Origin of the sequence: Streptomyces sp. NPDC055966 (genome assembly GCF_042269865.1) — a bacterium.
Lineage (GTDB): Bacteria > Actinomycetota > Actinomycetes > Streptomycetales > Streptomycetaceae > Streptomyces.
The window spans coordinates 1-56,548 of the sequence record NZ_JBHJYK010000029.1 but is presented as its reverse complement, the minus strand read 5'-3'; the positions used below and the strand labels follow the sequence as shown (position 1 = coordinate 56,548).

At 71.1% G+C, this 56,548-nt stretch carries 50 protein-coding genes and 6 pseudogenes (1 of these 56 cut by a window edge); 29 read left to right on the top strand and 27 right to left on the bottom strand.

Going from position 1 to position 56,548, the window contains the following annotated elements:
• Both ACFC8N_RS41855 and ACFC8N_RS41850 read left to right on the top strand, forming a co-directional pair.
• Positions 1-303, top strand: the 3' end of a protein-coding gene (locus ACFC8N_RS41855) for a TetR/AcrR family transcriptional regulator (RefSeq protein WP_362822327.1). It extends 351 nt beyond the left edge of the window; only the last 303 of its 654 coding nucleotides appear in the window; the start codon falls outside the window, past its left edge; its stop codon occupies positions 301-303.
• A 111-nt stretch (positions 304-414) separates the two neighbouring features.
• Positions 415-1,251 carry a maleylpyruvate isomerase family mycothiol-dependent enzyme gene (locus ACFC8N_RS41850; protein ID WP_356031158.1) on the top strand — a complete coding sequence of 279 codons (837 nt, stop codon included), beginning with the start codon at positions 415-417 and terminating at the stop codon, positions 1,249-1,251.
• Positions 1,252-1,419: 168 nt separating this feature from the next.
• On the opposite strand, the gene ACFC8N_RS41845 is transcribed toward ACFC8N_RS41850, so the two are convergent.
• The gene (locus ACFC8N_RS41845) at positions 1,420-1,989 is read right to left on the bottom strand and encodes a TetR family transcriptional regulator (protein WP_356031160.1); all 570 of its coding nucleotides are present in this window, start codon (positions 1,987-1,989) and stop codon (positions 1,420-1,422) included.
• Positions 1,990-2,131: 142 nt separating this feature from the next.
• Between ACFC8N_RS41845 and ACFC8N_RS41840 the strand changes: the two genes are divergently transcribed.
• Positions 2,132-3,454, top strand: coding sequence for a carboxypeptidase regulatory-like domain-containing protein (locus ACFC8N_RS41840; protein WP_376294791.1), 1,323 nt, complete (start codon positions 2,132-2,134; stop codon positions 3,452-3,454).
• A 225-nt stretch (positions 3,455-3,679) separates the two neighbouring features.
• Here the strand turns inward: ACFC8N_RS41840 and ACFC8N_RS41835 are convergent, their stop codons facing one another.
• Positions 3,680-4,888, bottom strand: a complete 1,209-nt coding sequence (locus ACFC8N_RS41835; RefSeq protein ID WP_376294788.1) for a cytochrome P450 — start codon at positions 4,886-4,888, stop codon at positions 3,680-3,682.
• 419 nt (positions 4,889-5,307) lie between these two features.
• Between ACFC8N_RS41835 and ACFC8N_RS41830 the strand changes: the two genes are divergently transcribed.
• The 3 genes from ACFC8N_RS41830 (at position 5,308) to ACFC8N_RS41820 (ending at position 9,418) form a co-directional block, all read left to right on the top strand.
• On the top strand, positions 5,308-7,224 hold the full coding sequence (locus ACFC8N_RS41830; protein ID WP_376294786.1) for a S9 family peptidase: 1,917 nt from the start codon (positions 5,308-5,310) through the stop codon (positions 7,222-7,224).
• 172 nt (positions 7,225-7,396) lie between these two features.
• A complete protein-coding gene (locus ACFC8N_RS41825) occupies positions 7,397-7,600 on the top strand; it encodes a cold-shock protein (RefSeq protein ID WP_071365560.1) in 204 nt (67 codons plus the stop codon).
• 87 nt (positions 7,601-7,687) lie between these two features.
• Positions 7,688-9,418, top strand: a complete 1,731-nt coding sequence (locus ACFC8N_RS41820; protein WP_376294783.1) for a DEAD/DEAH box helicase — start codon at positions 7,688-7,690, stop codon at positions 9,416-9,418.
• 61 nt (positions 9,419-9,479) lie between these two features.
• On the opposite strand, the gene ACFC8N_RS41815 is transcribed toward ACFC8N_RS41820, so the two are convergent.
• Positions 9,480-10,415 (bottom strand): LysR family transcriptional regulator, encoded by a 936-nt coding sequence (locus ACFC8N_RS41815; protein WP_376294780.1) that lies wholly within the window; start codon positions 10,413-10,415, stop codon positions 9,480-9,482.
• Positions 10,416-10,548: 133 nt separating this feature from the next.
• On the opposite strand from ACFC8N_RS41815, the gene ACFC8N_RS41810 reads away from it, so the two are divergent.
• Together ACFC8N_RS41810 and ACFC8N_RS41805 are read left to right on the top strand one after the other, a co-directional pair.
• Positions 10,549-11,817 carry an MFS transporter gene (locus ACFC8N_RS41810; RefSeq protein WP_376294777.1) on the top strand — a complete coding sequence of 423 codons (1,269 nt, stop codon included), beginning with the start codon at positions 10,549-10,551 and terminating at the stop codon, positions 11,815-11,817.
• Between the two features lie 137 nt (positions 11,818-11,954).
• On the top strand, positions 11,955-12,827 hold the full coding sequence (locus tag ACFC8N_RS41805; protein ID WP_376294774.1) for a phenylalanine 4-monooxygenase: 873 nt from the start codon (positions 11,955-11,957) through the stop codon (positions 12,825-12,827).
• Positions 12,828-12,878: 51 nt separating this feature from the next.
• Here ACFC8N_RS41805 and ACFC8N_RS41800 read toward each other — a convergent pair whose 3' ends face one another.
• Positions 12,879-13,541, bottom strand: coding sequence for a DUF998 domain-containing protein (locus ACFC8N_RS41800; protein ID WP_376294771.1), 663 nt, complete (start codon positions 13,539-13,541; stop codon positions 12,879-12,881).
• Positions 13,542-13,696: 155 nt separating this feature from the next.
• Between ACFC8N_RS41800 and ACFC8N_RS41795 the strand changes: the two genes are divergently transcribed.
• A complete protein-coding gene (locus ACFC8N_RS41795) occupies positions 13,697-14,620 on the top strand; it encodes an NAD-dependent protein deacetylase (protein ID WP_376294769.1) in 924 nt (307 codons plus the stop codon).
• A gap of 177 nt (positions 14,621-14,797) precedes the next feature.
• Here ACFC8N_RS41795 and ACFC8N_RS41790 read toward each other — a convergent pair whose 3' ends face one another.
• Complete coding sequence (locus ACFC8N_RS41790) at positions 14,798-15,406, bottom strand: TetR/AcrR family transcriptional regulator (RefSeq protein ID WP_376294766.1); 609 nt, start codon at positions 15,404-15,406, stop codon at positions 14,798-14,800.
• Positions 15,407-15,499: 93 nt separating this feature from the next.
• Here ACFC8N_RS41790 and ACFC8N_RS41785 point away from each other — a divergent pair, with 93 nt between their 5' ends.
• Together ACFC8N_RS41785 and ACFC8N_RS41780 are read left to right on the top strand one after the other, a co-directional pair.
• Positions 15,500-15,928, top strand: a complete 429-nt coding sequence (locus ACFC8N_RS41785; protein ID WP_376294763.1) for a nuclear transport factor 2 family protein — start codon at positions 15,500-15,502, stop codon at positions 15,926-15,928.
• Positions 15,925-16,764 carry an NAD(P)H-binding protein gene (locus ACFC8N_RS41780; protein WP_376294762.1) on the top strand — a complete coding sequence of 280 codons (840 nt, stop codon included), beginning with the start codon at positions 15,925-15,927 and terminating at the stop codon, positions 16,762-16,764. The genes ACFC8N_RS41785 and ACFC8N_RS41780 overlap by 4 nt, the downstream gene beginning before the upstream one ends.
• A 60-nt stretch (positions 16,765-16,824) precedes the next feature.
• Here ACFC8N_RS41780 and ACFC8N_RS41775 read toward each other — a convergent pair whose 3' ends face one another.
• Positions 16,825-17,673 carry a LysR family transcriptional regulator gene (locus ACFC8N_RS41775; protein ID WP_376294760.1) on the bottom strand — a complete coding sequence of 283 codons (849 nt, stop codon included), beginning with the start codon at positions 17,671-17,673 and terminating at the stop codon, positions 16,825-16,827.
• Positions 17,674-17,779: 106 nt separating this feature from the next.
• Here ACFC8N_RS41775 and ACFC8N_RS41770 point away from each other — a divergent pair, with 106 nt between their 5' ends.
• Together ACFC8N_RS41770 and ACFC8N_RS41765 are read left to right on the top strand one after the other, a co-directional pair.
• On the top strand, positions 17,780-18,505 hold the full coding sequence (locus ACFC8N_RS41770) for an SDR family oxidoreductase (protein ID WP_376294757.1): 726 nt from the start codon (positions 17,780-17,782) through the stop codon (positions 18,503-18,505).
• Between the two features lie 434 nt (positions 18,506-18,939).
• A complete protein-coding gene (locus ACFC8N_RS41765) occupies positions 18,940-19,905 on the top strand; it encodes a DUF1152 domain-containing protein (protein ID WP_376294755.1) in 966 nt (321 codons plus the stop codon).
• Positions 19,906-19,932: 27 nt separating this feature from the next.
• Here the strand turns inward: ACFC8N_RS41765 and ACFC8N_RS41760 are convergent, their stop codons facing one another.
• The 3 genes from ACFC8N_RS41760 to ACFC8N_RS41750 form a co-directional block, all read right to left on the bottom strand.
• Positions 19,933-20,319: a nuclear transport factor 2 family protein gene (locus tag ACFC8N_RS41760; protein WP_356031186.1), complete on the bottom strand. Its 387-nt coding sequence runs from the start codon at positions 20,317-20,319 to the stop codon at positions 19,933-19,935.
• A 136-nt stretch (positions 20,320-20,455) separates the two neighbouring features.
• Entirely contained in the window at positions 20,456-21,163 is a 708-nt protein-coding gene (locus tag ACFC8N_RS41755; protein ID WP_376294752.1) for a B3/4 domain-containing protein, read from the bottom strand.
• A 443-nt stretch (positions 21,164-21,606) separates the two neighbouring features.
• Positions 21,607-22,443, bottom strand: a complete 837-nt coding sequence (locus tag ACFC8N_RS41750) for an EamA family transporter (RefSeq protein ID WP_376294750.1) — start codon at positions 22,441-22,443, stop codon at positions 21,607-21,609.
• A gap of 116 nt (positions 22,444-22,559) precedes the next feature.
• On the opposite strand from ACFC8N_RS41750, the gene ACFC8N_RS41745 reads away from it, so the two are divergent.
• A complete protein-coding gene (locus ACFC8N_RS41745) occupies positions 22,560-23,132 on the top strand; it encodes an XRE family transcriptional regulator (RefSeq protein ID WP_356031191.1) in 573 nt (190 codons plus the stop codon).
• Between the two features lie 66 nt (positions 23,133-23,198).
• On the opposite strand, the gene ACFC8N_RS41740 is transcribed toward ACFC8N_RS41745, so the two are convergent.
• Positions 23,199-24,092, bottom strand: coding sequence for a dihydrodipicolinate synthase family protein (locus tag ACFC8N_RS41740; RefSeq protein ID WP_376294747.1), 894 nt, complete (start codon positions 24,090-24,092; stop codon positions 23,199-23,201).
• Positions 24,093-24,119: 27 nt separating this feature from the next.
• A complete protein-coding gene (locus tag ACFC8N_RS41735) occupies positions 24,120-25,445 on the bottom strand; it encodes an aminotransferase class I/II-fold pyridoxal phosphate-dependent enzyme (protein WP_376294745.1) in 1,326 nt (441 codons plus the stop codon).
• A gap of 344 nt (positions 25,446-25,789) precedes the next feature.
• On the opposite strand from ACFC8N_RS41735, the gene pstS reads away from it, so the two are divergent.
• Positions 25,790-26,923, top strand: a complete 1,134-nt coding sequence (gene pstS / locus ACFC8N_RS41730; RefSeq protein WP_376294743.1) for a phosphate ABC transporter substrate-binding protein PstS — start codon at positions 25,790-25,792, stop codon at positions 26,921-26,923.
• Between the two features lie 11 nt (positions 26,924-26,934).
• Here the strand turns inward: pstS and ACFC8N_RS41725 are convergent, their stop codons facing one another.
• Positions 26,935-27,459 carry a hypothetical protein gene (locus ACFC8N_RS41725; RefSeq protein WP_376294741.1) on the bottom strand — a complete coding sequence of 175 codons (525 nt, stop codon included), beginning with the start codon at positions 27,457-27,459 and terminating at the stop codon, positions 26,935-26,937.
• A gap of 230 nt (positions 27,460-27,689) precedes the next feature.
• A complete protein-coding gene (locus ACFC8N_RS41720; protein WP_376294739.1) occupies positions 27,690-27,833 on the bottom strand; it encodes a hypothetical protein in 144 nt (47 codons plus the stop codon).
• A 73-nt stretch (positions 27,834-27,906) separates the two neighbouring features.
• Between ACFC8N_RS41720 and ACFC8N_RS41715 the strand changes: the two genes are divergently transcribed.
• A complete protein-coding gene (locus tag ACFC8N_RS41715; protein ID WP_362822301.1) occupies positions 27,907-28,467 on the top strand; it encodes a GNAT family protein in 561 nt (186 codons plus the stop codon).
• Between the two features lie 499 nt (positions 28,468-28,966).
• On the opposite strand, the gene ACFC8N_RS41710 is transcribed toward ACFC8N_RS41715, so the two are convergent.
• Entirely contained in the window at positions 28,967-29,839 is an 873-nt protein-coding gene (locus ACFC8N_RS41710; RefSeq protein ID WP_376294842.1) for a polysaccharide deacetylase family protein, read from the bottom strand.
• A 228-nt stretch (positions 29,840-30,067) separates the two neighbouring features.
• Here ACFC8N_RS41710 and ACFC8N_RS41705 point away from each other — a divergent pair, with 228 nt between their 5' ends.
• Positions 30,068-31,762, top strand: coding sequence for a hypothetical protein (locus ACFC8N_RS41705; RefSeq protein ID WP_376294736.1), 1,695 nt, complete (start codon positions 30,068-30,070; stop codon positions 31,760-31,762).
• Positions 31,763-31,856: 94 nt separating this feature from the next.
• On the opposite strand, the gene ACFC8N_RS41700 is transcribed toward ACFC8N_RS41705, so the two are convergent.
• On the bottom strand, positions 31,857-32,474 hold the full coding sequence (locus ACFC8N_RS41700; RefSeq protein ID WP_356031203.1) for a TetR-like C-terminal domain-containing protein: 618 nt from the start codon (positions 32,472-32,474) through the stop codon (positions 31,857-31,859).
• A gap of 66 nt (positions 32,475-32,540) precedes the next feature.
• Between ACFC8N_RS41700 and ACFC8N_RS41695 the strand changes: the two genes are divergently transcribed.
• Both ACFC8N_RS41695 and ACFC8N_RS41690 read left to right on the top strand, forming a co-directional pair.
• Positions 32,541-33,869, top strand: a complete 1,329-nt coding sequence (locus tag ACFC8N_RS41695) for an alpha/beta hydrolase (RefSeq protein WP_376294734.1) — start codon at positions 32,541-32,543, stop codon at positions 33,867-33,869.
• Between the two features lie 163 nt (positions 33,870-34,032).
• Complete coding sequence (locus ACFC8N_RS41690) at positions 34,033-35,064, top strand: medium chain dehydrogenase/reductase family protein (RefSeq protein ID WP_376294732.1); 1,032 nt, start codon at positions 34,033-34,035, stop codon at positions 35,062-35,064.
• A gap of 477 nt (positions 35,065-35,541) precedes the next feature.
• Here the strand turns inward: ACFC8N_RS41690 and ACFC8N_RS41685 are convergent, their stop codons facing one another.
• Positions 35,542-36,219 (bottom strand): LysM peptidoglycan-binding domain-containing protein, encoded by a 678-nt coding sequence (locus ACFC8N_RS41685; RefSeq protein ID WP_356031208.1) that lies wholly within the window; start codon positions 36,217-36,219, stop codon positions 35,542-35,544.
• A gap of 338 nt (positions 36,220-36,557) precedes the next feature.
• Positions 36,558-37,013 carry a hypothetical protein gene (locus tag ACFC8N_RS41680; protein ID WP_376294839.1) on the bottom strand — a complete coding sequence of 152 codons (456 nt, stop codon included), beginning with the start codon at positions 37,011-37,013 and terminating at the stop codon, positions 36,558-36,560.
• On the opposite strand from ACFC8N_RS41680, the pseudogene ACFC8N_RS41675 reads away from it, so the two are divergent.
• From ACFC8N_RS41675 to ACFC8N_RS41665, 3 genes and pseudogenes are all read left to right on the top strand, one after another.
• Positions 36,934-37,212, top strand: a pseudogene (locus ACFC8N_RS41675) (hypothetical protein); the annotation flags it as partial. The gene ACFC8N_RS41680 and the pseudogene ACFC8N_RS41675 overlap by 80 nt on opposite strands.
• Positions 37,163-37,600: pseudogene (locus tag ACFC8N_RS41670) on the top strand (hypothetical protein); the annotation flags it as partial. The pseudogenes ACFC8N_RS41675 and ACFC8N_RS41670, both read left to right, overlap by 50 nt.
• A gap of 100 nt (positions 37,601-37,700) precedes the next feature.
• On the top strand, positions 37,701-37,832 hold the full coding sequence (locus ACFC8N_RS41665; protein WP_376294729.1) for a hypothetical protein: 132 nt from the start codon (positions 37,701-37,703) through the stop codon (positions 37,830-37,832).
• A 23-nt stretch (positions 37,833-37,855) separates the two neighbouring features.
• On the opposite strand, the gene ACFC8N_RS41660 is transcribed toward ACFC8N_RS41665, so the two are convergent.
• The 6 genes from ACFC8N_RS41660 to ACFC8N_RS41635 form a co-directional block, all read right to left on the bottom strand.
• The gene (locus tag ACFC8N_RS41660) at positions 37,856-39,742 is read right to left on the bottom strand and encodes a DUF2264 domain-containing protein (protein WP_376294727.1); all 1,887 of its coding nucleotides are present in this window, start codon (positions 39,740-39,742) and stop codon (positions 37,856-37,858) included.
• Complete coding sequence (locus ACFC8N_RS41655) at positions 39,739-40,719, bottom strand: hydroxyacid dehydrogenase (RefSeq protein ID WP_376294726.1); 981 nt, start codon at positions 40,717-40,719, stop codon at positions 39,739-39,741. Before ACFC8N_RS41655 ends, ACFC8N_RS41660 begins: the two co-directional genes overlap by 4 nt.
• 23 nt (positions 40,720-40,742) lie before the next feature.
• A complete protein-coding gene (locus ACFC8N_RS41650) occupies positions 40,743-41,606 on the bottom strand; it encodes a carbohydrate ABC transporter permease (RefSeq protein ID WP_376294723.1) in 864 nt (287 codons plus the stop codon).
• Entirely contained in the window at positions 41,603-42,586 is a 984-nt protein-coding gene (locus ACFC8N_RS41645; RefSeq protein WP_376294721.1) for a carbohydrate ABC transporter permease, read from the bottom strand. The genes ACFC8N_RS41650 and ACFC8N_RS41645 overlap by 4 nt, the downstream gene beginning before the upstream one ends.
• 29 nt (positions 42,587-42,615) lie before the next feature.
• The gene (locus tag ACFC8N_RS41640; protein ID WP_376294718.1) at positions 42,616-43,968 is read right to left on the bottom strand and encodes an ABC transporter substrate-binding protein; all 1,353 of its coding nucleotides are present in this window, start codon (positions 43,966-43,968) and stop codon (positions 42,616-42,618) included.
• Between the two features lie 112 nt (positions 43,969-44,080).
• Complete coding sequence (locus tag ACFC8N_RS41635; RefSeq protein WP_376294716.1) at positions 44,081-45,223, bottom strand: substrate-binding domain-containing protein; 1,143 nt, start codon at positions 45,221-45,223, stop codon at positions 44,081-44,083.
• 289 nt (positions 45,224-45,512) lie between these two features.
• Here ACFC8N_RS41635 and ACFC8N_RS41630 point away from each other — a divergent pair.
• The 5 genes and pseudogenes from ACFC8N_RS41630 to ACFC8N_RS41610 form a co-directional block, all read left to right on the top strand.
• Positions 45,513-45,818, top strand: a pseudogene (locus ACFC8N_RS41630) (MBL fold metallo-hydrolase); the annotation flags it as partial.
• A 309-nt stretch (positions 45,819-46,127) separates the two neighbouring features.
• Positions 46,128-46,817 carry a hypothetical protein gene (locus ACFC8N_RS41625; protein WP_356031220.1) on the top strand — a complete coding sequence of 230 codons (690 nt, stop codon included), beginning with the start codon at positions 46,128-46,130 and terminating at the stop codon, positions 46,815-46,817.
• Between the two features lie 5 nt (positions 46,818-46,822).
• Positions 46,823-47,719, top strand: a complete 897-nt coding sequence (locus ACFC8N_RS41620; RefSeq protein ID WP_376294713.1) for an SgcJ/EcaC family oxidoreductase — start codon at positions 46,823-46,825, stop codon at positions 47,717-47,719.
• 181 nt (positions 47,720-47,900) lie between these two features.
• Positions 47,901-49,151 (top strand): permease, encoded by a 1,251-nt coding sequence (locus ACFC8N_RS41615; protein WP_376294711.1) that lies wholly within the window; start codon positions 47,901-47,903, stop codon positions 49,149-49,151.
• A 475-nt stretch (positions 49,152-49,626) separates the two neighbouring features.
• Complete coding sequence (locus tag ACFC8N_RS41610) at positions 49,627-51,903, top strand: transglycosylase domain-containing protein (RefSeq protein WP_376294708.1); 2,277 nt, start codon at positions 49,627-49,629, stop codon at positions 51,901-51,903.
• 168 nt (positions 51,904-52,071) lie between these two features.
• Here ACFC8N_RS41610 and ACFC8N_RS41605 read toward each other — a convergent pair whose 3' ends face one another.
• Positions 52,072-52,263, bottom strand: coding sequence for a hypothetical protein (locus ACFC8N_RS41605; protein ID WP_376294706.1), 192 nt, complete (start codon positions 52,261-52,263; stop codon positions 52,072-52,074).
• 704 nt (positions 52,264-52,967) lie between these two features.
• Between ACFC8N_RS41605 and ACFC8N_RS41600 the strand changes: the two genes are divergently transcribed.
• On the top strand, positions 52,968-53,414 hold the full coding sequence (locus ACFC8N_RS41600; RefSeq protein WP_376294703.1) for a hypothetical protein: 447 nt from the start codon (positions 52,968-52,970) through the stop codon (positions 53,412-53,414).
• Between the two features lie 169 nt (positions 53,415-53,583).
• Here ACFC8N_RS41600 and ACFC8N_RS41595 read toward each other — a convergent pair whose 3' ends face one another.
• A complete protein-coding gene (locus ACFC8N_RS41595; RefSeq protein ID WP_376294702.1) occupies positions 53,584-54,786 on the bottom strand; it encodes an alpha/beta hydrolase family protein in 1,203 nt (400 codons plus the stop codon).
• A gap of 210 nt (positions 54,787-54,996) precedes the next feature.
• On the opposite strand from ACFC8N_RS41595, the pseudogene ACFC8N_RS41590 reads away from it, so the two are divergent.
• A pseudogene (locus ACFC8N_RS41590) lies at positions 54,997-55,890 on the top strand (BTAD domain-containing putative transcriptional regulator); the annotation flags it as partial.
• Here the strand turns inward: ACFC8N_RS41590 and ACFC8N_RS41585 are convergent.
• Together ACFC8N_RS41585 and ACFC8N_RS41580 are read right to left on the bottom strand one after the other, a co-directional pair.
• Positions 55,776-56,066: pseudogene (locus ACFC8N_RS41585) on the bottom strand (ABC transporter permease); the annotation flags it as partial. The pseudogenes ACFC8N_RS41590 and ACFC8N_RS41585 overlap by 115 nt on opposite strands.
• Positions 56,063-56,548, bottom strand: a pseudogene (locus ACFC8N_RS41580) (ABC transporter); the annotation flags it as partial. The pseudogenes ACFC8N_RS41580 and ACFC8N_RS41585, both read right to left, overlap by 4 nt.

Below are 56,548 nucleotides of genomic sequence, written 5' to 3'. Positions count from 1 at the left end.
TACCACGCCCCCGAGGACACGACGGGCCTCGCCGACCAGATCATGACGACCCTGCTCGACGCATGCACGGCGCTCGCCGAGGACCGGCCCGCGACACCGTTCAGCACCCACCTGGAGGGCAACCGGCACTGGGCCGAGGGCCACCCCGCCCCGCCCACGGCCCTCCACCGGGCCCTCACCTTCTGGACCCGGCTGCACGGCGTGCTGTCCCTGGAACTCGCCGGCCACTTCACCGGAATGGGCTTCGACCCGGCACTCCTCTTCGCGGCCGAACTGGACGACCTGCTGTCACCCCGGACCTGACGCCGTATCCGCGGGCGCACGGGGGCTTGCCGCGCGCCCCCGAGTCTGGTTGGGTTCCAGCGCCACAGGCACGTGGGGCGTGCCGGGCAAGTGGGGAGCGGAGCAGGCAACGTGCACACGACGGGACAGCCGGACGGCTCGTGGCCCATACCCGAGGGGCTCGCACGGGCGATCCGGGACACCGCCGAGGAGATCGCCACGCTGGTGCGGAGCGCGGGCGACACAGGGCGTGCCGTGCCGGGGTCGCGGTGGACCGTCGGCGAGGCGGCCGCCCACCTGGCCATGGCCAACGAGCTGATGGCCGACCTCGCAGCCGGCCGGGAGCGCCCCTACGGCGACGGAACGCCCGAGAGCCTCGCCAGGGCCAACGCGGAGTCCCTCGCCGTCTTCACGGAGCGCCGGGCGGAGCCTCTCGCGACGATGATCACGGAGCAGGCCGAGGCGTTCCTGGACGCGCTGTCGCACCACGAGGCCGACGGCCCGGCGCCGGCCACGCCCATGGGGCTGATGGACCGGTCCGTCCTCGCGTCGTACCTGCTCACGCACATGCTCGGCCACGGCTACGACCTGGCTCGCGCCCTGCAGCGTCCGCACATGGTCGACCGGACACGGGTGGGCCTGTGCATGCCGTTCATGCTCTCGGCCATGCCTCGTGTCACGAACCCCGCGGTCACGGCCGGGCTCACGACCCGTTACCGGATCCTGCTGCGCGGCGGCGCGGCATTCGGCGTCTCTCTGGCCGACGGCGCCGTGCAGGTGACGCCCGTGACACCAGGGGCACCACTCCGGCGCCCGCACTGCACCATCCTGCTCGATCCCGTCGCCTTCCTGCTCATCGCGCTGGGCCGGCTGAATCCCTGGCGCGCCATCGCCCGGGGACAGGTCCTCACTTGGGGCTCCCGGCCATGGCTGGCCACCCGCTTCCCGACGCTGTTCACCGCGCCCTGAACCACGTCCCGGGCGGCCGTGCACGGCACACCGGACCCGCCGGGCCGGAGCAGCCGACGACACCCTGAAACGAGCGGCCCGGCGGCCCACGTCCGCCGCAGCCCGACCCGGACCGGGGATCGAGGAGATCCCCCAGTCCCGACGCGGTCGGGCCGACCGCAGCACGCCTCAGCCGTCCGACGTCACCGCGTCCCTGATGAGGCGGCGGGCGGCCGCGTCCGTACGGGCGGCGTCATGGGTCACCAGGCGGTCCTGGCACAGCCCCCGCAGGCCGGAGACGAGCAGGGTCGCCCCCGCCCGCGCCTGCTGCGGCGAATGACCCAGCCGCGCATACGCGTCGGCGATGGGGCCGACCATCACCTCGACGCTGTCGGCGGCGAGGCTGCCGTACTGCTCCGGATCGGTGGCGGCCAGGCTGAGCAGCTGCAGCAGCATACGGATCGACCGGGACTGCTCTCCGACGGTCATCGCTTCCCACAGGCCCTGGGCAGCCGTGCGCAGGCCGGCGGCGTCCTGGACGTCGTCGAACATCGCGCGGGCGTCGGGACGGCAGGCCGCCAACGCCTGGGCCAGCAGGTTCTCGCGGCTGCCGAAGTAGTACAGAAGCATGCGCTTGGTGGTGCCGATCGACTCGGCGAGCGGACTCAGCGACATCTGCGCGAGGCCGTGGTGCTGCAGGTAGTGCACCACCTGCTTCAGCAGTTCGGTGCGCTTTTCGGCGTTGACGGGTCGGGCCACGACTTTGACCGTACCGACCGGTACATGTATTGTCCAGCAGGAATAGATGTTCCGATCGGTACATTAATCGGGTGGTTCTGTGAGACACCGGATCGAGCGTCAGCGGGGCATGCCCTCGGCCAGGACACTGGCGGAAGCCCTGATGATCCCGACACTGCTCTTCCTCGGCCTGCTGTTCTGCTTCCCCACGGCCTTCCACGAGCCTCGGCCGCACCACGCGAAGGTGGTGATCGCGGACCCCGCGCTGGAACGCAAGGTCGACGCCTCGCTGCAACAGCGGCACCCTGGTTGGTTCGACGTCACCGCCGCGGCGGACGCCCGCGAGGCCCGCCGGGCGGTGCTGGACCGTACGGCCGTGGCCGGCTACGCGGCCCAGGGGAGAAACGCCGTGCTGTACGTGGCCGAGGCCAACGGCACGGCACTTGAGCAGGCGCTCGCCAAGGGGTTCACGACGGTCGCGGCGCGCCATCACCAGAAGCTCACGATCACGGACGTGGCGCCCACCGTGAGCAAGGACGAAAACGGCACGACCCCGGTGTACTTCGCAGTCGCCTGGAACGTCCCCGGCTACATACTCGCCACGACCCTGCTGAGAGCGGTGACGTTCAACCGCCGCAAGAAGATGCTCGCGATCGTGGCGGCCTCTGCCCTCTTCAGCGTGGTGGGCTTCTTCGTCGGCGCAGGGCTGGGCTACTTCCCCTACGAGCCCTCGGCCCTGGGCATCGCCTTCCTGCTCAGCACGGCGGTGGCCACGTTCTCCCTCGGCATGGCGCCTTTCACCAAGCAGTTCTTCCCTCTCGCGGGCCTGGGTCTGTACATCGTGCTGAGCGTCCCCTCCAGTGGCGTCGCCCCCGTCCAGCTCCTGCCGGCGTTCTTCCAGGGCCTGCACGCCGTCATGCCCCTGGGCAACGCGGTCGACGCCCTGCGGGGGGTCCTGTACTTCAACGACGTGGGAGTGCTCAGGCCGGTCCTCGTACTGTGCGCGTGGATCGCGGCAGGCATGACCCTGTTGGGCCTCGACGCATGGCGGCACCACCGCGCGGCCGTACGACCGCCCGGGGAAAGCGGGCGGGAGGACGTTCCGGAGCCGCCGGTGGAGGACCCGTCCGTGGAGGCACCCTCACCCACGGCGCTTCCGGTCCACCCGCACCATTTCGGCGAGCAGTTGCCGATGCTCGAAGGCACCGTGCGCGACGACGGGCAACAGCCCCTCCGCCACGCCGTGGTGACCATCATGGACGCCGGCGGCCGACAGTTGGTGCGGACCTCGACGAACGTGCGGGGCCAGTACGCCGTGACCGGCCTGCCCGAGGGGTACATCAGCGTCGTGGCCTCATACCCCGGGCGGAATCCGGTCGTTCACCAGAAGCTGTTGCAGTCCGGTACGGCCGTCCGGAGCGACTTCACCATGCACGACCGTCGCAGCGGGTCGCCGGCCCACCCGGCTCACACCGGCCGAGCGTGATCGTCCGGGCGGTGAAGGCAGAGTGATCGGGATGTCGTCCACGCCGCAGTCGCTGGGCGGCGCCGTGGACGTGGAACGACTGATCGAAGCCCATGGTCGGGCTCGGTTGCCACGGACGCCTTGGTCCCGGTGTGCCTCCCGCGCCCGAAGCGGGCTCGGCGGTGAGAGCCATCCCTCCGTTGGACGGCGCGGCGCAGCGCTCCTCGGAGCGTTTCGCACGGTCGGTCACCAGGCGACGGGCAGTTCGGCGAGGCAGTGGAAGACGGGGTTCTCGCGAAAACGGAGCCGGGACGCCTCGCAGGCCAGGCGGAGGGTCGGCAGCCTGGTGAAGAGGGAGTCGAGAGCGAGTGTCACCTCGAGCCGGCCCAGCGACGCGCCGAGGCAGAAGTGGGCGCCATGGCCCCACAGCAGATGGCCCGAGGCATCGCGGTGGATGTCGAGGCGTTCGGGGTCGGGGAAGACGGTGGCGTCGTGGTTGGCGGCGACAAGGCTGATCATCACCGACTCGCCCTCCCTGACCAGCGTCTCGCCGATCCGGACGTCCTCGGTGGCCTGACGCACGACGCCGTCCTGGATGATCGACCAGAAACGCATCGACTCCTCCACGAACTTCGGCAACAGAGCCCCGCTTTCGGCCAGGACCTCGGCGCGCAGTGCGTCATCGGTCAGCAGGCTCAGGGTGCTGACCGCGATCTGCGTGGCGGTCGACTCGTGGCCGGCGATGAGCAGCAGCTTGAGGATGGCCAGGAGATCGGCACGGTCGAGTTCGCCGGTGGCCACGTGGTCACGGACGAGACGACTGACCAGGTCGTCACCGGGATCCTGCTCCTTGGCGCGCGCGTTCTCGTCGAGGAAGCCGATGATGCGGTGGTGCGCCGCGAGGGAGAGCGCCGGGTCGTCGTCCGTGAGCAGGATCTGGGTCTGCTCCAGGAAGAACGCGGTGTGCTCGTCCGGAATCCCCATCAGCCGGGCGATGACCAGGGCCGACACCTTGGCGGCGAAGTCCCTTACCAGGTCCGCGGGTTGCGGCCCGGCTGCCAGCGCGTCGGCCGCCCGGTCGGTCAGCTCCTGGATGCGGGGGCGCAGCGCGCGTACCCGGCGCACGGTGAACTCGGGGGCGACCATCCTGCGCAGCCGACCGTGCTCCGGATCGTCCATGCGCAGGAATCCGCTCGGCCGGTCGTCGGCGGGCACGGGGATGCGCAACGGAAAGCCGGGCCGGGTCTCGTCGGCGCTCAGCCGGGGGTCCTTGAGCGCGGCCTTCACCTCCTCGTAGCGGGTGATCAACCAGACCAGCTGTTCCGTCCCGGCGCCGGCCGGCAGACGGACCCGCGTCGGCGGGCCGTCACGGACCACGCCGAGGGCAGGCGGCGGCGACATCGGACACGTACGGGCCAGCGGCCAGTCGAGCGCACTGGTGTACACAGCGGGCATGATCCATCCCTTCATCTCGTACGCATACCCGCCCCATCCGGCATCCCCGGCGGCGGGCGCCCCAACCGGACCACACCAGCACCCCCCACTGACACCGCAGTGACCAACGGCTGACACCCGGCACCGGTCCGCCTGGATCGCCTGCCCGACGCCGACGAGCGCGCATCACCGACGACGGTCTCTCCGGCGAGGTTGAGCCCGGACGCCACAGCGTGTCATCGCATCCGGCGTCGGCGAGGACGAGCGGGAACGCGGTTCCCCAGGAGCCGGCTCCGTGGGCGGCGCCCTGCCGCAGATCGAGTACGGCGGGCAGGATGATCGCCGTGTTCTACGAACCTGATGAAGCTGCCACGTTCCATGAGCTGTTGGCGGCGCGTTCTCGTCTGACCGGGTTGGTTCTGGCACCCGATGGAACACGCTTGATCGCCTCCGTGCAGTCGGTCGACGAGTCGGGCACCGGGCACGTGACGAGGCTCTGGGAGGTCGATCCCTCGGGCAAGGACGAGAGCCGCCTCGTGGCTCGGTCCGTAGAGGGTGACTTCGCTCCGGCGTTCGCCGCTGACGGGACGCTGTTGTTCCTCTCCGGCCGGGCTCGCACGGACCCCGCCGGTGATGAGCCCGCCAGTCAGGATGTGTCGCTGTGGGCGATGCCCGAGAACGGCGAGGCGAGACGGATTGCCCGACACCCGGGGGGAATAGCCGCGTTCACCTGCGCGGCACATGCCGACGCGATCGCTCTCACCGCCGATCTGCTGCCTGGCACGGCGGACACCGGGACATACGCCGCGGCTCGGCGTGCGCGCGAGCGTGCCATGGTCGACGCGGCCCTCTACGAGGAGACCGCGACCGGCGCCTGGAGTGCCGCCCTCGGACCTGACGAACCGCACACGTTCGTCCTGCGCTCCGACGGGCCTGCGGTGATCGCCGGGAGCCAGGGCCTGGCGGGCACCGCCGACACCGCGATGTCTCCGGACGGGTCGCTGGTGGCCTACACACGGGCCGCGACCGGCCGCGACCCCGACACCAACACCGTGGTCGTCGCCGACGCGGCGACCGGCATGCGGCGCCGGACCTTTTCACGCCCCGGCCATCAGTACTACCGCCTGGCGTTCACGCCCGACGGTTCGACTCTGGTCTGCCAGCGTCAGCGGGAAGAGACCTACGACACCGAATGGCGCGTCACGCTCGTCGCGTTCGACCTGGAGTCCGGCGAAGAGACCGACCTGCTGCCGGAGTTCGACAACTGGCCATGGCCGGGACGTGCGGTCCTCTCGCCGGTCCCCGGGGACCCGACGATGTGGTTCACCGGAGACGAGCGGGGGCACTGCCCGGTCTTCCGCCGCGACGCGGACGGCACGATCACCCGCCTGACCTCCTCCGGCGCCTACGCCTCGCTCTGCGTGACATCCGATGGAGCCACTCTCTACGGGCTGCGCAGCGCGATCGACAGCCCGCCCCGCGTGGTCCGCCTGGATGCCGCCACGCCCGATCAGCGACCCGTCTTCCTCAACGCCGCCGACGAGCTCCGCTCGCTTCCCGGCACCCTGACCGAGGTACACGCCCAGGGGGACGACGGCTTCCCGCTGCGCGCCTGGCTCGTCCTGCCCGAAGACGCCTCGGCCGAGCGACCGGCCCCCTTGGTCGTCATCCCGCACGGAGGGCCGCAGGCGTCCTGGAGTGCCTGGACGTCGTCGTGGAACCCCTGGCCGTTCGCTGCCCGCGGCTACGCGGTACTCCTGCCGGACCCGGCCCTGTCCACCGGCTACGGGCAGCGGATGCAAGAACGCGGCCGGGGCCAGTACGGCGGTCGGCCCTACCGTGACGTCATCGCGCTGGCAGACGCGGCACTGGCACGCGCCGACCTCGACGCGGCCCGGACCGCCTTCGCCGGCTGGTCCTACGGCGGCTACCTGGCCAACCGGGCCGCGACCGGCACCGACCGCTTCAAGGCGATCGTCTCGGCCGCCGCGATGTGGAACCTGGAGGCGCTGCAGACGGGCACGGACATGCACGCCTACTTCCGCAAGATCTTCGGCGACCCGCGGACTCGGCGCGAGCGGTACGACGCCGATTCGACCCACCTCGACGCGGCGAGGATGAAGACGCCGATGCTGATCGTCCACGGAGGCCGGGATCACCGCGTGTCGATGGGCCAGGCGCTGAGCCTGCACAGCGATCTGGTGCGGCTCGGTGTGCCGGTCAGGTTCCTGCACTTCCCGACCGAGGGCCACACCGTCGAAGCGCCGAACCACATCCGGATCATGTACGAGACGGTGCTGAACTTCCTCGACCACCATGTTCTCGGGCAGGAGTGGCGGCGCCCGGCGCTGCTCTGACTGATCCCCCGGAACGGAGGACTGCTGATGCCGGGCTGTGCTAGGGTTCCGGAGTTGCAGTTGTGGTACCCATGAACCTATGTGCGCCTGACAGGAATGTTTCTCCTTCAGGCGCATTATTTGTTTTTCCGGCGTCTCCGGATGGGGCCTCTGCCTACAGAAGGAGAAGATCATGGCTCAGGGAACCGTGAAGTGGTTCAACGCCGAAAAGGGTTTCGGCTTCATCCAGCAGGACGGCGGCGGCCCCGACGTCTTCGCGCACTACTCGAACATCGCGACCCAGGGCTTCCGTGAGCTCCAGGAGGGCCAGCGGGTCTCCTTCGACGTCACGCAGGGCCAGAAGGGCCCGCAGGCGGAGAACATCATCCCCGCCTGATCGCCGGACGCGTATCCGCTCACCGGGGTCCATACCGTCATGGTGCGGACCCCGGTTTGTGCTGTTCCCAGGAAGGCAGACCACCGCATGTCCCGCAGGCCCCAGAAGCCGAACCGGCGCGCCTCGTCACCCTCACCGGCCGTGTCCGCGCCGAGGGAATTCCGGCTGCCGGAAAGCACCACACCCGCTCTTCCCGCCGTCGAGGACTTCGCCGCTCTGGACATGCCCGCAGGGCTGCTGAAGACCCTCACCGCGCAGGGCGTGACCGTCCCGTTCCCCATCCAGGCCGCCACACTGCCGAACTCGCTCGCCGGTCGTGACCTGCTGGGACGGGGACGCACCGGCTCCGGCAAGACCCTCGCGTTCGGGCTGGCGCTCCTGGCCCGCACGGCGGGACTGCGGGCGGAGTCCAAGGCTCCCCTCGCCCTCGTGCTGGTGCCCACCCGTGAACTCGCCCAGCAGGTGACGGACGCGCTCACCCCCTACGCCACGGCGGTGAACCTGCGACTGGCCACCGTGGTCGGCGGGCTGTCCATCACCAAGCAGGCCGGCACGCTCCGGCGCGGCGCCGAGGTCCTCGTGGCGACCCCCGGCAGACTCAACGACCTCGTGGAACGCGGCGACTGCGTTCTCGACCAGGTGCGCATCACGGTGCTGGACGAAGCCGACCAGATGACCGACATGGGCTTCCTGCCGCAGATCACCAGGCTGATGCAGCGCGTACGGCCCGACGGACAGCGCCTGCTCTTCTCGGCCACGCTCGACCGCAACATCGACCGTCTGGTGCGGCAGTTCCTGACCGACCCGGTGGTCCAGTCCGTGGACCCCTCCGCGGGAGCGGTGACCACCATGGAGCACCACGTGCTCCACGTCCAGGACGAGACCGACAAGAAGGCCGTCACCACGCGCATCGCGGCCCGTGACGGCCGGGTCATCCTCTTCCTCGACACCAAGAGGTCCGCCGACCGGCTCGCCAAGCGGCTCCTGGCCGTCGGCGTCCGCGCGGCCGCACTGCACGGGGGCCGCTCCCAGCCGCAGCGCAACCGCACCCTGGAACAGTTCAAGAACGGCCAGGTCACCGCCCTGGTGGCGACCAACGTCGCGGCCCGGGGCATACATGTCGACGACCTCGACCTCGTCGTGAACGTCGATCCCCCCACCGACCACAAGGACTACCTCCACCGCGGGGGTCGCACGGCCCGCGCCGGCGGCTCCGGCAGTGTGGTCACGCTGGTCCTGCCCACGCAGAAGCACGACGTCACCCGGCTCATGTCGGACGCGGGCATCCGCCCCCGGACGGCCCGCATCACCTCCAGCGACGCGGCACTGGCCACGATCACCGGCGCCCGCGAGCCCTCCGGCGTGGCCGTCACCATCGAGGTCCCCCAGCAGGCGACACCGCCGGCGTCCGGCCCGGACCAGAAGACCGGCACCGGCACCAAGCCCGGCAGGCGATCCGGCCGCCGACGCCGTAACGGCGGCGGGGCCAAGCCCACGACGGGTGCTGCCAACAGCACGGCGAGCCAGGGCTCCGAGCGTCAGGCCGCGGCCGGGACGAAGGCCTCCGAGGGCACCTCCGCAACCGCCCGGCGCGGTTCGGCCCGCCGGGCGGGCTCCGATGGGGCCGCGGGCGGTGGCGCCGGCGGCCGCGGTTCCGCCCGCCAGGCAGCCACCGATGGGGCAACCGGCACCGCCTCCGGCAAGGCTGTGCGCGGATCCGGCCGGCGGACGGCGCCCGGCGCAGCCACGGGTGGCGCCGCCGGAGCCAGAAGCCGTAGCTCCGACCGCCGAGGCGGCCGTCGTCCCTCCGCCACCTGAGCCTGATCGGGTGCTGTCGGGCGAGCCCATCCGGCCGCGGTGAGCCCGGACGCGGCGACGCTCAGCGCGGAAGCACCCAGTGCGGCGTCCAGGTCCCGGCCGCGTCGTGACCGGACGCCGTGGCGGCGAGGTGAGCGCGCAGCGTGGCCAGGGCCGGGTGGGGGTTGTCGCGGTGCCACAGGAGCGAGTGCGGGTAGACGGGCGTCGGGTCGGTCACCGGGATCCGGCGCAGGCCGTGCCCGGCGGGCCAGACGAGGCGCGTCTGCTCGCTCATGAAGGTGGCCAGGGCCGGGGTGTCGGCGACGGTGTCGAGGAGCGCGTCGGAGCCGAAGTTGGGGCCGGTCGCCTCGATGGTGAGGCCGAACTCGGCGACGAGGTCGTCGTAGTAGGCGGCCCATTCCGAGCCCGGGACGATGCCGGGCATCCAGATCCGGTGCCCGACGAGCTGAGCCATCGTCACCGAGCGGGCGCCCGCCAGCGCGTGGGCGGGGCCGGTCATGAGCTGGAGCGGCTCGTCGAGCACCCGGACGGACTCGATGTCCTCGGGAAGGGGCCGGCCGGGTGCGGCGACGGCGCGGAAGGACGCGTCGATCGCGCCGGATCGGATGGCGGCGACGGCCGTCTCGATGTCGAGCAGCATCAGCACGTCGAGGTCGATCTCGGGGTGCGCGTGGTGGAAGCCGCGCATCAGGCCCGACGCCGCGCCGCGTGAGGAGATCATGTCGACGCGCAGGGGACGGCGGCCGGTGCGCACGGACGCGACCGCACGCTCGGCGACGCGCAGCAGCTCGCGCGCGTGGGGCAGGAACGCCTGCCCGTCGATGGTGAGCTCGGCGCCGCGCGCGGTGCGGGTGAACAGCCGCACACCGAGGGTGCGCTCCAGCGCGGCGATGCGCTTGGAGACGGCTTGCTGCGTGACCGCCAGCTCGGCGGCGGCTTCCTGGAACTGCCCCGCGTCGGCGGCGGCGACGAAGGTCCGGACGGTGTCGAGGTCCATGTCGACAGCCTATGGGTACAACTCCTGGTTGTATCCGAGAGCCCCGTGGTTGTTTGATCCCAGGCTACGGCGCTCGCTTTGATGATTCCGGTCGCGGATCGGTTGTGCGGGTGAGTGGCGAGGAGCATCGGACATGAAGAGCGGGGACCGGCTGGGGCATCTGCTGGGACGTCGGCTGGGGCGGCCGTTCGGATGGCTCTGGGGAGCGTACGGGACGAGCGCGCTCGGCACGTGGCTCGCCTTCGGCGCGTTCCCGCTGATCGCCGTCCGGGTGCTGCACGCCGGACCCGCCGAGGTCGCCGCGCTCTCCTCCGTGGGGGCTGCGGTGGGCGCGGCCGTGGCGGTGCCGCTCGGTCCGTGGGTGGAGTTCCGCCGCAAGCGGCCGGTGCTGATCGCGATGGACCTGGTGCGGTTCGCGGCGCTGCTGACGATCCCTGTCGCGTACGCGCTCGGGGTGCTCGGCTTCCTTCAGCTCCTGCTGGTCTCCGTCGTCGTCGCGGCGGCGGACATCACCTTCCGCGCCGCGTCCGGCGCGTACCTGAAGACGCTGCTGCCGGCCGAGGACCTGCTCGTCGCCAACGCTCGGTTCGAGTCCACGGCCTGGACGACCACGATCATCGGGCCCCCGCTGGGCGGCGCGGCGATCGGGCTCCTGGGTCCGGTGGCGACGGTGGTGGCCGACGCGGTCAGCTACCTGCTCTCGGCCCTGGGCATCCGCGCGACGGGCGGCCACGAGCCGCGGCCCGAGCGCCGGGAGGCCACGCGCATGCGGGCCGTGGACCTGCTCGACGGCTGGCGGTACATCCTCGCCGACACGACACTGCGCCCGCTGTTCTTCAACACCGCCTTGTTCAACGGCCTGGTGATGGCCACCCAGCCACTGCTGGCCGTCCTGATGCTCGGCCCACTCGGGTTCACGCCGTGGCAGTACGGCCTCGCCTTCGCCGCGCCCTCGATCGGCGGACTGCTCGGTTCGCGGCTGGCCCGACCGCTCGTCACCCGGTACGGGCAGCACCGGACCCTGGTCGTGGTCGGGGCGCTGCGCGCGCTCTGGCCCGTCGGCCTGGCTTTCCTCGGGCCGGGCACCGGCGGGCTGCTGCTGGTGATGGGCGTGGAACTCGGGCTCATCTTCTGCTGCGGGGTCTTCAACCCCGTCTACGCCACCTACCGCCTCGACCGCACCGCGACCGACCGGGTCACCCGCACACTGTCCGCCTGGACGGTGACGACCAAGGCCTCGTCCGCGCTCCTGACGGCCGTCTGGGGGGTGCTGGGCGGCCTGCTCGGTCCGCGTACGGCCATCGGCCTGGCCGGCGTGCTCCTGCTGGCGACCCCGCTGCTGCTCCCCCGCCGCGCGCCAGCGGCTGTCCCCGAGCCGGAGCCGGGCCCGGTCACCCCGTAACAGCGCTCCGCCGAGAACCTTCGCCGAGGGCACGAGCGGGCGCCCCGGAGTCGGTCACCGCCTTGATCGCGCCACATCCTGTCCAGCGACCGCGTGCCGAGATGTGTGCCCTTCTGCCCGATGGGAGGATCGGGTGCGTGAGCGGTATTCCCGTGCGCACGCCCATAGCGGCCGACGGCCGGCTGGGCGTGGCTGTCCAGCACCCTGGGCTGAGCGATCCGGGGTACCTGCTGCGGCGCAGGACGATCGCCGCGGCCGCCCGCGGTCACCGGGTCGGTGATCCCTACCCGACGGTCGACTACAGCGAGGGCGAGGAACGGACCTGGCGGACCGTGCACCGGGCGCTGCTCGGCGCCCAGGACGAGCATGCCTGCCGCGCCGCGCTCGGCGCCCGGGACCAGGCTCCCATCCCTGCCGACCACATCCCGCAGCACGCCGAGGTCGGCTCCCACCTGCGCCGGCTGACCGGCTTCGACTTCACCCTCGCGGGAGGAGTCGTGGCGAACAAACGGTTCCTGGGTTCGATGGCGGCCGGCTACTTCCACGCCGTCCAGTTCGTGCGCCACCCGGCCGTGCCGCTGTTCACCCCCGAGCCCGACATCATCCACGACGTCTTCGGGCACGGGATCCACCTCTCCTCCCCCGCCTTCGCCGACATCTATCGCCTGTTCGGCCAAGCCGCGGAGCGCATCGAGCGCAAGGACGTCCTCCAGATGATCAGCGACGTGTACTGGTTCACGCTTGAGTACGGCGTCCTGGAGGAGAACGGAGCGCCCAAGGCCTACGGCGCGGCCCTGCTCTCCTCCTACGGAGAGATCCGCCGGCTGCACGCATCCCGCATCCGCCGGCTGGACATCGACGCCATGCTCGCCACCCCCTACGACGTCGGCGGCTACCAGCCCGTCCTCTTCGCCGCCCGCACCCTCGACGAGGTCACCGACACCCTCGCCGGCTTCCTGGACAGGCTCGGCGACGACGCCGCACCCCAGCCCTGCGCCGGCAGACCGTAGAGCGCCGTTCGACGGCTCAGCGCATGTCAACGCACGCTGGACCAGCGGCCGTCAGGCCCGCACCGGGTCATGGTGCGGCTCCGTGCGAGTCGCCCGGTGGAGCAGGCCGCGGACACCGATGAACAGCGCCCACGCCAGGAGGGGAAACGCCGCGGCCCGCTCCATGCCTCCCATGCCGAGTCCGAGGTAGCGGTGGGAGAGGAAGAGCCCGAACGACGTGATCGCCGTCGCTCCCAGCAGACTGGTCGCCCAGCGCAGCGGCCCCGGCGCTTCATCCGCCAGGCCGACTCCCGTCAGCACAAGGCCGATGTTGCCCAGGGCCATGATGAGCAGCGCACCGAGGACATGCTGGTTCTCGTGGACGTCCGCAGGCGCCAGCCCGGCCACCGCGAACCCCACTCCGGCGCAGGCCACCAGAGACCGGCCCACCCTCGCGGTCGCGCCTCTGCCCCACACGGTCCCGGCGCAGACGGCACCGACGACCAGGAGCGTCCCCAGAGCCACGAACGAGGCGTTCATCACGCCGTGTTCGGGCGAGCAGACATAGCGTGGTTCTGGTGCCGACTGCAGCGCGCAGTGAACGTTGCCCAAGTCGCTGATGTTGTTCCGCGCCCAACTGTACGGCCTGCTCCAGGCCGACTCGACGATCACGTGGGCCACGAAGAACTGCGCTGCACCCGCGACCCACGCGACGTATCCGATCCGAGCCTTCAACTCTCCGCCCTTCTCACACGGTTCACGTGCGAACAGCGGATCATGCACGGCCGGCCTCGGACACTCCGGCAGGCCCCCGGGCACGAGGTGGGGCAGACCCGCCCCACGGCCACGGTACGAGCGGAGGACGGCTGCCGGTTTCGTACCCTGGCGGTATGCGCATGCGCCCCACTCTGAGCTGGACCCCCACCGAGGACCTGCCGCCGGGCACCACGGATCTGAAGCCGGTCGCCGATGTGCTGCGCACGGGCGGTGTGCTGGTGCTCAGCGGTGCGGGCATCTCCACCGAGTCGGGCATCCCCGATTACCGGGGCGAGGGCGGGAGCCTGAGCCGGCACACCCCGATGACGTACCAGGAATTCACCACCAGCGGCCGGGCGCGGCGCCGTTACTGGGCGCGCAGCCACCTCGGCTGGCGCACCTTCGGTCGCGCCCGTCCCAACGCCGGGCACCGGGCCGTGGCCGCGTTCGGGCGCCACGGCCTGCTCGCGGGTGTGATCACCCAGAACGTCGACGGCCTGCACCAGGCCGCCGGCACCGACGGCGTCGTGGAACTCCACGGAGGTCTGGACCGGGTCGTCTGCCTTTCCTGCGGCGCCCTCAGCCCGCGCCACGAACTCGCCCGGCGGCTGGAGGAGGCCAACGCGGGCTTCGAGCCGGTGGCCGCCGGGATCAACCCGGACGGCGACGCCGACCTCAGCGACGAACAGGTCGGGGACTTCCGTGTCCTGCCCTGTTCGGTGTGCGGCGGCATCCTCAAGCCGGACGTGGTGTTCTTCGGCGAGGCCGTTCCGCCGCAGCGGGTGGAGCACTGCCGTGCGCTGGTCCGTGCGGCGACCTCGCTGCTGGTCCTGGGCTCCTCACTGACGGTGATGTCCGGACTCCGGTTCGTCCGCCAGGCGGCCCAGGACGGGAAACCGGTCCTGATCGTCAACCGGGACCCGACCCGGGGCGACGGGCACGCCCTCACCCGGGTCGCACTTCCGCTGGGCGACGCCCTCACCACCGTGGCCGGCCGACTGGGCATCCCCGTCGACGGCGGCCCGACGGCAGAACCGGTGACGCCCTCAGCGCCGTAAAGCGCTGTTCACCGCTCGGCGGAGCGGCACACTGAGTTCTTCGGCCTGGTCGATGTCGGACACCTGGGAGGCGCGCTGGGGTTACGCGTTCTTCCCGCGGACGGGGCTCGAAGGGGTGCGTTCCGTCGGGCATGATCCGGACGGCTGACTTCGGAAGCCGACCCGTCCTGGGCGTTGTCAGTGTTCGGCGGCCTGCCCTTGTCCGGAGCCGGTGTTGAGGACGGAGGCGGTGAACTTCGCCAATTTCTCCCGCAGTTCCTCGCGGGGCGTGCCCTTGCCGTCGGTCAGGTATGCGACGAGGTCGGCGCGGGTGGCGGCGAGCAGGGCATGGGCGGTGAAGTCGCTGTCGGCCAGGCCCGGAATGCGGTCCAGCGTGTCCCGGAGCAGCGCGTGCCAGCCCTCGTAGTGCGCGGTGGCGTAGGGGTTGTCCGCGCCGGTCTGCTCCAGGGCGAGTGCGAGGTGACGGTTGTCCAGTTTCAGACACAGGACGGCGTCGAGCAGGGCCGGGACGCGCTCCAGTGGCGGGGCGGCGGGGCCCAAGGGCGGCGGGCCGTCCGCGACGGCGTTCATGATCGGTTCGAGTCGCGCTTCGTAGAGCGCGCGGATCAGCCCGGTGCGATCACCGAAGGCACGGAAGAGGGTGGCCTTGCCGACCCCGGCCGCCGCCGCGATGTCGGCCATGGTGACGCCGTCGGGGCTCTGGCACTGGGCGAAGAGCGTGTCGGCGGCGGTGAAGACGGCCGCACGGTTGCGCAGGGCGTCCTTGCGCGGTCGGCGCTCGGTCACGTGGTTCCTCCTTTGCGATCCGGACCCGTGGTCCGTATCGTAGCGCCCACCAAACCGGACCGCGGGTCCGGATCGTATGGGACGGAGGCACCCATGCCCACGCACCGCTCGCCGGAACAGCTGTACCGTCACAGCCTGCGGCTGCTCCTCGACAAGGACATTGACGCCTGGACCGCCCTGTGGGCCGAGGACGGCGTGATGGAGTTCCCCTTCGCGCCGCCGGGCTGGCCCCGACGGCTGGAGGGCCGGGACGCGATCGCCGCCTACATGAGCGGCTACCCCGACCACATCGACCTGCACGACTTCCCCGACCTGCGGATCCACCGGACCACCGACGTGCGGACCGTCGTGGCCGAGATGCGCGGCCTGGGCCTTCTGGTCGAGACAGGGGCGCCGTTCGACATGACCTACATCGCCGTGGTGACCGTCCGCGAGGGACAGTTCACCTCCTACCGGGACTACTGGAACCCCCTCGCCGTCCAGCAGCCCGGCCTGGCCTTCGCCGGGAACGGTGCGCGATGAGCCACACCCTGGTCATCGGGGCCACGGGCACCACCGGCCGGCGCACGACCGCCGCCCTGGCCGCCGCCGGCCACCTCGTCAGGGCGGGGAGCCGACGGGCCACCCGGCTCCCGGGCACGGAGCCGGTCCGCTTCGACTGGTACGACCCCGCCACCTTCGGTCCCGCCCTCGCGGAGACCGACCGCGTCTACCTCGTCCCGCCCCCGGGCGACCCGGACCCGGCCGCGGTCATGCTGCCCTTCCTCCGCGAGGCTCGGGCCACCGGTCTGCGACGTGCGGTACTGCTCAGTTCGTCGGCCATCCCCGAGGGGGGACCGGGAGTGGGAGCCGTGCACCGCCGTCTGCCCGACCTGTTCGACGAGTGGGCGGTGCTGCGGCCCTCCTGGTTCATGCAGAACTTCACCGGCACGCACGCCCACGCCCGCAGCATCCGCGAGGACGGCGTCATCCGGACCGCGGCCGGTACCGGACGGATCGGATTCGTCGACGCCGACGACATCGCCGCCGTGGCCGTACACGCCCTGACGGACGACCGCGCGCTCCATGCCGACCTCGTCCTGACCGGCCCGCAGACCCTCGGCCACGACGACATCGCCGCCATCGTCACCGAGGTCACCGGCCGCCGCGTGGCGCACCGGCGTCTGACGTACGAGCAGTTGCGCGACCGCCTCGCCGCGCAGATGCCGCTGGAGTTCGCCACGATGCTGGCCGGCATGGACCGCGCCATCGCCCAGGGCGCCGAGGACCGGATCACCGACACCGTCCAGCGCCTCACCGGACGCCCGCCGAACAGCTTCCGCGAGGTGGCGCAGCGGGAACTGGGGCGCCACGGCTGAATCACGTCGGCGACGCGGCATCCGGCCGGCGGGTGCGTGAGGGGAGGCGCGGGCGGGCGTTCAGTGACGTGTCGCAGCCCGGACGAGGCCCGCGACGGCTCGGGAGCGGCTGTGGGGCGGCCACGCGATCACCGTCGTGACCGCCGGCGCGTCCAGCACGGGCACGGCGGCGAGATCCTCGCTCAGCTGCGCCCGGCACGACTCCGGCGCGATCCAGCAGGCGCGGCCGAGCGCGATCAGCTGGAGCAGTTGCGCATGGTCGCGGGCCCGCGGCCCCGGGCCCTCGGGGTACGCGCCGTCGGGGCCCGGCCAGCGCGGCAGCGGCAGGTCGGACAGCTCGGTGACCTCGGCCATCCGTACATGGGTCCGGCCGGTGAGGGGATGCCCGGCCGGCAGGACCACGACCTGCCCCTCCGTACGCAGTTCCTCGATGTCGAAGCCGGCCGCGGTGTCGAACGGCAGGTGCAGCAGGGCCACGTCGGCCCGGCCGTCGCGCAGCAGTCGTTCCTGCTCGCCGATCCCGCACAGGAGCAGGTCCACGGTGACCGCATCGGGTTCGGCGGCGTAGGCGTCGAGCAGTTTCGCCAGCAGTTCGCTGGAGGCGCCGGCCTTCGTGGCGAGGACCACGCCGGGCCGGCCGGTCGCGGCGAGGGCGGCGCGGCGGGTACGACGCTCGGCGGCCTCGACCGCGTCCAGCGCCGCCCGGGCCTCCCGCAGGAGCACCGACCCGGCCTCGGTCAGGGTGACCGTGCGGCTGGTGCGTTCCAGCAGCGACGCCCCCAGACGCCGTTCGAGCTGATGGATCGCCCGCGACAGGGGAGGCTGCGCGATGCCGAGCCGCTGCGCGGCCCTCCCGAAGTGCAACTCCTCGGCGACGGCGACGAAGTACCGCAGCTCCCGTGTCTCCACACCGCGATGCTACCCGGCCCCCGACCGGGGTCGATACCCGTCAGGTATCGCTGCCCACCCATTCGGTGTTGGCCGGATCCGGCGAGGCCCGGAGAGGATCGGCCGTATGAACGAACAGACGATCGCGCTGGTCACCGGCGCGAACAAGGGAATCGGCTACGAGATCGCGGCCGGTCTGGGCGCCCTCGGCTGGAGCGTCGGAGTCGGCGCCCGGGACGAGGAGCGGCGCGAGGCCGCCGTGGCGAAGCTGCTGGCGGCCGGCGTCGACGCCTTCGGCGTACCGCTCGACGTGACCGACGACGAGAGCGTGGCAGCCGCCGCCGGGCTGATCGAGGACCGCGCCGGACGCCTCGACGTGCTGGTCAACAACGCCGGGATCACGGGAAACGCGCCACAGATGCCCACCACGGTCGACCCCTCGACGGTGCTGGCGGCCGTGCAGACCAACGTGATCGGAGTCATCCGCGTCACCAACGCGATGCTGCCGTTGCTGCGCCGCTCGCCGTCGCCGCGCATCGTGAACATGTCCAGCAGCGTCGGCTCCCTCACCCGGCAGACCACTCCCGGCGCCGAAACGGGTCCGATCTCCGTCGCTTACGCGCCGTCGAAGACCTTCCTCAACGCCGTCACCGTCCAGTACGCCAAGGAGCTGAAGGACACGAACATCCTGATCAACGCCGCCTGTCCCGGCTTCTGCGCGACCGACCTCAACGGTTTCCGCGGTGTGCGCACCCCGGAACAGGGCGCGGCGGTCGCGATCCGGCTCGCGGCCCTGCCCGCCGACGGTCCGACCGGCGGGTTCTTCGAGGACGCGGGGGAAGTGCCCTGGTGACGAGGTGACCGTACGCCGCACCGGCGAGCGCGGCACTCCGCCGGTGAGCAGTGGCGTGCCCGAGCCCAGTACGAGGGGCGCCAGGTGCAGGGTGCCTGCGCTGCCGCGTCTGGGGCGTTCAGTCCTGTGCGGGCGGCGGAGGCCGTCGACGATGACGGAGGCGGCCCGGGACGGTGTCGTGACCGGCCCGGCTCGTGCCGGGCGCGTTCCTGCCCTGATGTGCCGTTGCGCCGCAGGGGGAGCCGCGGTGGACGGTGAGACGAGGCACCTGGGCCTCGTCGGCGATCCGCTGCATGCCCGCCGCTTGGTTTCGCGGCGTCGGCCACTCCCTGCGAGCGGAGACCGGGTTCCGGCTCGTCCCAAGTCCGGCACCGGAGCCGCTCGTTGACCGGACCGCTGTCCGGGTGGCGCACCGGCCTTGTTAGGTTCTGCTGATGTTCTCGTTGCGTGAGCCCGCCTTCTTCACCCGCCTGCGCGAGGCGCGCCGGGTCCTCGTCGCCGGTGCGGGCGGGGGCTTCGACGTCTACGCCGGACTGCCCCTGGCCCTCGCCCTGCGTTCGGCCGGGGCAGAGGTCCACCTGGCCAGCCTGTCCTTCTCCGACCTGTACGGCCTGGACCTCGACTCCTGGGTCGCACAGGACGTCGCCGCCGTGCGCCCGGACACCCCGCTGCGCGGCGACTACTTCCCCGAGCGCTCGCTCGCCCGCTGGCTGCGCACGCGCGAACTGCCCGACACCGTCTACGCCTTTCCCCTCACGGGCGTCCAGCCGTTGCGTGCCGCCTACCGGGCACTGCTGGACCACCTCGGCGGGGTGGACGCAGTCGTGCTGGTGGACGGCGGCACCGACATCCTGATGCGGGGGGACGAACACGGGCTCGGCACACCGGAGGAGGACATGGCCAGCCTCGCGGCGGTCGCCGGGCTGGACGAGGTCGCGCACCGGCTCGTGGCGTGCGTGGGCTTCGGAGTGGACGCCTACCACGGTGTCAACCATGCCCTCGTGCTGGAGAACCTGGCCCGCCTGGACCGCTCGGGCGGCTACCTGGGCGCGTTCTCACTGCCCCGCGAAAGCCTTGAGGGCGCCGCCTATCTCGACGCGGTCGCCCACGCCCAGGACTGCCATGCCAGTCATCCCAGCATCGTGCACGGATCCGTCGCCGCAGCCGTACGGGGAGAGTTCGGCGACGTACGGTTCACCGAACGCACCCGCGGCAGCGAACTGTTCGTCAACCCGCTCATGGGGCTGTACTTCTGCGTCGACCTGCCCGCCCTGGCACACGCGAACCTCTACCTCGACCGCCTGGAACACACGGTCCTGATGCGCCAGATCAGCACCGCCATCTCCGACTTCCGCGAGGAACTGCCCCGCCAGCGACCCCCTCGCGCCTTCCCGCACTGACCGTGCGGGCAACCCGGCAGCGTGCCGTCATTCCTCCAGCGCGCGGGCGATGGGCAGGGTGTCGTTGGTCTGCTGGAGCCGCACGATCAAGCCGTCCCGCAGCGTGAAGAAATGGGCGAACCGCGAGGTGACGTCCCGTCCGCCGTGTGTGACGCCGACGTAGCGGCCGAGTGTGATGACGCGGTCGCCGGCCTCGTGGAACTCGTCGGCGACGGCCCGGAAGCTGGAGAACAGGGACAAGAAGCCGAAGAAGTCGTCGACGATGCTGTCCAGCCCGTCGTACACACCGCCGTTCGGGAACCCCTCCACCACGTCCCACTGCGCGTCGGGCGCGACCAGCGACCTGATCACCGCGAGGTCCCCCTTGGCGTCGTAGAAGCGGCGGACGACATCGATCTGCGGCGAGTCGGGCATGGCCTGACCTCTCTCCCTCTCCCTGACGGGTCCAGGACGACGAACACCGGGCGCATCAATCCTTCCCCCTTGAATCCGCATCCCACTCAGTGAGGCGTGCCGAGCGTGGAGTGCGGCACGGCACGGCGCCACGGAATCAGGCCGTCGCCTGGGGCTGTTGCGGGCTGAGGTAGTGCACGGCCGTCTGCTGGGCGTGCGGGGCGAGGAGGCCCTGGAGTTCGTCGGCCGCGACCTTGAGGAGGTCGCCGTCCCGCTCGGCGTGGAGGGTCTCCAGGACGAAGGCGACGCGGGTGGAGTCCTCGGTGACGCGGGTGCGGTGGGCGTCGCGGTGGTTCCAGTGCCGGGTCAGGACGATCTCGCTGTCCGCGTAGACGATCTCGCCCGGCTTCGGGGTCTCGACGGTGTCGGGCTCGCCGAGCGGGGTGAAGGACTCGGTGCCGTCGGCGTGGCGGATGTCGACGGCACCGGTGACGTGTTCGAGGTCGAAGGCGCCGCAGGGCAGGCCGTGGCGCACGGAGACGGCGTTGTAGGAGTCGACGGCCGGGTTGATCCGCGGCAGACCGCCCTTCTTCGCCATGCGGCGGCCGAGCGCGTCGACGCTGGGCCGGATGCGGCGCGGGTTGGTGCCGAAGGCTCGATAGGCGGTGTGCCAGGCCTCGATCCGGGGGTCGGCCTCGTCGGCGGGGGTCCAACTGCCGTCGGCGAGCTGCTGTTCCAGCTCCTCCAGGGCGGTGACGGTGTGCGGCCAGGGCTCACGGCCGCGCAGGCCGGTGGCGGTGACCACGGCGATGAGGGTGCCGGGGAAGGCGTCGGCGACGGCGGGGGCGATGCGGAAGACGGTCATGGGCGGGTTCCGATTCGTGTGTGGGGTGGGTGGCCGGGCGGGGGCAGGGCTTCCAGGGGCCGACGCGGTCCAGGCTGCACGATCGCGCCGACGCAGCGTGTCGGCCCACGGTGGCCGCGTCGAGGGCCGCGGTCCCGCGCTGTGGGGCGGTCGGCGACGGCAGTGCGGTGCTCGGCCGGCCGGTGGTCGCCATACGTGAACTTGGCGCGTACGCCGGCGATTTCGGAGCGTGGGCCGCACAATGCCGGAGCACGGCCGGTCGCACGAAGGCTGGTCCACGGCGCAGCAGGTCCGCCTCGGCCTCGCCGGGCTGGGTGCGTCATGGTCGTCGGCGATCCAGGTGGCCCATTCGGCCTCGCCGAGACCGGGACCGGCGTCACAGCTCTCGATGAACATTCCGGTCGCCTTCCGTGGGGACGGCTACGGGGGCGGACGTACAGGGGTCAGGCGAGGGCCAGCAGGCTGACCGCGGCGAACGCGGTGCCCAGACCGACCAGTTGGCCGCGGTGGATGCGTTCGGCGAGGACGCCGCGGGCGAGCAGGACCGTTCCTGCCGGGTAGAGGGCGGTGATCACGGCGACGACGGTGAGGTCACCGCTGCGGGCGGCGAGCAGGAAGAGCAGGTTCGCCATGGAGTCCAGCACACCCGCCGCGGCCGACATCCCGTACGCGGGCCGCTCGTCGCCGAGCCTGCGGCGCAGCGCACCGGCAGCGGCCAGGGTGACGGCCGAGGAGACCGCGCGGCCCGTGATCAGCGGCGCCACCCCGCTGTCGGCGGGTGCCTGGTGCAGGCAGATCAGCTGGAGCGCGATGGCCGCGCCCGCGCCGAAGGCCAGCAGCAGCGCCGTGCGCGAGGGACGCACCGGGCCCGTGCCGTGTCCGGCGCTGACCAGCACCACCGCGAGCAGCGCGAGCGGCAGACCCACCAGTCCGGCGGTGCTCAGGTGCTCGCCCTGGAGCAGACCGACGCCCACGGGCAGTGCGGCGGAGACCAGCGCGGTGACGGGCGAGAGCACGTTCATCGGGCCGATCGCCAGGGTGCGGTAGAGCAGGACGAACGCGGCCGCCGAGGCGACCCCGGACGCCGCACCCCAGCCGAGGGCCGCGCCGCTGAACGAGGCACCGAGCACCGGCCACAGCAGCAGCTCCACGGCGAGGCTGGCCGGCGCCGCGACCATCACGGTGCGCAGCACATGGGCCTTTCGGGCCCCCAGGCCGCCCAGGAAATCGGCGCATCCGTAGGCGAGAGAGCTGCCCAGGGCCAGCAGCAGAGCGATCACAGCACATCCCTTACTATCAATGGAACGGCTACACGGTACAACGAATCGACCGACGCGTGTCAACATAACGACCGTGCGGTCCATCACTCCGACCAGCGTACGAGGATGGTGATCAGGTGGCCGAGACAGGCGCCGCTCTGCGGACGGTCGCACACAACGTCCGGACGGCCCGGGTCCGCGCGGGCCTGTCCCTGGAGGAACTCGGCCGGCGCGCCCAGGTCAGCAAGGGCGCCCTGGTCGCCCTGGAGAAGGCACAGGGCAACCCCAACCTGGCCACCCTGGTCCGGCTCGCCGACACCCTCGGCATCTCGGTGTCCGCCCTCATGCAGGGGCCGCACGAGGGCAGGGTCCGGATCGCGGCCGTCGACGACGTGGCCCCGCTGTGGACCGGCGAACTGGGCGGCGAGGCCCGGCTCATGCTGACGACCTCGGGCCCGGCCCCGGTCGAGGTGTGGCGCTGGCGGCTGGAGCCGGGCGAGGAGTATCCGAGCCATCCCCACCAGGCCGGGGTCGTGGAGACGATCAGTGTCACCTCAGGCGTGATGACCCTGGTCGTCGACGGCAGCGAGCACATCCTGGAGGCCGGCCGGACTGCCACGTTCGACGGCGACACCGCGCACACCTACCGCGGCTCGGGCACCGAGACCTGCCACCTGATCATGACGGTCCACCTGCCACCGGCCCGGTGACGGCATTCCGGTCGTGATGTGCCGACGAGATGTGCCGACGATTCGTGGTGCGCGCGGGGTGCCCGCTCAGGCGGTGAGCCCGAGGGTGTTCAGCACGGTGACCACGTCGTGCCGCACGCTCTCGTCCAGGCCGCGCAAGGGGCGCGGCAGGTTCGGTTCCCCCGTCAGCCCGAGGTGGGACGCGGCGGCGGACATGACGCGCAGGCTGCCGTGGCGGCGGAACAGCGCCCACAGCGGCTCAAGTGCGTCGGACAGGTCCGTCACGCGTGACGCGTCACCGCTCCGGGCGGCACGGGTGAGGGCGAGGGCGGTCTGCGGGAACGTGCCGCCGATGACCGAGTACCAGGCGTCGCACCCGGCGTTGAGACCGAGCGCGGCCAGCCAGTCGCCGCTCACGCCGATGGTGACCGTGTCCGGGATCAGCGCCCGCAGGGCGTCCACACGGGCCTTCGCCTGTGCCGGGTCCCCGGGCACGCCGGGGATCTTGATCGATCCCACGTTCGGCAACTGCGCGATCCGGCCGTGCAGTTCGTCGCTGAAGTGCACATGTGTGGTGCCGGGATTGTCGTACACGCACAAGGGCACCGACAGCTCGCGGGTGACATCCTCGAACAGACCGAACACCTCGTCCTCGGTGAGCGGCTGGTACGTCATCGGGGCGAGCAGCACGGCGGAGACCCCGGCCTTCTGAGCGTCCTCGGCCAGCGCGAGCACGTGTGAGGTGCGCAGCGCGCCGATCCCGGCCAGGACAGGGACCCCGTCGGCGGCCTCGACCGCGATCCGCACGGCGTGAGCGCGCTGCTCCCGGGTGAGGTAGGCGTAGCCGCCGGTGGAGCCGAGCGCGCCGATGGAGTCGACTCCGGCGGCAGCGAGGCGGGCGACGAGCGCGGCGTACGCCGTGCCGTCGATGCCGTCCTCACGGGTGGGCGTGAGGGGGAAGGCGCTGAGGCCCTGGAACATGGTGACTCCTTCGGAGGGGAGGGCCGGTCACGGTTGCCGGTTCGCCGCGCGCAAGTCGGCGACGACCGCGGCGAGTTCGGCGGCGAACGCCTCGGCCTGCGGCTCGGTGACGGTGGAGCTGGTGACCCGGATCGCCTCCGGGTGGGCGGACGGTTCACGGACGAAGAGGCCGCCGGGTCGTACGGCCCAGCCCCGCTGCGCCAGGGCCTGGACCGCTGACCGGCTGTCGACGTCGAGCTCGACCCATACGTTCAGCCCGTCGGGCCGGCAGGGCACCTCGACACCGTGAGCGCGCAGCCGCCGGACGAGCAGACCACTGCGGTGCGCGTAGGCTTCGCGGGCCCGTTCGTGCAGTTCATGGACGCCGGGGTCGAGCAGCAGCGCGTGGGCGATGTGCTGCAGGAGGTGGCTGACCCATGTGGTCCCGGCGCTCAACCGCGCCTCCAGGCGCAGGGTGCTCTCCGTGTCGGCGGCGACGAGGGCGAGCCGCAGGTCCGGGCCGAGGAACTTGGACACGGACCGCACCAGAGCCCAACGCGCGGTACTCGGGGGCGTGATCCGCTGGTACGGCCGCGCGGAGACAGCCGAGAAGTGGTCGTCCTCGATCACCAGGACCTGGGGGTGGTCCGCGAGGATCGCGCGCAGGTCGGCCGCCCGTTCCTCGGTGAGGCTCGCACCGGTCGGATTGTGGGCGCGCGGCGTGCAGACGACCGCTCGGGCACCGTCCTCAAGGGCGGCCCGCAAGGCGTCGGGACGCATGCCCGCGCCGTCGACCCGGACCGGGGCCGGCCGGTAGCCGTTCAGCCGCAGCGTGCCGATGCTCGCCAGGAAGCAGGGGTCCTCGATCGCCACCAGGTCGCCGCGGGTGAGATGGGCGTTCAGGAGCCGCTCGGTGGCGTCGACCGCTCCGTGCGTCACCAGTGTCCGGAACGGCTGCTCGATATCTTCGGCGAAGTCGTTGGAGGCCCACTCGGCCAGGTCCGGGTCGACGGCGGGCATGCCGTACAGGGGCTGGCGGTAGCGGCCGCCACGGACCGCGGCCAGGATGTCCGGCAGCAGTTCGGGATCGGGGTTGCCGCTTGCCAGGTCGACGGAGTCGCCGTCGGCCCCGACGCCCTCGCGGGCCAGCTGCGGCACCTCGGCGATCACCGTGCCGCCACGGCCCCGGGTCTCCGCCACCCCGGCTTCGACGAGCCGCCGGTATGCCAGGGCGACCGTGTTCCGGTTCACTCCCAGCTCGGCGGCGAGCACCCGCACCGGCGGCAGCACCGCCCGTGGCGCCAGCTCGCCGGACGCGACCTGATCCCGCACACTGCCGGCGATCTCCGCCGCGGTCGTACCGCTGACCGGCACGTGATCACCTCCGCGGGCAATCCTAACACTTTGTCCTATGCCAAACTCTGCGCTACCGCGAGAGAGGCGATCCACCGGGCCCAGAGCGGGCCGACAACACACTTCCCGGCGCTCTCCCGATGCGGCGCGACCAGACGATCGCAGGGCTGACTCATCATCTCCTCACCCTGCAGGAGCAAGATGCCCAACCCACCCCGCAAGCACCGCATGCATCACTAAGCGTAATGATGTGATTGCATATAGTGAGTACAGCTGTCGCTACCCATGCAGGCCACAGGGATCACGCGGCGCCACACCCCCGTACCGGGCCGACCCCGGCGGTCCGCAAGAAGGAGAGCCGAAGAGTGCTTCAGCCAAAGAGCGGGCCGCGCAGCCCGGCGGTCGGAGCGGCGGTGGTCTGCGGTGCCCTGTTGCTGACGGCGTGCGGCTCCACCGGCAGTTCCCGGCCCGCCAGTACACCGTCCGCGGCGCCCTCGCCCGCCCCCACCGGGATCGCCTGCGGCAGGGCGGCCGCGGTGCCGGCTTCCGGCTCGACCGCGCAGGAGTTCGCGATGAAGTTCTGGATCGAGAACTACATGCGGGCGTGTCCCGGTACCAAGATCACCTACGTAGGGAACGGCTCCGGTGCCGGTCAGACCGATTTCCTGAAGGGCAGAACCGCCTTCGCGGGTTCCGACTCCGCGCTGAGCGCCGCACAGGTCGACCAGTCCAGGAGTGTGTGCTCCGGCGGCGGTCAGGCAGTGCACCTGCCGATGGTCGGCGGCCCGATCGCGATCGGCTTCAACCTGCCAGGCGTCAGCAAACTGGTCCTGGACGCACCCACCCTGGCCAAGGTCTTCGACTCGCGGATCACGAAGTGGAACGATCCGGCGATCGCGAAGCTCAACCCCGGCACCACACTGCCCTCGACACCGATCCGGACATCGCACCGTTCCGATTCGTCCGGTACGACGGACAACTTCACCTCCTACCTCAGCGCCGCCGCCCCGGGGGCCTGGCCGCACGGGCACGACAAGGTGTGGATGGCCAAGGGCGGCCAGTCCGCGAAGGGTTCCTCGGGCCTCGCCGACCAGGTGAAGAACACCACCGGTGGGATCGGCTACGTCGAGCTGTCCCATGCCCTGGCCCATGGCGTTCCCACGGTCTCGATCGCCACCGGAGCCCCGGCCCCGGTCGACGCCAGCGTTCTCACGGCGTCCAAGGCGATCGCCGGCTCCAGCGTCGCGGGCCCCGGCGACGACCTCGTACTGAAGCTGGACTATGGGACCAAGGCTGCCGGCGCCTATCCGATCGACATGGTCACGTACGAGATCGTCTGCGACAAGGGCAACAAGGCGGCGACGTGGTCCGCCACCAAGGCGTTCCTGACGTACGTCTCCGGCAGGAGGGGCCAGGAGGACTTGAGCTTCCAGGGCTACGCGACGCTCCCGGCCACGATCGTGGAAAAGGTCCGCAGCAGGATCAGCGCCCTGTCCTAGCCCGCGGGCCTTCAGGGCTCGGTGCTCCAGCGCCGCGCAATTACCTTCAGGCGTTCGAGTTCACGCCGGGCTGCTCTCGGGTGGGCGAGGTCGAGAGCCATCCTGGCGCGGGCCGTGATGTAGAGGATGTCCTGACGGGTGCCGCAGTCGAGCCCGGGGAGGGACTGGAGTCGGCGGGCCGTGACCGAGAGGGAGATCGCGATGATCCCGAGAGCGTCGCGCACGGGCAGGGGAAGGGCTTCACGCAGCTCGTCCTTGGCGTAGTCACGCGCCTGCTCGTCCGCCTCCCAGGGACGGGGCAATGCGGGAGCCCAGGGAAGGCGTGCTTCCCGGGCCTCGTCGTACAGGTCCGTCACCGCGGCACGCGCGGACACGAGATCGCCTTCGGCGGCCGCCGCACGAGCCCGTTCCCACGTGGAGCGCAGTCGGGCACGGACCTGGGGATCCTCGCCGGTGTCGGCGTCCAGATAGCCGGACCACACGTCGAACGCCTTGCTCAACTCGGCATCGAGCATGACCTGGTACGCGTCCGGCACTCCGCCGCCCCTCCCATCGACCCCGCCCCGCCCCGGGCGTCCGCGGACACGATAGGACGAACGCCGGACACACCGCCCGTGAATTACCTGGTGGAGCGCGTGGGAGCGCCCGTGTCGACGCGCGGCAAGGGTGAAGGGGTCGAGCAGGCGGATCAGGTGAGGGGCCGGATCCCGTGGCCTGGGACGGCCCGTCGCCCCGGCCCCTCTGCTCGGTCACGTCGTCTCACGGCTCAGGCGGAGGCCGCCGTCGGCTGCTCCGAGGCGGGCTGAGCGGTGGTGCCGTCCGCCTCGATGGCCGCGAGATCGCTGCCGCGGGCTTCGCGGGCGGCGATGACGGCGATCACGGTGATGAGGGCGGCCAGGCCGATGTACACCGAGATCGGGATGGAGGTGCCGCAGGAGCCGAGCAGAGGGAGCGACGTGACATCGCGGTACTAGAGTGCCGAGGTGATCATTCCTCCTGAAGTACTGCCGGGCGGCGCGGTGTTGCGGCTTGTTTCCGTCAGCGACGCGGAAGCGCTGCACGCCGCGTATGTGGCGAACCGGGAGTATCTGGCTCCTTGGGAACCTCGCCGTCCGGACAGCTTCTTCACCGTCGCGGGGCAGGCCGAGCGCACGGCCGAGCGTCTGAGTGAGTTCACGGAACGCCGCCTCGTGCCCTGGGTGTTGGAGAGCGACGGCACGATCGTCGGCACGGTCACCCTCACGAGCCTGGTCTTCGGGCCCTTCCGCAGCGCGTCCCTGGGGTACTGGGTGGCCGCCGACCGCCAGGGCCGGGGACTGGCCGGCGCGGCGGTGGCGAGCGTCTGCCACACGGCCCGCGACGTCATCGGCCTGCACCGCATCGAGGCCACCACGCTCCTCGACAACGTCCCCTCGCAACGGGTGCTGGCGAAGAACGGTTTCGAGCCGATCGGCATGGCTCCGCGCTATCTGCACATCAACGGCGAGTGGCGGGACCACCGTCTGTTCCAACGGATTCTGCACGACGGCCAGTTGTCGGGCTGACCGCCGCCGGGGCGTCTTGAACGGGACAGGTCGAGGGGGCCTCGGATCAGCCCGGGGCTGCTCGGAATGGTTTGCGCACGCGGTTCGCAACTGGACAGACGTGGCGCCGAGCCCTGCTCACTCGCGCCCGCCGCTCCCGACGCACCGGGGCATCGCCCACAGCAGCAGGGCGGCGCAACTGAACGCCGCCCCCACGGCGGACACCCCTGGCCATCCCGTCGTCGCGTACTCACGGACAAGGGGCAGGCGCTCTTCCCCGTCACCGTGGCACTGCGCCCGTGGGGCGAGACGCACTGCTTCGACTCCGTGGAGGCTCACTCGAGACTCCTCGACCGACGGAACGGACGCCCGCTGAGCCCATGGGAGATCCACTCCGGCGACGGGCGCCTCGTCGGCCCGGACGAGACATCGTCGAAAAGCTCACCGCCACGAACGGCGGTGGCTGACCCGGTCTACGCCCGGCCCACGCCGGACGCCTACGAACTGGGGGAACCAGGGCTCATCCGGCCGGTGGCTGGATGTAGTCCTCCAGGCGTGCCACTGTGAATCCCTGCTCCTGGATGCGCCTGAGCAGGTTGGTGAACATCTGCGTCATCGTGGCCCCCTTGAGTTCACTGGGCCCGCGGAAGTGCGCGAGGATGATGTCACCGGCGCGCAGCTTCTTGCGTGCGTCCTGGTACTGCATGTTGCGGATCTGCATGGATTCCCGCCACCACACGATCGCGCGGGGTCCGCACTCCCCGACCGCGATCCTGGTGTTCTCGTTGTACGCGCCGTAGGGCGGGCGGAACAGGAGTGGCGCGGTGCCGTACTCCTTGGTGAGGATCTTCTGGTCGCCGCACACCTCTTCCTTCTGGCGCGCCAGAGGGACGGTGCTCATGACCGGATGGTGCAGGGTGTGGTTCTGGATGTGGTTGCCCAGCGCCTGAAGCGGTTTGAAGTACGCGTAGTCCGACTTGATGGCGTCGTTCATCAGGAACATCGTGATCGGGATGTTCAGGTCCCGCATCATCTCGATGAACTTGGGGTCCTTTTCCTGACCGTCGTCGACGGTGATGAACACGACCTTCTGCGTGGTCGGTATATGCGTGAGGACCGGAACGGTTCCGGTGGCGGCGAGTTTCACCGGCTTGTCGGCCGGGGGCGGCGGCGCGGCCGGCAGCGGATTCAGGCCCCACCTGTGCCACGCGGCCGCGGTGTCGGCAGCTCCGGACGCGTTGCCGGGGGCGCCCGTTGGCCTGCCGCTTTCCGAGGGGAGCGGCGCATGACCGGATCCGCCGCCGCTCGTGCTGCAACCGCCGGCCGCCAGGACGGCCGCGGCTGTTCCCGCGAGCGTCCACGTCACCGGCCTGTACCGCTTTCCCCGGCCCATCATTCGCTTCACCGTGTCGACCTCAGCTGACATTCGATCATGATCTGTTGAGACGATAGACCGGCAAACCAAAAAAGCGATCAATAGTCAGGTGTGAATTCACTACATGGCACCGGGTCGTGAGTCAGGGCTGCTGGGCCCCGGGGTTCGGCATAGGGTCGTCTCCCCTGGTCACCGTCGCACCCTCCCCGCGACCGGGACGGTGGCCGTCAGCCTTGAGGAGTTCGTATGCGCTACTACGACCTCGGCAGCCACGGCCGGCGTGTGACGACGTCGTCCCCCGAGGCACAGACGTGGATCGACCGCGGGCTGAACTGGACGTATGCCTTCAATCACGAAGAGGCCGTCCGCTGTTTCGAGGCCGCCGTCGCGGCGGATCCCGACTGTGCCATGGCCGAGTGGGGTTTGGCCTACGCGCTCGGTCCCAACTACAACAAACCCTGGGAGTTCTTCGACGCACAGGACCTGGGGCGGACGGTGGAGCGTGCGCATGCCGCGGTGCGGCGCGCGCAGACGAAGGCCGTCGGCGCCACGCCGGTCGAGCGAGCCCTCATCGGTGCGCTGAGTGCCCGCTATCCACAGGCCCAGGCCCCGGACGTCGAGGACTGTTCCGTGTGGAACACGGGCTACGCCGACAGCATGCGGGCCGTCCATCAGATGGCGGCCGACGATCTCGACGTGGCCGCCCTGTACGCCGACGCCCTGATGAACCTCACGCCCTGGCGGCTGTGGGACCTCCGCACGGGCACGCCGGCCCCGGGGTCGCGCACCGTCGAGGCCAGGGCCGTACTGGAGCGGGCGATCGCCACGGAGGCGGGCACCCGGCACCCGGGCCTCCTTCATCTCTACATCCACCTGATGGAGATGTCCCCGACGCCCGAGGCGGCCCTGCCGGTGGGCGACCGGCTGCGCGGTCTGGTGCCGGACGCGGGCCATCTCCAGCACATGCCCTCGCACCTGGAAGTGCTCTGCGGCGACTATCGCCGGGTGATCTCCGACAACACCGAGGCGATCGCAGCCGACGAGAAGTTCCACGCCAGGGCCGGGGCGATGAACTTCTACACCCTGTACCGTTGCCACAACTACCACTTCAAGATCTACGGCGCGATGTTCCTCGGCCGCTTCCAGGACGCGCTCGAAACGGCGGACCGGCTTGAAGCGGCCGTGCCCGAGGAACTGCTGCGCGTGGACAGCCCACCGATGGCGGACTGGTTGGAGGGCTTCCTCGCGATGCGGGTGCACGTGCTCATCCGCTTCGGGCGCTGGGACGACATCCTGGCCCTGCCGATGCCCGCCGACGCGCGCTTGTACTGCGTGACCACGGCGATGCTGCGGTACGCACGCGGTGTCGCGCTCTCCGCGTCGAACCGGACCGACGACGCCGACGCGGAACGTGAGCTCTTCCGCGAGGCCGCCGCCCGGGTCCCGGAGACCCGGATGCTGTTCAACAACACCTGTGCGGCCATCCTGGCGATCGCCGCGCACATGCTGGACGGGGAGCTGGACTACCGCAAGGGGCGCCACGAGGCCGCGTTCGCCGCCCTGCGCCGGTCGATCGAGCTGGACGACGGCCTTCCGTACGACGAGCCGTGGGGGTGGATGCAGCCCACCCGGCACGCATACGGCGCGCTGCTCCTCGAACAGGGCCTGGTGGCGGAGGCCGAAGCCGTCTACCGGGCCGATCTCGGACTCGACGACACCCTGCCACGCGCACAGCAACACCCGGGCAATGTCTGGGCGTTGCACGGCCTCCACGAGTGCCTCGTGCGGCTCGGCAGGGCGGGCGAGGCCCAGATCGTGGCGCAGCAGCTGAAGATCGCCGCCGCGATGGCGGACGTACCGATCGAAGCGTCCTGCTTCTGCCGTACGGAGTCCGTCGCCGGTGCCGCGCCTCAAGAAGGGTGCTGTTCGCACGCGCGCTGAGCACTTCGCGGCGGATGAAACCTGCGTCGCCGTCGGCCATGGTTGCCGAGTCCGGGCAGGACAACAGGTCTAGGTACAGGACCGGGCATCCGCGTCAGGGCGCGGTGCCGGCGCGGCGAAGGCCGGTGGGTGCGGCGGGAGTTGCCCAGCCGCGCAGTACGGCGCCGATCGTCGACCGGAACGCGGTCTCGGCCGCGGTGTCGTCGAGGGCGCCGGCGAGTTCGAGGGTCACGACTCCGTGCAGGGCGACCCACAGCGACACGGCGATCAGTGTCGTGTCGCCCGCGAGGGTGTGGTCCGCCACGGCGCGGTCGATCGCCGCGACGAGCAGTCGTACGGGGTCGCGGTCGCCGACCCTGCCGGACGGGTCGAAGGACTGCGCGCCGCCGAACAACACCGTGTACAGGTGGCGGTGCTCGCGTCCCCAGCGACGGTATGCGGCGGCCAGCTCGTGCAGGTCGTCGAGTGCGTCGTCGGAGGTCGGGGCCGTCGACAGGTCCTGGAACAGGCCGGCCACCGCCCGGTCGCGGACCTCGCCGACCAGCCCGTCCTTGCCGTCGAACAGCGTGTACACCGCCGCCGTCGACGTCCCGGCCGCGGTGGCCAGCGCGCGGACCGTGACCGACTCGCGGGGACGGGTGGCGAACATCTCGGTCGCGCATGCCACGAGCCGCTCTCTGACGGCGGCGTCGTTCGTTCTCGGCCTTCCCACGGGGAGCAGTGTACCCACCCTGATAACATCGTTTTGAAACGGTGTTTTGAAACCTGGGGGATTGCCGTGCCGTCGTCCGTCATACGTACCGTCCGCCTCGTCGGCCGCCTGCTGGCGGCTGCCGCCGCGGTCCTCGTGCTGGTCGCCGTCTTCCTGGCGCTGATCGTCGCCACCGACGGCGCGGGATCGGGGTTCGCCGCATGGTCCGCGACCCTCGGGATCGCGCTCGTCGCGGCGTTGCGGCGAGGCCGCCGCCGGACCTGGCGGGGGCGACTCGTGCCGTTCCTGCCGGTGCTCGTCGCGGCCGCCCTGACGCTGTCGGTGTGCGTCCCGACCGTCCCCACGACGCGCCGCCACCCGCCCGCCCTGCCGTTCGTGACCACCGAGCACTGGAGCCTGTCCACGGGCAGCCGGGTCGCCGTCTACCACTACCCGCCCACCGGCCACGGGCCCCGGCGCCGCGTCCCGCTCGTCTACCTCAACGGCGGTCCGGTGCGCGGCATCTCGGTGCTCGACCACCACTTCCTCCAGCGCCTGGCGGGGCAGGGCCACGACGTGTACGCCTACGAGCAGGCCGGTGGCGGGCGGAGCGAGCCGCTGCCCATGGGCCAGTACTCGATCGACCGGTCCGTCCGCGATCTCGGGGCCCTCCTCGACCGGCTGGGCAGCAGCGATGTGCTGGGATTCTCCTCAGGCGCCGTCGTGCTCACCCGCGCGCTGGCCGACCCGGCCGTCGCCGCCCGCCTGCACCGGGCGATCATCGCCGAACCCGGCCCGATGGACGGTCCCACCACACGGATCGCGGGGCAGAAGGGCCGGCCGTCGGCGCGCGGCATCGCACCGCCCATGACCGGACCGCGCTCGACGCACGTCCCGCGCTACGCCGTCGCGTTCGGCCTCATGCGGCTCGGACTGCTCAGCCCGGACAACGGACTGGTGGGACAGGCCGAGGGCGACAACGCCCTCACCGCAGCCGACCTCGGCAGCGACACCGCGTCCGGCTACTGCGCCCGCGACGCGCACCGCATCCCGGTCGAGGACACCGCGCGGAACTTCTCCTTCAGCGCCGCCGCCAGCCTCCGTGTCCAGCAGACGGTCAAGGACTCCCCCTCCATCGCCCGGCAACTGAGGCGCTCCCGGACGCCCGCGATGCTGATGATCGCCGAGTGCTCCTCCCAGGTGCGCCAATGGGAGACCACCGTCCTCGCCGACGACCCCGCCGTGCGGCGCACCCAGTACATGCCCGGCGTCGGCCATCACATGTGGAACGGCCTGGGTGACAACGACGAACGAGCAGCAGCCGTCATCACCGCGTTCCTCCAGAACAAAGCCGCACCGCTGCCCGACTACCCGACCCGATCGGACATCCCGGCCTTCCTCCGTGCCCACAGGTGAGCGGGCGAAGCCTCTGCTGAGGCCTGCGCCGGACCTGACGCCGACGCGGGCTCAGGCGGCGGGCGGCGTTGTTAGAAGGTATCACGATTGCGATTGACCATCGCGAGTGGTCGTGTTAGAACTTCTAACGAACGCGATAGCCACTAGAGAAGGGAGGGTGGTCGTGAGCAACCACCCCTTCGTCGAAGTCGTTCTGCCGGGCATCGTGGACCCGGAAGGACTGCAAGTCCGCGGCGCCGCCGTCCCGGAGCCCGGCCCGGGACAGATCGTGATCGCCATGGAGGCGACCGGGGTCTCCTTCGCCGAGCAGCAGATGCGCCGCGGGCGGTACTACGACCAGCCCCCGTTCCCGTTCGTGCCCGGCTACGACCTGGTGGGCCGGGTGCTGTCGACCGGCCAGGGAGTCGACCCGGCCCTGGCCGGGCGCCGCGTGGCGGCGCTGGTCAAGGTCGGCGGCTGGGCCAGCCACGTGGTCGTCGAGGCGCAGGACGCGGTCGAGGTCCCCGACGGTCTGAGCGCGACCGAGGCCGAGACCGTCGTGGTCAACGGCATCACCGCCTGGCAGATGCTGCACGGCACGGCCCGTGTGCGCGCCGGGCAGACAGTCCTGGTGCACGGGGCCGGCGGCGGCGTGGGCCTGATCCTGGTCCAACTCGCCCGCGCAGCCGGTGTGAAGGTGATCGGCACCGCCTCCGCCCGGCACCACGACGCACTACGGGACCTCGGCGTCACCCCGGTCGACTACCGCACGGCGAACGTGCCGGCCCGGGTCCGTGAGCTGGCCCCCGGCGGAGTGGACGCCGTCTTCGATCACGTCGGCGGGCGCAGCGTCATCGACTCCTGGCACCTGCTCGCCCCCGGCGGCACCCTGGTCTCCTACGGCAGCGCCTCCACCCGTGACGACAGCGGCTCCAAGCAGTGGCCCGTCCTGAAGATCCTCGCCCGTACCTGGCTCTGGAACACCCTGCCCAACGGCCGCCGCGCCCACTTCTACAACATCTGGGCCGGCCAGAAGCTCCACAAGGATCGCTTCCGCGCCCGGCTGCATGCCGACCTCACCGAGGTCTTCTCCGCTCTGGGCCGCGGCGACATCACCGCCCCCATCGCCGCCCGACTGCCGCTTGCCAGGGCTGCCGAGGCCCTGCGCCTGGCGGAGTCCGGAACCGTCACCGGCAAGGTCGTCCTGACTCCCTGACCCACCTTCCCCAATCCCCCGCCCCCCGAACTCCGCCCACATCCCGTCATCCTGGGGACCGACACGATGACGCTCCGCCCGGCCCGCGTCGCAGCAACTCCGGTCTGCGTCATCGCCGTCGCCGACGCGCTCGGCCCCCCCATAGGCATCACCTTCCACAACCGCCACCAGATCACCGCTGACCGCCCCCAGCCGTGCGGAACTCCAAGGGAGGGAGAAGCCACGTGAGAAGGCGCCCGGAGTGAAGTGCACGGACCAGATCAACTACGCCCAGGCCCCCTGCTCCAACGCCTCACCGCGGCCGGCCCCGACGGCGCGGCGCATGAACCCCCCTAAGGACCGGGGACTGTGCGAAGGTTCGGCCCGTCGCCACGTACGGGGACTGGTCGGTGCTTTGACGATGCAACTCGCGGTCACGGCGGGCAAGTGCCGCCGTGACCGCGAGCTTCGGGAGTTCCTTGGAGCGGTAATTCCCTGTCAGTAGGGACCGTTGACGTTGTCGATGGAGCCGTAGCGGTGGAAGGCGTAGTTGCACGCGGCGGTGATGTTGGCGACGGGGTCGTAGATATTCGTCGAGGTGCCCGACACGTGGTAAGCGGTGAAGGTGGGCTGAATCACCTGGAGCAGGCCGATGGAGGGCGTACCGGCGGCTGCGTTGGAGTCCCAGAGGTTGATGGCGTTGGGATTGCCGGAGGATTCCCGCATCACGTTGCGGTAGATCCCGTTGTAGCTACCGGGGATGCCGTTCTGGGCCATGATCGCCAGCGCGTGCTTGATCCAGCCGTCCAGGTTGTTGGTGTACGACTGGCTGCCGGGCGTCGTGGGGGACGGGGACGCGGCCTTCGTGGTGGTTGCCGGCTGAGCGGCGGGGGTCGATCCGGCGGGCAGGGTGAGGACCTGTCCCGGCTGGAGGGCGTAGGGGCTCGCGAGGTGGTTGGCCGTCGCGATGGCGAGCCAGCCGCCGGGCACGTGCTGGGCGCGGGCTATGGAGGCCAGGTGGTCGCCGGGCCGGACGGTGTAGGTCGTCGCAGCAGAGGCGGCGGGGGCGGCCTGGGCTGTGCCCAGGGCGGCGACGGAGATCATGGCGAGGGTGCCGACGGTGACGGCGATACGGCGGCGCGCCCGGGTGGGGCGCTTGCGGGCATGAAGGGGCATGGAGCGGTCCTCTTCCAGAATTTGCATGACCCGCAGTTGCCGGTTCCCTCGGCAAGCTGCACCACATTTCGTCCAGTGGTGCACTGCGGCGCGCACATTGTTAGCCCGCCGGGAATAAATCGACAATTCCCTACTTTACTAAGCAACGTCGTTGTCCGGTCGGATTCGCGCGGCGCGCGGGCGCGGGAATTGGGGGATTTACGCGCCGTTTACAGCACTAAGACGCGTCGTAGGTGAATTGAGTCACCTGTATCGAGTGAAGCGCCCTAGCGGGCCAAACAATGACGTATCGAGCTTTAATTGCATATGGGTTCAAATGGGACATATACCCGTGAATCTCAGAAGAAGGCGTCCGTGTCGGGCGCCGTACGCAGCACCGCGTCGGCGGCGCGGCGGCCCCATGCCTCGCTCCACTCGCCGAAGTGGACACGGCCGGTGGACAGCGCCAGGCCCGCCTGTTCGAGGTGCGCCACGGTGTGGCGGGCCCGGTCGCGGGCGGCCGCGTGGTGCTCGGGACCGGTGATGTGGGCGATGCGGGTGCGGCCGGTGGCCAGCCGGTGCTCCGCGGCCAGCTCGGCGCCGCCCTTGTCGTCCGTGACCACGGACATGTCGCCGGGATCCGTGGACGGTGAGAGCGCGTGGACCTCGGGGACCGTCTCCAGGCCCGTGATACCCGTCAGCGGCGGGCGCGGGTCGGTGCGGCGGCCGGCGACGATGATGCCGTCGACGCGGCGGTCCATGAGGTTGCGCAGGTGGTGCTGTTCGCGGATGGAGTCGCCTCGGGTGTCGCACAGCAGGACCGAGACCGGTACCTACACCGGCGACGGCATCACCCTCAGCTGCGCCACCGAGTACCCCTGGAACGGCGCCATCGTCGAGGAAACCCCGGACGACCGCCCCCGGACGCTGTCCCTGCGCATCCCCCACTGGTGCCGCGAGTTCCATGTGCGCTGCGGCACCGAATCGTACGACCGGACGGACGCCCCCGTCGCCGACGGCTGGCTGCGCCTGCACCGCGTCCGGGCTACCGGCGACCAGGTGGTCCTGGAACTCGTCCTCGATCCCCGCCTCACCGCTGCCGACCCGCGCATGGACGCCGTTACGCGGGTGCGTGGCCATCGAGCGCGGTCCCCTCGTCCACTGCCTGGAGCAGGCCGACCACCCCGGCGGCGGCCTGGACGACATCGTTCTCGACCCCACCCGCCCCCTCGCCGTCAAGCAGCGCCCCGACCTGCTCGGAGGCGTCACGACGATCACGGCCGCGGGCCGCCGACGCCATGTCCCGGACCCCGGCTGGCGGCCGTACACCCCGTACCTCTCTCCGGGCTCCTCCCCCGCCGAGACCACCGAGACCGCCGCGACCACTCAGCGCCCGGCCGAGGGCGACCTGATCGAACTGACGGCAGTGCCCTACCACGCCTGGGCCAACCGTGAGGGCGGCAGCGGTGACGCCTCCGGCTCCCCGGGCGCCGGCCAGGTGGGTGCGCGGAGGAGCGGCCGGTTCCGGCCCGTACAAGAACGTCGACCAGAAGAGCGGCCTGCCCCTCGGCATCCAGAACATGGGCACCAGCCACGGCGGCACCGCCGCCAGTGGCCGCCTTCGTCCCCTGTAGGGGAAGCACGACGTGCGCGGAGCCTATACCGTCCGCACCCGGAGCGGGTCGAAGGACACGACGGTCTGCGGGCCGTCTGCCCAGCGCACACGCAACTCGCTGTCCAGCCACGTCACTTCGGCCACGGCGGCGGCGAGCGGCGGGGCCTCGGCATCATCACCGGCGTCGGCTCCCAGGGCGGCCAGTGCGACGAGCACCGCCGTTCCCTGGACCTCCGCCGAAAGCCTGGGCATCCGCACCCATGGCTCGTAGGCCGTGCCCTCGGGCGCGCGTACCTGGTCCGCCCCCGCCCAGCCGTGCACCCCCGTCAGCTCGGAGCGGAGCGCCCGCGTGGCCCATCCGGTGAGGGTGACCCGTGCGCCGTGGGGCGCCCCGGTCACCCGGTGGATCCGCAGTTCGTGGTGGCCGCGTGCCACGGTCACGCTCTCGACGCGCAGGCCCGGCACCATCGGCGGTCCGGACAGGAACACCGGCCGGTGCCAGGACGCCGCCCAGCCCCATCCGTCGCCCTGTCCCGCGCCCAGTGGATGGATGCGCCGACGCACACTTGCCACGCCGCCGACCTCCACGGACAGATGGTTGTCGGCGACGTTGGCCCGCGATGTGGGGCCGGTGTGCGTGGAGTACGCCTGGCGGCCGTACAACGGGTCGTCCTCCGCGGCGGATTCACCCTCGTGCGGACGGACATGGTCGCTGCCGTGGTTGTGCAGACGCACGATGCCGTCGGCCCTGGTGGACTGGACGAGCAGTCCGGGGGCGGGCAGCGCGAGCACCCGGTCGGGGCCGTCGCTCGGGGCCGCCTCCTCGGTCGCCGTCCACAGCGGGTCGTCCTCAGCCGCGAGCAGCGCGACGAAGGCCTTCGACGCCCAGTAGGGCGACGCGGGTCCGGAGTAGGTTTGCAGCGTGGCGGTGTGCGGGCCGTGCCAGCCGAGGCTGAGGAGCCCTTCGTCGGTGACCGCGCCCCGGTCGAGGAAGTAGCGCAGGTTTCCGCTGATCAGGCGGCGGGACGTGCCCGGGGGCAGCGGGGTGTGGCCGGTGACGGCACCCATGCCGACCGCCGCCGACGCCGCGAACCGGTAGGTCAGCGAACGCCCGAAGTGGATCGGCGCCCCGTCGGCGCCGAAGAGGAGCGAGAAGCCCTCCAGGTGCTCGCGCAGCCGCGGCCCGAACCGCTGCGACAGCGCCGTGTCGCCCGTCAGATGGGCGTGGAGCAGCGGATACAGGTGCAACGCCCACCCGTTGTAGTGGTCGAAGGCCCGGCCGTCGCCGTCCGCGTACCAGCCGTCGCCCCGGTACCACGTCTCCATCAGGTCGAGCGCGCGCTCCCTGGCCCGCGCCGTCGCGGCGTCGCCGCGGCCTGCGGACTCCAGGAACGACGCCACCGTGAACGGGAAGAGGTACCAGTTGTTCGGCGCGGGGGTGTGCGTGACGGCGCCGCGCAGCCACGTCTCGGCCCGGTCCTGTACGTCGCCGTCGAGCCGGTCCCACAGCCACGGCCTGGTCAGTGACAGGCCGAGCGCCACCGACGCCGACTCGACCATCGGCTGGCCCTGTACATGGTGGTCGAGGATCAGCGGCCATGACTCGGTGTCGTTGCGGCCGGGTGTGCGGGTGCCGGACGCGAGGCCGGTCGCGTACCGCTCCAGCCAGCCGTGCGGGTCCTTGCCGCCGGCGCCCGCGACCCGGAAGCCGGCCGCCAGGAACGTACGGGCATAGCCCTCCAGGCCGTCCGAGCGGACGCCGGACCTGGACGGGCGGCCCGGCAGGTCGAGCAGGGCGCCGCCGGGGGTCGCCCAGCGCCAGGCGGCGCCGAGCAGCCCGTCGGCGACGGCCTCCCAGTGGGCGCGGGTGTAGCCGGTGTACGGGCTCGATTCCCGGTCGTCCGGCGGGAGTTCGATCGGGATGCTCATGCGAGGAAGGCCAGCCTTTCGCGTCGTACGGGGTGGGCGAGGCCGTCGCCCGCGGCCCACCTGGCCACCTCGCCGACGGCCGTGTCGGCGAGCCGCTCCCATTCGTTGCCCTGGGAGCCGGCGAGGTGGGGCGTGATCAGTGCGTTCGGGCAGTCCCACAGGGGGTGGTCGGCGGGCAGGACCTCGGGGTCCGTCACATCGAGCACCGCCCGGACGCGGCCCGCGCGCACCACGTCGGTGAGCGCGTCCTGGTCGACGACGGCGCCGCGCGAGGTGTTGATCAGCACTGCTCCCGGCCGCATCGCGTCCAGCAGTTCGCGGCCGACGAGTCCGCGGGTGGCGGGCAGCAGCGGGGTGTGGACGCTCAACAGGTCGCTGCGGGCGAAGAGTTCGGGCAGGGGCACCCATCGGACGCCCAGCTCGGCGGCCTCGGCCCCGGTGACGTACGGGTCGTGCAGCAGCACCTCGTGGTCGAAGGGGCGCAGCAGTTCGATGACGCGCCGGCCGATGAGGGAGGCGGAGAGGATGCCCACCGTGCGACGGTAGTTGCCGACCTCGTGCGAGGTGCTCAGCCAGTCGGCCCGCTCACGTGTCCGCCGGAAGTCGCGGGCGCGTTCCAGTACGTGTTTTCCGTGCAGCAGGATCATGGCGAGTGTGTACTCGGCGACGGGCAGCGCGTTGGCCGCGGCCGCCGAGGACACCTCGATGCCCCGTTCCCAGCAGGCGTCGGTGATGTGGCCGCGCACCGAACCGGCCGCGTGCACCACGCACGCGAGCCGGGGCGCCGCCGCGAGGACGTCCGCGTCGAGGCCCGGGCATCCCCAGCCGGTGACGAGCAGCTCGACATCGCCGAGGACGTCCTTCGCCCGTACGGTCGTCAGGTCGTCCAGGACCGGCAGCGGCGCCAGGTCGCACACGTCCCCGAGCGCGGCCAGCGACCGCGGGGTGAAGACGGCGGCCGCCGCTTGGCGCGACATGGCCAACGCCGCGCGGGGCCTGGTCACTTGACCGCCCCCGCCGTCAGGCCGGACCGCCAGAAGCGCTGGAGGAGGGCGAACGCGACGATGAGCGGAAGGACGGCGAGGAGCGAGCCCATGATCACCACCGGGTAGTACTCGGGCGAGACGGACGCCTGGCTGTTCCACTGGTACAGCCCCAGGCTCACGGGATACAGGTTCTGGTTGGACAGCATCACCATCGGCAAGAAGAAATTGTTCCAGATCGCCGTCAGCTGGAACAGGAAGACCGTGACCAGACCGGGGCCCAGCATGCGCAGCGACACACGTATGCAGGTCGTCAGCTCGCCGGCGCCGTCGACCCGCGCGGCTTCCAGGATCTCGTCGGGCACATAGCCCTGGGCGAAGATGCGGCCCAGGTACACGCCGAAGGGGTTGAACAGGACCGGGATGAACACCGACCAGAAGGTGTTCACGACACCGGTCTCGGACGCGATGAGGTACAGCGGCAGCGCGAGCACCGTCTGCGGCACCATGACGGCGGCCAGCACGAGCCCGAAGAGCTTCTCCTTGTGCCGGAAGTGGTACTTGTCGAAGGCGTACCCGCAGGCGACGCTGATCAGCGCGCCGAGCGCCGCGCCCAGGACGGCGTACAGCAGGCTGTTGCCGTACCAGCGGCCGTACAGTCCGCCGTCCATGGCGAACAGGTCCTCGATGTTGCGGACGAGGGAGAAGTCGCGGAACGACAGGATGCTGCTGCTGAACAGGGCGTCGCGGGACTTCGTCGCGGCGAGCAGCAGCCACACCACCGGCAGCACGGTGTACAGGACGGAGACCGCCACGACGACGTTGACGGTCGCCCGGCCCAGCATCCGCGGGCGTGTCAGGGTCCGGTCCGTGGCGCTCATCGGGCGCTCACCTCGGCCGAGTCGACGCGGTTGGTCCAGCGGGTGACCCCGTAGGAGAGGGCGATGGTGATGACCAGGAGGATCACGGAGGCGGCGGCCGCGAGCGAGAAGTTGTTGCGGCTGAAGGCGGCGTCGTAGATGTACATGCTGGGCGCGAACCGGGTGTTGATCATCTGTGAGGACTGGTGGAGCAGCATCGGCTCGGTGAACAGTTGCAGCGCCCAGATCAGCGTGAACATCGCGACCATGACGATCGAGGAGCGTACGAGCGGTGCCTTGACCTGGAGCGCGGTGCGCACCGGCCCCGCGCCGTCGACCACGGACGCCTCCAGCACTTCACGGGGCACCGCCTGGAGGGCCGCGTAGAAGACGACCATGTTGTAGCCGACGTTGCTCCACAGGGCGATGTTCACGATCGACGGCAGCGTGGTGTGCAGGCCGAGGAAGTCCACCGTGACGTCGGCCTTGCCGAGCGCGTCGATGACGGGGCTGATGCCGGGTGTGTACAGGTACAGCCAGATCAGGGCGGCGATGATGCCGGGCACCGCGTGCGGCAGGAACAGGCCCAACTGGGCCCAGGCGCGCAGCCGGACGACGCCGGAGTCGAGCAGCAGGGCGAGCGCCAGGGAGCCGGTCACCATCAGCGGGATGTAGATCAGGCAGTACAGCCCGACGGTGGCGAGCCCGGACAGGAACGTCGGGTCGGTGAGCACGACGGAGTACGAGCGCAGGCCCACGAACACGGTGCGCGCCGGGCCGAAGCCGAGGCCCGGATGGTCGTCGCTGAAGAAGCTCAGCCACACCGCCGTGCCGACCGGGAGCAGGAAGACGAGGGTGAGGAGGACGAAGAACGGCGTCATGAGGACGCCCGCGGCGCCGTTACGACGGCGCTTCGCCGCACGCTGTGCCGTGCGCCGGGAGCCGTCCGCCGGCTGTGCCGGGGCGGTCCGCGGCGTCGTGACGCGGGCTGTCGCGGTCATGGGTCACCTGCCTCTCGGAGTGCGGGCGGTCACGTCGAATGCTGGGTGGTGGCGAGGCCCAGCGCCTTGAGATCGGGCATCGTGCCGTTCTGTGCGGCGCGCATGGCGGACAGGATCGTGCCGGAGCCGGCTCCCGCCCGGGCGAACGCGTCCTGCATGACGTAGCCGGTGGCGGTCATGCGCGGGCCCCACACCCAGCCGTCGCGGATCTTGTGGGCCTCCTCCTCGAACAGCCGGTAGATGTCCTGACCGCCGTAGTAGGCGCGGTCGAACGCGGCACGCCCCACGGACACGAGTCCGGTCGCGGCCGGGTACTGGCTGCTCGCGCCGCTGGACAGCCGGGCCCTGAGGGCGTCGGGGTGCGCGACCTGCCACTCGATGAACTCCATGGCGGCCTCGGGGTGCCTGCTGTCCTTCGTGACGGCGAACGTCGAGCCGCCGTGCGTGCCGAGCGCCGGCTGGTCCGGGGTCCACTGCGGCAGCGGCGCGACACGCCACTGGCCCTTCTGCTCCGGATGCCCTTTCATCTGCGCGCCCGCGTCCCAGGCGCCGCTGAGCCGGGTCAGGACCTGGCCCTTGCCGATCTGCGCGTCGTAGAGGCGGGCTGTGGTGGAGTTGCAGTGGACGAGGTCCTCGTCGATGAGCCGCTGCCAGTACGCGGCGACCTTCCGGGTCGGGGCGTCCGCCATGGACACGTTCCAGGCGCCCTGGGAGATGTCGAACCACTGCGCCCCGGCCTGCCAGCACCAGGCGGCCATCTGCGGCATGCCGTCGGTGGGGAACACGGCGATCCGGCGGCCGCCGCCCGTGCGGCGCACCGTGCGGGCCAGGTCGGCGAACTCGTCCCAGGTGGTGGGGACATCGAGGCCGAGCTGGTCGAACAGATCCTTGCGGTAGTGCAGCACCATGGGCTCGATGTCGAGCGGCACGCTGTACGTGCGCTTCCCGAAGGTCGTCTGGCCCAGCGACTGGGGCAGCAGTTTCGCCCGCAGGCCTGCACCGACCAGCGAGGTGATGTCGCGGGCGACCCCGTCGATCGCGAAGCCCGGCAGCTGGGGGTACTCGATGGTGGCGACGTCGGGGGCGTTGCCCGCGCGTGCCGCGTTGCTCAGCTTCAGATACCCGCCCTGTGTGCCGGAGGGGATCTGCTCGAAGTCGACCTGGATGTCGTCGTGCGTCTTGTTGAACGCGTCCACCACCTGCTGGCTGCCGCGCAGGGCAGACCAGAACGTGATGGTGGTCGCGCCTTTCCTGCCGGACTTGCTGCTGCTCCCGGATCGGAGGGACGCGCTGTCGTTTCCGCTGCACGCGCTCAGTGCGCCCGTCAGCGGCAGCGCGGTGATCGCGGCGAGCACGGATCGACGGCTCTGTCGACCAGGCATGGGCGCCTCCCGCGGCTCGTGCGGATCCTGCGTGTTCGGGTCACGGGAATACTGAGCGACTGAATGAACCTGGTCAATAGATCAATCAGAGGAAAATAAAACGGTCAAACGCTCACTTCGCTAGGGCAGTTGACTCCGGGGTCGCGGATGTGCGCGGCGCCTGCGTCGAGCCGCGGACCTTCAGCGACGGCAGCAACTCCAGCCGCCGCACGGGCGCGCTCGCCCCCTCGGGGTCCCGCGGGTCGAGCCGGCGCAGCAGCAGCTCCGCCGCCGCACGACCGACGTCCGCCTTCGGCGGGGACACCGCCGTCAGCGGGGTACTGCCGAGCGCCGCGACCACGTCGTCGTACGCGATCACGGAGCAGTCCTCGGGAACCCGCACGCCGTTGTCGCGCAGCGACTGCACCAGCATCAAGGCGTCCACGTCGCCGTGCAGCACGGCGGCCGTCGCACCCAACTCGGCCAGAACTGAAGGGAGTTCGACCGGTGTCTCCGTGGTGGCCGCCGCCCGGTCGGGCACCGCGCCGGGCGAACTGAGCGCCACGGCCCACTTGTCGACGTCCGGGTGGTCCGCGGCGATCTCGGTGAACGCGGCACGGATGGCGCGGGCCGTCGGACTGTCGTCGCGCGCGGCGAGCACGATACGCCGATGGCCCAGCTCCGTGAGGTGGCCGACGGCGAGATGGATGCCGTACCAGTGGTCCGTGCAGACGGTGTCCACGGCGTGCAGTGCGCTGCCGCGCCGCGGCCTGCGTTCCATCACCACCACGGGCACGTCCAGGCGCGACAGCCAGGAGTAATCCGCCTCCTCCGTGGTGCGGCTGCGCCAGCGCGGCGCGATCAGCAGGCCTCGCGCCCCCTCGGCCAACGCGCGCTCCACGAGCGGCTGTTCGGCCCCCGGGGCAGCCGGTGCGATGTGCAGCGCGATACGGGTCCCGGCCTCCTCGAACACAGTCCGGGCGCCGTGCAACGCCTCGTACAGATAAGCATGGCGCTCGGGCACCACGACCGCGACCGGACCGCCGTTCGCCGAACGCGGCGCGGGGGCGGCCGGCCGCTCCGTCTCGGGCAGCACCGGGCGGGCCACACCATGGCCGCGGCGCAGCTTGCCCGCACGGGCCAGCTCCTCCACATCGCGCCGTACGGTCACCACCGACACCGCGAGCTCCGCCGCGAGATCGCTGACCCGGATCCCACCGCGCGACTGCACCGCGGCGAGGATCCGCTGCCGCCTGAGATCGACCGGTTCGCGCATGCCGATGGCCCCCTCACAACCCGCTGTCCGTTTGAGCGCTTCGCTGAACGTTTCGTCGGCAGCATAGCCAGGGGGTGCCGGGGTGCTGGTCGCCGGTGTTGACCGTGCCGTCGCCGGCGGGACGCCCCTCGGGGCGGCCCGGCCCACGTCCGAGGCGAGCTCTCGCACGGCGGCGTGCGCGGTGGCGGACGATCTACGGCGGACTGAAGCAAACCCCATGCTCCAGCGCGAGGACGCCGCACCGACCCGCGACGATCTTCCGTGACGAGACCGAAGGATGCGCCCGTTCATGAGCACTCCACCGGCCACGGAGCCGACCGCCGTCCCCTCCTGGACCGTGGGCGGCGTCACCGTCCACCGCATCGACGAGGTCCCCCTCCCACCCGCGACCGGAGCGTGGCTGCTGCCCGACGCGACCCCGGACCTCGTCGCCGGGCAGGACTGGCTGCGCCCCCACTTCGCCGACGACTCCGGCATCCTGCACATCGACAGCCACAGCTTCGCCTTCACCCTCGACGGGCTGCACATCCTGGTCGACACCGGCATCGGCAACGGCAAGCAACGCGCCAACCCCGCCTGGGCACCCACTCGCACCCCCACAGCCGGCCACGTCGTCTCGCACGGGCCCGCCTACCGACTCTCACCCGTCCCCGCCGATCCCCACTGACCCCGCGTCGGACACAGGCGGCGAGGCCCGGGAGGCCGCTCAGCGCCAGTAGTTGCTGACCTCGGCGATGGTGGCGAACTCCCAACTCCCCTATGCCGCATAGGGAATACCCCACGCTTCACTCCGACCGGGGCGAAGATTGTGAACTCTCAAGTAAACTCGCGGTCACCCGCTCCCCCCTCGCCCTCACCCCTCCTCCGGCCTCCCCACCCCACCTCAACGGAGACCCAACCCCCCATGTCCGTAACGGCGAACACACCCGAACCGGCGTTACCGAACACCCGATGTAGCGCTCCCGAGGGCTCCGCCGATCTCGGCGCCGCCCCCGCTCCTCCCACCGTCCTGCTGGACGACCAGGCACTCGCGGACTTCCTCGCAGCCGCCGTCGGCGAGTACCAACTCATCACGGCCCAGGCCCCGTTGCCCTGTTTCGCCCTGCTGCTCGGCCACGCGGAGACGACGACGTACCACGTACGGCGCATCACCTTCGGCCGGAACGCCCGCACGACCGATCCGTCGGCCCGACGGGAGTTCCGCGAGACGATCGTGCCGACGTTCGGACCGGCCTACGAGAACGAGCACCGCGGCTGGTGGATGGACTCCCGCGACCTCCTCCGCGCGTCCCGCGAGGCCGACGCCCTGGGGATGGATCTGCTCGGCTCCATCCACATGCACCCGGACTGGCACCGGTTGGGTCCGCCGTCGGAACGGGGTCAGGTGCTCAGTGAGCGCCCGACGCCCATGGACCGCCATCTCTTCGGGCGGACCGGATGGCCCCTCAACCTCATCTGCTACCTGGAGCACCGCGGCGGCGCGTACTACCACTCCCTGGCAGCCTGGGCCCCGCCTTTCCCGCACCGGTCCGAGGACACCGGCTGCCCCGAACTCGCCCTGCTCGTCCGAACGAGCGCCCTGCTGAAGGTGTGAGAACGATGCATCAGCCCGAAGAAGCCCACACCCCGGGCTCGCACGGCGCCCGCGAACACACCCGGGACGGCGGCGCCGGGGACGACGTTCAGGAGATCCGGGCCCTGTGGTCGCGGATGACCCGTGGCTGGGCGGCGGGTGACGCCGCGCTCTTCGCCGCGAGCTTCACGGAGGACTGCGACTTCACCACCGTACGAGGCGAGAAGCCGGCCGGCCGCAGCGGCATCGAGGCGGGGCACGAGGCCCTGTTCCAGGGGCCGTTCGCCGGAACGCTCCTCGACGCCCAGGTCGTGTCCGTCCGTTTCCTGCGCCCCGGTCTGGCCACGGTCGAGGCGGAGTCGACCATCACCGCCCGCAGCGACGAACCGCTCACCTCCACGCACGCGTTGGCCGTCGTGGAGCGGACACCGGAACGTCGCTGGCTGATCAGGGCGTTCCACAACATGGTCCCCGCACCCCGCCCGACCGAGCACGTCCTCGACGCGAAGGATTCCGCCATGAACGAACCCACCGGGCGGCCGAAACTCCGCCACCTGGCCATCGTGGCCCGCGACCCGGAGAAGCTCGCCGAGTTCTACTCCTCGGTCTTCGCAATGGAACTCTTCCACCGTGATCCGGACGGCAGCTGCTTCCTCTCCGACGGATATCTGTCCCTCGCCCTGATCAAGCACCAGCTCGACGGCGAGACCCCGGTGGGAATGAACCACTTCGGCTTCCACGTCGAGGACACGGCAGCCACGTCCGAGGCACTGGTTGCGGCGGGCACTCCGAAACCCGCGGAACGCTTCACCGGCCGCCCCTTCGCCGAGTACCGGGCCATGGATCCGGAGGGAAACTGGTTCGACCTCTCGGCACACGGCTTCGGCGGCCCGCGCCCGAAGCCCGACCCCTCCGGAACCTGACCACCTGCCACCGACCGCCCGCCACCGACCGCCCGCCAACACCATCGTGCGCCAGAACCGCACCCTCTTCGCCCGACCACGGCGCGAACGCCCTGCACCAGCACACGCCCGGCCTCAAATACCCCGAGGGGGTATAGACTCCGGTCCCGACGGCGGCGGTCGACAGCGAAGGGCAGGCATCATGCATGCGATCGGGCACGCGCTCTCCCTTGCCGGGTCGATGACCTGGGAGATCACCTGGGCCTTGATCCTCGGCTTCACCCTCTCCGCGGTCGTCCAGGCGGTGGTGCGCCGCGAGACGGTCGTACGGCTCCTCGGCGACGACCGGCCCCGTACGCTCGCCCTGTCCGCGGGCCTCGGCGCGGCGTCCTCGTCCTGTTCCTACGCCGCTGTCGCGCTCGCCCGGTCGCTGTTCCGCAAGGGCGCCGACTTCACCGCGGCCATGGCTTTCGAGATCGCCTCCACCAACCTGGTGATCGAGCTGGGTGTGATCCTGGCCCTGCTGATGGGGTGGCAGTTCACCGCCGCGGAGTTCGTCGGCGGCCCGATCATGATCGTCGTGCTCGCCCTGCTGTTCCGGGTCCTGCTGCGCGAGCGGTTGCTGCGCCGGGCACGGGAGCAGGCCGAGCGCGGACTGGCGGGCTCCATGGAGGGGCACGCGGCGATGGACATGTCCGCGGGCGGTGAGGGCGGATTCGCCCGGCGGCTCTTCTCCCGGGACGGCCTGACGTCCGTGTCGCACATCTTCGTCATGGAATGGGCGGCGATCCTGCGCGACCTGGTGGCGGGGCTGCTGATCGCCGGGGCGATCGCGGCGTGGGTGCCGGACGACTTCTGGCGCACGTTCTTCCTGGCCGACCACCCACTGGCGGCCAGGCTGATCGGGCCCCTGATCGGGCCGCTGGTGGCAATCGCCACCTTCGTCTGTTCCATCGGCAATGTGCCGCTTGCCGTGGTGCTGTGGAAGGGCGGCATCAGCTTCGGCGGCGTCATCGCCTTCGTCTACGCCGACCTGCTGATCCTGCCGATCCTGAACATCTACCGGAAGTACTACGGCGCCCGGATGGCCGTCTTCCTGCTGGTCACGTTCTTCACGGCGATCGCCGTGGCCGGATATGTCGTGGAATTCGCCTTCGGCGGCCTCGGGCTCATCCCCGACCAGGCCGACGCCAGGATCCCCGAGGAAGGGATCACCTGGAACTACACCACCTGGCTCAACATCGCCTTCCTGCTGCTGGCCGCATCCCTGCTCGTCCGCTTCCTGCGCACCGGTGGTCCGGCGATGCTCCGCATGATGGGCGGCCCGCCGGACCACGAGGAAGAGGAACACGACGACGGGCACGGGGACAGGCGCGGAGAAGTGCACGGTGACAGGCGCGGAAACGGGCACGGACATGGACACGAGGGCATGCACGGCGGGCCCCGCGGATAGGTCGCCGAACGGCCATCTCCCCTCGTCGCAGGACTTTGCCCGGGGGCGGTTGTCCCCGCACACCGGGCACCGCTTAGTCTTACAACTTGTAGGAGATGCCGGGAACGGCAATCCACCCCAGGTCAAGCCCCCGTCAGGCTCTGCGCCGGGACGGGCCGGCTGCTAGCAGTGGGGGCATACGCCTGGCTGAGGAGTGGCGAGTATGAGTGAACACCGGCGCCGGACGTCGGGGAGGACCGGGCCGTCCGGCTCGGACGGCGTGCCGTACGGCGGCCGGGCCGAGGCGCGCAGGGCTGCCCGGGGGGACGGCGGACGACGACGTCGCCCGGCGGAAGCGGGCGGTGCGACGGACACAGGGCGTGCCGCGGCGGGTACTCGGCGTGCACAGGCCGGGCGTTCCGGCCGGCGCCGCTTCATCAACTACCCGCAAGCGCACAGACAGGGCTTTCGGCGGTGGCTTCCCTCGTGGAAGCTGGTGTCCGGCACGTTCCTGCTGTTCCTGGGCTGCGTGGTGGGGCTGTTCGGGTACGCCTACGCCACGACGACGATCCCCAGTGTGAACCCCAGCACACAGGCGCAGAGCAACACGTACTACTGGTCGGACGGCTCGATCATGACGACGCAGGGGTCGACCAACCGCCAGAACGTCGACCTCTCCCAGGTTCCCAAGCCGGTGCAGTGGGACTTCCTCGCCGCGGAGAACGCCACCTTCTACACCGACCCCGGCATCGACACACAGGGCATGCTCCGCGCCGTGTACCACATGGCCTCCGGCGGCGAGGTGCAGTCCGGGTCCACCATCACCCAGCAGTTCGTGAAGAACACCTACCTGACCCAGGACCAGTCGGTCACCCGCAAGCTGAGGGAGATCATGATCTCCCTGAAGATCGGTGGCCAGCTGTCCAAGCAGCAGATCCTCCAGGGCTATCTCAACAGCTGCTACTACGGCCGTGACGCCTACGGCATCGAGGCCGCGGCGCGCACCTACTACCACGAGCACGCCTCCCAACTGACCGTCAGCCAGGGTGCCTTCATCGCCGCCACGGTCAACGAGCCGAGCCTGCTCATGCACGCCGACACCGATCCCCAGGCCAAGGCCCAGGCCACCGGGCGCTGGAAGTACGTGCTGGACCGCATGGCCAAGATCAACAAGATCACCGCCGCGCAGGAACAGCAGTACCTGGCCGCCGGATTCCCGACACCCAAGCCCTACTCCCCGTCGGCGGGGATGTCCGGGCAGACCGGCTATCTGGTGCAGACCGCCGAGAAGTACGTCGAAGCCCATACGTCCCTCACGGACCAGCAGTTGGGCAACGGCGGCTACCAGATCTACACCACCTTCAACAAGAAGAAGGTGAACGCGCTGTCGGCGTCCGTGGCGGCGATGGAGAACAAGCACCTCGACCCGAAGCACCGCTCGGCCGACAAGGACGTCCAGGTCGGCGCGGCGTCCGTCGATCCGTCCAGCGGCGCGGTCGTGGCCCTGTACGGCGGTGCGGGCTGGAACAAGGGCCACTGGACCAACAACGCCGACGCCACCGGTGTGCCGGTCGGCTCGACCTTCAAGCCCTTCGACCTGGCCGCCGGCCTCGACCACGGCGCCGTCCTCTCTCCGGGGCAGCCGGCCTCACCGATCACCCCGGACTCCAAGTTCAACGGCGACGACGGCATCACCATCAAGAACCAGCAGGGCCAGGAGATGCCGGACCCGAGCGACCCCTCGGGCCTCCTGCACCAGCGCAACGACGTGCCCACGAAGTGGGGTTACATCACGCTGCGCAAGGCGATGGAACAGTCGGTCAACACCCCCTACGTCCAGCTCGGCGAGTACGTCGGCTACGACAATGTGGAGGGCGAGGCCCTCAAGGCGGGTCTGCTGCGCAAGAGCCTTCAGTACGACACCCCGGGCTTCTACATCGGCACCTCCACCCCCTCGGCGATCCGCATGGCCGACGCGTACGCCACCTTCGACGCCAGCGGCGTCCAGCACGAGCCGTACTCGGTGACCAAGGTCGTCGCCAACGGCCATCAGCTGCCCGGCTTCGAGGCGCCCAAGGGCATCACCGCCATGCCCTCCTCGACCGCCGACACCGTCACCAACGTCCTGCAAGGTGTCGTGAAGAGCGGAACCGGCACCAACGCCCAGGCGCTGGGCCGCCCGGTGGCCGGCAAGACCGGTACGACCGACGACTACAAGTCCGCCTGGTTCATCGGCTACACCCCGCAAATGGTCACGGCGGTCAGCATGTTCAAGGAGGACCCGAAGAACTCCGGCCTCCAGTCGATGAAGGGCGTCGGCGGCTTCTCCAAGGTCTTCGGCGCCGACATGCCCACCGAGGTGTGGACCGGCTACATGACCGACGCCCTCCAGGGACAACCCGTCCAGCAGTTCCCGCCCGCACCCACACTGGGCCAGGGCGCGAACGAGTTCGGCACCCCGACGGCCACCCCCTCCCCGACCGCGACCAAGCCCTCGGCCAAGCCGACCAAGCAGGGCACACCGGGCTCCTCCGACGGGGCCTGCCGCCACCACAAGAAGAACTGCGTCAGCCCGAGCCCGACGGACACCACCGGCACCACCACTGGCGGCACCACCGGCGGCACCACCGGCGGCGCAGGCAACGGCGGCCTGCTCGGTGGCGCCACCGGCGGCACCACCGACGGGACCACGAGTGGCACGACGGGCGGGACGACCAGCGGCACCAACGGCGGCACGTCGCCCAGCCCCACCCGGCCCGGCCGGCATCCCTGACAGCCCCCGGACGGCACGAACTGCGCGCTCCGCACACCTGACACCGAGGCCCCGGCTCCCCCGAGCCGGGGCCTCGGTGCCGTGGCCGGGCCCTCCGTCTGCACGACCGTGAGGACGCCCATCACGACGTAGGCGTTGCGCGAGCCGGCGAGGTCTCCTGGTCCCCTGTCAGTCGCAGGCGGGGGCGTTGCCGAGCACGTCGTCGACGTGGCAGATGAGGCTCACCGGCGTTTCCAGGAGCGGGAAGCCCGAGGCGTCGTCGGTGGTGCTCGGGGCGGAGCCGCTGTGGGCTGCCGCGGGGGTCGCGCCTCCGAAGACCGCTGCGGCGGCAAGGACGACGGCAGCGAGAACAGTACGCACGCGCATCACACTCCTTTGTGTCAGAAGGATCGATCGCCTCAGGAGATGACCGCCTCACAGCCCGCCGAACCGACCGGGGCCGAATATCACTCACAGGGACGCACCACAACTTCGACACGCTCACCGTCCCCCACCACCTCGGCCTGCCCATGCCCTTCGCCACCCTGATCGCGGCGGGCCCGTCCGTCGGCACCTTCGGCGAGCGCCTGCCCATCTCCAGTGCACCACCGAGGAGTTGGACCGACCACGCGCCTCGGACGGCGTCACCTCTCGGCCATCCGGCGGCGTCGGCCGCCGCTGGAGATCGATCGGCGGCGGTGGCGTGCGGCTGGGGGAGGTCATCGCCGACAGGGGCACGCCCAGTGCCTCCGTCGAGGCACGCAGACAGACCTCGCGGGCGCCACGGCTGCGAGCGCGGCGGCCGGCCGGGAGATGAACGCGCAGGCCGGCCCGGGATCAGCCGGCCGGGCGAGCCCATTCGTGTCGTACACGAGCATTCGTGTCGTCCACGACCCCGCCACGCCGCGCGCTGACTGGCGGGCCCTCCGCATCACACTGATCCTGTTCATGGTCGGCAGGCAACGCGGTGCGAGGGAATTCCGTCTTGCGGGGTATCAGGCTGCGGTCGAAGCGCAGTCACCGGCCCAGGACATGGGCGGCGGCCCGGCCGTGGATGGGGACCAGATGAGGGGCAGGACAGCAAGATGAACCGTGGTATCGGCTCCGCCGGGAAAACCGGCTTCCGCCGTCAGGGAGCCAGGGTTGTCGCCGTGGGCGCACTCGGCGCGGCCACCGCCGTGCTGGCAGTGACACCGGCGTTCGCCAAGGGCGACGTCGTTCTGAACGCGTCGCCCGGCACGGTCCGGGCCGGGCACACCGTCCATGTCACCGGGCACGGCGCAAGCGACGCGGTGCGCTTCGCCAAGCTCTGTGCGCAGGAGCGCACGGGGACGCGCGGCGGGTGGCACACCGTCGCGTGCGGCCGGATCACGGAGATCGGGGGCAACGACGCCAAGGTGGACGCGAAGATCAAGGTCACGCGCCGCGGCGTCGTGCAGTTCCGTGGCGTGCTCTACGGCGTGGACGGTCCGCGTGGCGGCCACCCCCACGCGGACATGAGCACGCCGGTCAGGACCGTCCACGTGCGCTGACACACTCACCGCACGCGAGTCCTCGGCCGAGCGACGCCAACGACGCCTCGGCCGGGGAATCCCGGTCGTCGTCGAGGCCTGACGCGCCTGCACGACCCTCCTCGGCCTGCTGCGCTCCGGCACCCGCTCCCGCAGCGACTGCCTCGCCCGCACCGGCGAGGGCGACATGTCAGGGGATGAACCTCACCTCCGGGAAGGCCGTGGACGGCCCGTCGAGCAGGTGCCCCCGGCGGTGCCGCAGATGCAGGTCGAAGAAGGCGAGCGGGTACGCCTGCTGGATCCGCAGCGCCCGAGCCGGATCGAGCGTGCCGATCCAGCCGTGAAGCTCCTCGTCGCTCATCCCGACCACCTTCGCCAGCTGCGGGATCAGTACCTGGTTGTCGCAGTACGACGAGTGGACGGCGCCGTCGGCCTGGACATTGAGCCGCCACCCCCGCAGATGCGACCAGAACTCGGCGGCACTCGGATCCTCGGCCCGGGTGAACACGGCCGTCATCATCATGAACGGCCGGTCCAGGTCCGTGGTGACCGTCGGTTCCATCGGGCCGTCGAAGCTCAGCCCGGCCCGGACGCGTCGGTCCTCGATCATGACGAGGGCGGTCGCCGTCCCGCCCTTCGACCAGCCGAACATGCCGATGCGGTGCAGGTCGAGGGCGCCGCACAGCCCGGCCGGCAGCGGCCGCTGCTCAGCGTCGGGACTGCGCCCCGCGTCGAGGTCCTCGACGCGGTCGAGGACGAACCGGATGTCCCGCGCGAAGTCCCCCGGCCCCAGGGAGTGTTGGGGGTCTCGCAGCGGGACGACGACCCGGCCGTCGGGGAACTCGCTGAACGCGTCGCCCGTATGGTCCACCGTGACCACGACGTACCCGTGGCTGGCGAGCTCCTGCACCACGACCGTGGCGTCGGACCTGTGGTCGTGGGCGCCGTGCGAGAACACGACGACGGGCAGCCGGCCGCCCGTTCGCCGCACCGGGGCGCCCTCGTGACCGGCCGTGAACGGTGCCGACACGGCGTCCGCGGCGAACCCCGCGGACGTCAGGAGCTCCCGCAGCGGCTCGGCGGCCATCCAGGGTGCCCGCGGATACCGCCGGACATCCCGGGCGGGGTACCAGACACTGGCCATGAGCTCACGGTGTCGGGCCGGGCCGGCCGCGGGATCCGGGCGTGTGGGGTCCACGAGGTGCAGCGACACCGTGCCCACCGGGTACGGCCCCGTGGGCACGGGAAGGATGAGCCGCGCCGGGCCCGGAGCCGTCCGGGCGGCCCACGCGGGACGCGCGACGCCGATCGGCACCGCGGCGCCGGCCGCCAGTGCCGCTCCCATCAGACGGCGGCGCGTCAGTCCGCCACGGCTGTCCCTGTCCCTGTTCATGTTCGCATTCACATTCATGTGCCTGTCCATGAGCGTGTCCATGCGGGAACGCTGTCAGGCGGCACACGTGAACACATCCACCCGGCGAACGCATCACCGGTCCCGCATGCCTCCGCAGACTTACGTCCGTGGGATGAGCGCCGGACCCGCACCGGCTCCGGCCCGGCCCCGCCAGGTGCGTCTCCGCGCCCTGCTGGCTAACCTTCACACGTGACCATCGAGTTGACCCTGCTGCCCCGAGTCGCCTGTCGCGGACAGGAGATCACGGCGCCTCGGCTGCGCGGACTGCTGGCGTTGCTCGCCGAGGATCTGCGCACCGGGTGCAGCACGGGCCGGCTGGTGGAGGGGCTGTGGCCGGACGCACTGCCGGGGCGGCCGGGCAAGGCGGTGCAGGTGCTGGTGTCGCGGCTTCGGGCACAGCTGGGTGCCGGACTGATCGTGAGCACGCCGACGGGGTACCGGCTCGCGCTGGACGAGGCACAGGTCGACAGCTCGGCGCTGCTGGCGCACGAGGGCGCGAGCGCCGAGCGGGCGCGGGCGGGAGATCACGAGGGCGCCCTGACGCGGGCCGAGGCGGGCCTGGCGCTGTGGGACGGCGGTCCGAGCGCCGCGGACGGCGAGGAAGGGCACGACCCCGTGACGGCGCTGCGTGCCGACCGGGTCCGGGCCTTCCGTGCACTGGTGCGGTCCCGGGCGCTCGCGCTGGCCCGGCTGGGGCGCACGGAGGAGGCCGCGGCACCGCTGGCCGAACTGGTCGGCGAACTGCCCCGCGACGAGGAGCTGTTGGCGGAGCTGCTGCGCTGCGAGGCGGCCACGGCGGGCCGGGCCGCGGCGCTCACCCGGTACGACACCTATCGACGCGGGCTGCGCGACGAGCTGGGCACGGATCCCGGGCCCCGACTCAGGTCCGTGTACCAGGAGTTGCTGCACGCGGACGCACCACCCGTGCGCCACGGTGTGCCGCACGAGCCGAACCTGCTGCTGGGGCGGGACGCCGACGTCGCCGCCGTCGCCAGGCTGCTGCGCGACGCCCGGGTGGTCACCGTCACGGGCCCCGGCGGGCTGGGCAAGACGCGGCAGGCGACGTACTCGGCACGGTCCGCGTGACCTCCGGTGATGCCGGCGCTCATCGCGTTGCCGAAGACGTAGACGAACAGCAGCAGGAGCATGACCGGGGTCAGCAGGACGTTCAGGGTGAGCGAGGGATAGCGGCGGGCGTGCAGGAGGCTGCGGCGCAGCATGGTCAGGTTGTCGCGGAACGCGTAGCCGGCGGCGCTCATCGAACGATCTCCTTGGTAGCGGAAGAGAGGGGGTTTCCGGTGAGTGCGAAGAACACGTCGTCCAGGTCCGGGGTGTGCACGGACAGTTCGTCGGCCTCGATGCCGGCGCTGTCGAGCCAGTCGAGGATGGCGCGCAGCTCGCGCTGGGTTCCGTCGCTGGGAATCTGGACGGAGAGGGCCGCGTCGTCCCGGGTGGTCTCGCGCAGTGCGGTGGCCGCCTGTTCGTAGACGACCGGGTCGGTGAAGCGGAGCCGTACGTGCCCGCCGGGGACGAGGCGCTTGAGTTCCTCGGCGGTGCCCTCGGCGACGAGCTTGCCGCCGTTCAGCACCGCGATGCGGTCGGCGAGTTGGTCGGCCTCCTCCAGGTACTGGGTGGTGAGGAAGACCGTGGTGCCGCCGGAGACCAGTTCGCGGATGATCTGCCACATGGTGTGCCGGGAGCGGGGGTCGAGGCCGGTGGTCGGCTCGTCCAGGAAGATGAT

Coding starts and splice junctions, on each gene's coding strand:
- ACFC8N_RS41810 (WP_376294777.1), top strand. CDS start 10,549: ATGAAGAGCGGGGACCGGCTGGGGCATCTGCTGGGACGTCGGCTGGGG.
- ACFC8N_RS41770 (WP_376294757.1), top strand. CDS start 17,780: ATGAACGAACAGACGATCGCGCTGGTCACCGGCGCGAACAAGGGAATC.
- ACFC8N_RS41710 (WP_376294842.1), bottom strand. CDS start 29,839: ATGGGCCGGGGAAAGCGGTACAGGCCGGTGACGTGGACGCTCGCGGGA.
- ACFC8N_RS41785 (WP_376294763.1), top strand. CDS start 15,500: ATGCCCACGCACCGCTCGCCGGAACAGCTGTACCGTCACAGCCTGCGG.
- ACFC8N_RS41760 (WP_356031186.1), bottom strand. CDS start 20,319: ATGCCCGACTCGCCGCAGATCGATGTCGTCCGCCGCTTCTACGACGCC.
- ACFC8N_RS41620 (WP_376294713.1), top strand. CDS start 46,823: ATGCATCAGCCCGAAGAAGCCCACACCCCGGGCTCGCACGGCGCCCGC.
- ACFC8N_RS41815 (WP_376294780.1), bottom strand. CDS start 10,415: ATGGACCTCGACACCGTCCGGACCTTCGTCGCCGCCGCCGACGCGGGG.
- ACFC8N_RS41645 (WP_376294721.1), bottom strand. CDS start 42,586: ATGACCGCGACAGCCCGCGTCACGACGCCGCGGACCGCCCCGGCACAG.
- ACFC8N_RS41660 (WP_376294727.1), bottom strand. CDS start 39,742: ATGAGCATCCCGATCGAACTCCCGCCGGACGACCGGGAATCGAGCCCG.
- ACFC8N_RS41685 (WP_356031208.1), bottom strand. CDS start 36,219: ATGCCCCTTCATGCCCGCAAGCGCCCCACCCGGGCGCGCCGCCGTATC.
- ACFC8N_RS41835 (WP_376294788.1), bottom strand. CDS start 4,888: ATGCCCGCTGTGTACACCAGTGCGCTCGACTGGCCGCTGGCCCGTACG.
- ACFC8N_RS41640 (WP_376294718.1), bottom strand. CDS start 43,968: ATGCCTGGTCGACAGAGCCGTCGATCCGTGCTCGCCGCGATCACCGCG.
- ACFC8N_RS41595 (WP_376294702.1), bottom strand. CDS start 54,786: ATGAACAGGGACAGGGACAGCCGTGGCGGACTGACGCGCCGCCGTCTG.
- ACFC8N_RS41765 (WP_376294755.1), top strand. CDS start 18,940: ATGTTCTCGTTGCGTGAGCCCGCCTTCTTCACCCGCCTGCGCGAGGCG.
- ACFC8N_RS41625 (WP_356031220.1), top strand. CDS start 46,128: ATGTCCGTAACGGCGAACACACCCGAACCGGCGTTACCGAACACCCGA.
- ACFC8N_RS41740 (WP_376294747.1), bottom strand. CDS start 24,092: ATGTTCCAGGGCCTCAGCGCCTTCCCCCTCACGCCCACCCGTGAGGAC.
- ACFC8N_RS41650 (WP_376294723.1), bottom strand. CDS start 41,606: ATGAGCGCCACGGACCGGACCCTGACACGCCCGCGGATGCTGGGCCGG.
- ACFC8N_RS41825 (WP_071365560.1), top strand. CDS start 7,397: ATGGCTCAGGGAACCGTGAAGTGGTTCAACGCCGAAAAGGGTTTCGGC.
- ACFC8N_RS41655 (WP_376294726.1), bottom strand. CDS start 40,719: ATGTCGCGCCAAGCGGCGGCCGCCGTCTTCACCCCGCGGTCGCTGGCC.
- ACFC8N_RS41820 (WP_376294783.1), top strand. CDS start 7,688: ATGTCCCGCAGGCCCCAGAAGCCGAACCGGCGCGCCTCGTCACCCTCA.
- ACFC8N_RS41705 (WP_376294736.1), top strand. CDS start 30,068: ATGCGCTACTACGACCTCGGCAGCCACGGCCGGCGTGTGACGACGTCG.
- ACFC8N_RS41615 (WP_376294711.1), top strand. CDS start 47,901: ATGCATGCGATCGGGCACGCGCTCTCCCTTGCCGGGTCGATGACCTGG.
- ACFC8N_RS41755 (WP_376294752.1), bottom strand. CDS start 21,163: ATGACCGTCTTCCGCATCGCCCCCGCCGTCGCCGACGCCTTCCCCGGC.
- ACFC8N_RS41600 (WP_376294703.1), top strand. CDS start 52,968: ATGAACCGTGGTATCGGCTCCGCCGGGAAAACCGGCTTCCGCCGTCAG.
- ACFC8N_RS41780 (WP_376294762.1), top strand. CDS start 15,925: ATGAGCCACACCCTGGTCATCGGGGCCACGGGCACCACCGGCCGGCGC.
- ACFC8N_RS41795 (WP_376294769.1), top strand. CDS start 13,697: ATGCGCATGCGCCCCACTCTGAGCTGGACCCCCACCGAGGACCTGCCG.
- ACFC8N_RS41635 (WP_376294716.1), bottom strand. CDS start 45,223: ATGCGCGAACCGGTCGATCTCAGGCGGCAGCGGATCCTCGCCGCGGTG.
- ACFC8N_RS41840 (WP_376294791.1), top strand. CDS start 2,132: ATGATCCCGACACTGCTCTTCCTCGGCCTGCTGTTCTGCTTCCCCACG.